Origin of the sequence: Arthrobacter sp. GMC3 (assembly GCF_002929305.1) — a bacterium.
GTDB lineage: Bacteria > Actinomycetota > Actinomycetes > Actinomycetales > Micrococcaceae > Specibacter.
In genome coordinates this window covers 283,267-340,937 of record NZ_PJIO01000001.1, presented here as the reverse complement: position 1 = coordinate 340,937, position 57,671 = coordinate 283,267, and the positions used below count along the sequence as shown (strand labels likewise).

Here is a 57,671-nt window from a genome sequence, read left to right as displayed (position 1 = left end):
GCTACCTTGAAACCCTTGACCGTCGATACTGCTGCCCAGGGCATTGCGGAGAGACTGGGCCGTGAGCTCCTGCTGCCCAGCGTAGTAATCCTGCCAAGCAACATCGGTATGCGTGGTGAAGATTGATTGGGAGTAGACAATCCGGCCTTGTTCAGCCAATCCCTCCACACATGTGTCCGCCACGGTACCCGCCGTGTCGACCCAGCCCCTCAGTACGTCCGTTCCAGCATTCACCCATGCGGTGAAGGAATTCAAGACGTTGGCGATTGATTCTGCCGGGGTACCCAGCGGAATCCTTACGGCCTTGACAGCGTCTGGAGGAAGTACCGGACAACTGGCGTCAAGGACAGATTCCGGGGCTTGACTTGCCAGTGGCTGCTGCGGCTGCGGCGCGCACCCGCCTAGCCCGCCCACCAGTGCAAGTCCAAGCACCGCCGTCGTGATTATCCTGCAATATCTGCCCACGACATGCCCCCCATACTGTGGCGACCCGTTTGGTCAACGCGAACCAGTCTAGTCAGCTCTGGTCGAACTTCGATCCCACCCCCATCATCGTGGTTCCCTGCAGACCTCAGAACGAAACGCGCCCGGGGATAAATGCAGGTTGCTTGTCGAACCGTTGTCCAGCGGGATCGGCCGGCTGGAGCATGAAAACAAGCAGTATGATGGCGCCAACACCAAACGGAATCAAGGCAAAGAGTACATACACGCCCGGCTTGTTGGCGTCGTGGAGCCGCCGCCAAAAGAGCGCCAAACTCGGTACAAGAATCCCAAGGCTAAAGACGGGGTAGACCAGATACACGGCAGCCAACATAATCGAGGCAACCGCGGTTGTCGTTTCCTCGCCGGAGTTGGCGAGGTTGATCGAAAGACCGATGAGCGCACCGAATACGATGTTCACGATCGCCGCGACCAGCGCCCACCACCAGAATTCACTTCGGCTCGCCCTCCCGGCGAAGGTGGCGTAGTTGCGGAAGAATCGCGTGACCGCTTGAGTCAGGGTGGCACCGTACAACGGCTGGTCAAGTGATGGAGTTGCGAGGAGTGACATAACGGCTAAATCTCTCTATTCTCTAGGCACGGAAAAGGCACATTGAAATTGCCCTCTTTCGAGGTTTCGAAAGGCACCGGAAGCAATCGTCCTACTTCTTGTGCCACATCAGTAGAGAGTGCCGCAATCGGAATTTATGACGCAGCCCAGGCGCATTGGTCAAAAGGCAAAGGACACAACGCCGGCCGTCCTAGCGCACCCTTTTCTCGTTCCGGCGTACGATCAGCCAGCGCCCAGTGAGTAGCACGGCGGAGGCCGCGAGGGCGCACATGGCGATAGCTCCGTCGGAGGGGCTGAGAAATGCGGTCAAGACAGGGTGTTCGGCGGTCGTGCCCGGTCCAAAGGTCCACGAGATATTGTTCGAGCGTACGCCAGCGCCGACGGAACGCCGTTCGCCACCGAGCGCTCGGGCAAGCCCCGGACGCACCAATGCATTGAGTAAGACACACACCGCAATCGGTCCGGTCAGGCACAGGAAAAAAATCGCCTCCGCTGCGTGAAAAATACGCCGTCGTTCACTCATCCACCCGTCACCGCCTCCTCGTCATAAGTGAACCCCCGGCCCGTAAAAACCTCGCTAAATGAATAGGGGCTGCAGACCAGGAATGTACCGGCTGACAATAGATTCACTCCAGAAAAATACCACAGCATATCGCGCAGTGCTTGGCCGCGGACGGACTAAAAAATGCTGCGCAGAAAGCCCCCCGGTGGCCAAAACCACGGGGGTGATCTTGCGCTTGTGGCAGCACCTGCCACAAGCTAGGGCGCCGCTACTTTGAGATACGGGCTGGCTGTCCGGCGTCGAAGTATTCCACCAAAGCGGCCGGGAGTTCGGGGATCTCCAGGGCCCCGCCGTTGCTGCGTAGTGAGGTAGTAGCTAAAACCCCGGCGGCGATGGAGGCGCGCGCGGCAATCGGGGAGGTCGCCGTGGCGCCGCCGTTGCGGGCAAAGCGCAGGAACTCGGCAATCAGCAACGGATCGGCACCCCCGTGGCCGCCGTCGCCGTCCCGGATCTCGATCTTCTGATCCGGTTCCACAAATCCATCCTGGGAGCGTGTGGTCCACACGTGGATGTAGTCCCCCGGGCCGTCACCGAAGTTCTCAATGCGGCCCTTGGTTCCGATGACCGTGTAGTTGCGCCAGTAGTCAGGGGTGAAGTGGCACTGCTGGTAGGACGCCAGGGCACCGTTGTCCAGGACCATCTGCATCATGGAGATGTCCTCAACATCGATGACAGGGTTCAGCTCGGTCTGCTCGGTGGGCGGCCAGTTGTCCAGTGAGAACCAGTCCCACATGCGCCGGTCACTGTTGTCCCGACGGTTGGTGACATCCCCGTACACGGCCAAATCCCCGATCGCGGAGACCCTCTTGGTATATCCGCCGGCGAGCCAGTGGATCACATCAATGTCGTGGGCACCCTTTTGCAACAAGAGGGACGTGGTGTTGGCCCGCTCGGCATGCCAATCCTTGAAGTAGTAGTCGCCTCCATTGCCCACAAAGTGGCGGCACCAGACTGCTTTGACCTCGCCGATGGTGCCGGACTGGATCAGTTCACGCATCTGCACGACGACGGGCATGTGGCGCATATTATGGCCCACATACAACCGGGTACCGGTTTCGTAAGCGGTGGTCAGGATCGCGTCGGCGGCCTCCAGAGTGACGTCCAGGGGCTTCTCGCAGAAGGTGGGGATCCCTGCCTTGAGCGTCTGCACGGCAACTTCGGCGTGACGGTTGTCGGGGGTCAGTACCAGTACGGCGTCCAAGCCGGCGGCCAGCAGCTGGTTGAGATCGGAGGTGATCACCGCGCTGGGAATTTTCTCCGCAGCATCGGCACGCCCCCGCTCGGAAATATCGCAGACCATGACAACTTCCGAGCCCTGACCCGGCTTATGCACGTGCTTCCACAACGACGCCCGCAACCCAAAACCAATAAGGCCAACGCGCATGTCTGCCTTCGGGGCGGTCTGATCTATATCGCTCACAACTGTGCTTCTCTCTCGAAATGAAAACTCTGTACCAAAAATGTGCCCACCCGGCGAAAACGCCTAGGCTTCCTTGCTTGCTAGGTCAGCACGTCCGGGTTAGGTTCGCGTAGTGCGGCCGGCCCGGTAATTTCTGCTGTGGTGAGCGCGAAGCCCAGCGGGCCTTTTGCCTCCGGTGGGAGAACAAATTCCACCAGGGACTCCGCCAGCTCTATGACCCGGTATCCGGATACTGCTTCAGACAATGCCCTGTGCTCGGCCAACTGCAACCCCGCTGGCAGGGCGATCTTTACCCGGCCCGACGCTGGAATGCGCGTCACCACGGCATAAACGACGCCAGTCAAAGTGTTGCGCGTGTAGTAGCCCCACCCCGGATACGTCCACCCGGGAGCATGACCGCAGCCATGGATGGCCTCGGCAATCCCTTCCAGCCCGGACCCGAGCGCCGCCGCAATGTCTGTTTCCACCGTTTGAAGCGAGCCGTCCCCGCGGGGCCCAAAGTTCAGCAGGAAATTGCCGTTCAGGGAGGTGCAGTGCACCACCATCTCCACGATGTCCAGCGGATCCTTCAGGGTCTGCAGCGCCCATTCACTTTGGTGATAGCCCCAACTGGCCTGGGAGATGGTCATGCAGGCCTCCCAGTCACGCTGCGCGACGGAGACGTCCCAGGGATCTGGCAGGCGGCGTTCGTAACCGCTTTCGTAGTCGCCCATGAGGGCGCCGTTGCTGTCAAAGTGCCTGGCCCCGAGGTCGTCGGCGCGCAGTCTGCTATTGACCAGCACCCCCGGAATGAGCTCCTTCAGGCGGTGTTCCACGGCCCAGGTCCAGGAGCCGTTAGCCTTGACTGACTCATCCCAGGTGCCATCGAACCAGAAGGCCTTCACCGACGGGTACCGGATGGCCAGTTCCTCCAGCTGCCCCATCGCAAAGGCGAGGTAGCGCTCAAATGCCAGCCGATCGGCGTCGTTCTCCAGGGAAAACCGCCAGTCGGGGTGGTGCCAGTCAAGCACCGAATAGTAGAAGTTCACGTCGATGCCGCGGGCTTCATAGGCGGTGATCAGTTCCGCGAGCACATCCCGGCCGGTGGGCGTGTTGGCAATGTTGAACGGGGTGAGCGCGGTGGGCCACAGGCAAAAACCGTCGTGGTGCTTGGTGGTGATGGTCATGTACTTGGCACCCATGCGCGCCGCCGTGTCGGCCCACTGCTCGGCGTCAAAGCCCTCGAGGGTGAACTCCTGGGCCAGCGCCTCCCACTGATCCTGCGGGACCTTGGCCACGCGGGGCAGGAACTCTGCAGCAAACTCGACGTCTACCCCGTCCCAACGGCCAGCCGGGATGGAATACAAGCCCCAATGGATGAACTGGCCAAAACGGTGCTCGCGGAACCGCACCATGGCGGCATCCTGACGCGCGCCCCCTGGATTGGCCCCGTAACTTAGTTCAATACTCACGCTATTTCCCTACTTTTCCGTCCCAGGGGATGAAGGTGGCCAAGTCGAATTCACCTTCGGTGCCATCCGCCCACCGCGCGCTGACTGTGGTGCCGTTGACTTTTACCGCAACCACGTCCGCGGCAACCGGAGGTGCCGCGTCGGGGTCACGGGTCAGGGTGTGCAGGGCTACGTAGACGGATGGGGTTTCGCCACCGGGAGCCTGCAGGTACGGTACGGCTGAGAAGGTTCCCAGCGAGTTGCATCCCTCATAGGCTGCGGTGTGCGCGCTTTCCCAGCCGTGGATACCGACGACGGCGTTGCTGACGTTGAACTCGTTGCGTACCCAGGCGCCGTTCTGGGGTGCGGTGCCCGTCTCGGGCGCGGTGGCCCCGGCGACGGCATGCCCACCCTCGCGGATGGTGTAGCCGGATCCGCCGTGGACCAGTTGGGCACGGAGTTCGTGGATTCCATGAGTCATAGAAACGGTGATGACAGCGGTCCCGGGAAGGGTCTTCTCCGCCTTTTGCGGGATATGGATGGACCCGGAAATATTGCCTAGTGTGCGAGTGGCACGCAGGCTGCAACGCCTGCTGGCCACGCCGTCGGCATTGACCAGTGCCAGGTGGCCGTCAATGTTCTCCTCCCACGCCTGGTTGGTGCCGGGCCCTGTATGAGTGGAGTATGAGAACTTCGCATAGTGCGGATCATCGGGGTCGGTGCCCCAACCTACCGGCAGGCCGCAGTGGTCACTGCCGTGGTTCGTCAGGCGCACCATGTTCCCGGCCGAGTCTAGGATCCAGCCAACATCGGGCAGCGACCGTGTGAGCTCTGGGCCGTCCGTTGGCAGAAGCTCTTCTTCGGCCGTCCAGACCGGGTGGTCGGCCGGCAGCGCCAATCCCAGGAACCCGATCCCGGCCAGGTAGGGGGACCCAAAACCGCTGTAGTCCTGGCATCCGCCCAGGTGTTCGTCGTACCAGCCAAGGCTTGGCGGGCCATCCACACCAACACCCTTGGCAGTGAAATTTGCCAGCACACCCGAGGCGAGCCTGCGGGTTTGCCCAGGGGTCAGCGGGTTGACGCCTGCCAGTTCCGCACACCAAACGGCTGCAAGGACCGCCGTCCGGTAGGCCAGGGAGCGACCCACATGCAGCGCTGCGCCGTCGTTGGCAAACATGAGCGAGTAGGAGTCGATGAAGGCGCTCAGGCGCTCCTTGTAACGTTTGCCTTCGTAGCTGTCTTGCTGGCCGGTCATTTCATACCAGGCCCACAGATACGGGTGGATCGCCCACGCGTTGTAATAGTCAATGGCGTGCTCGGGGCCGTCGGTGTACCAGCCATCACCCAAGTACCAGGACTCCACACGCGCCACATTGCGTGCACCGGTGCAGCCTGTGGTGTCTTCGCCGACCGAGCGCAGGAAGCCCTCGGCCATTGCCGGGAACAGCTGCCAGTTGTTGCCCCAGACTTCAAGGCGGGCGTGGTGGCGCAGCCAATCGGCCACCTGCTTCTTCTCCGCCACAGAAAATGTTTCCCACAGCCAGTCGCGGCTGATGTAAAGGGAGAAGGCAATATTGGCACCTTCCACAATGGAGTTGGTGATGCCCAGCAGTGGAGACTTGCACATCACCCCACGGGGCCAGCTTTCCGGCCCGTCTACGCTGGTACCGGCAAGCAGAGCTTCCCGGTACCAGCGTGCCAACTCCAGACGGTCTTTGCCTTGCGCACCGGCGATGCGTGGGGCTGCCATCAACAGGCTGCGACCAATCGTTTCCATGCTCTCGCGGCGTTCGCCGTCGCGGGTAACCCTGCCCGGCAGCCGGGGGGCCGCCTTGTGCTCGCTGCTGAAGTCACGAATGTGAGCCAGCCAGCGGTCGGCAACGTATTCCCAGTGCTCACGCGTCCACCCCGTGATGGGGGAAAGCTCGAGGTCACTGGCGGGCAAAGCAAACGCAGAAGGTGTCACAATTTCCTTTATTGATGGAGCAGGCCGGTGGGCTTGCAGAGACTGCTAGGCGGCGAAAGCTGCCTCGTACTCGGAGCGAATCACGTCGCCACCGTTCTTCTTCCAGTCCGCGATCGCGGTCTTGAGCTGGTCGATTGTTCCACGGCCGGCAATGGCTGCCGTGGCTGCATCGGAAACCGGCTGGCCCAGCTTATTGCCTTCGGTGGCGTCCTTCGGGCTGAAAAGGGTTTCACACGGGTTGGTAACGCCCAGCGGGATCAGCTTGCTGTACGCATCATGGAGAAGATCCACAGTTGTCTTGCTGGTGGGGTCGAAGACAACCTGCTGCGGGGCCGCCAGGTACTTCCACGGCACTGTGGTGTTCAGCAGTGCATTTTCGCTGGCGATCGGGTTGCCATCAGCGTTCATGGTGTAGTCCTGACCCTCAACACCGTAGTTGAGCAGCAAGTACTCTTCGCTGCCAAACGGTGATGCCAGGAAGTTGGCGAGGCCGAGGACTTCCTTGAGCTTGGCGTCGTCGTTCTTCTTGAGCATGACTGTGGCGACGTTGATGTTATCGAGCCAGGTCTGCGCCTTGCCGCCGTCGTGGCCAAACGGGATGAACGGGGCTGCCTTGTAGTCCTTGTTGGCACCCGGCAGGCTGCGCGCGTAGCCGGTGGGGCCGGTGAAGGCGGGGAGCCCGTCGTAGATCATGGCGACCTTGCCGCCAATGAAGGCGTTGACCATCTGGGACTTGGTCCAGCCTTCGGAACCGGGAACGTACAGTCCGTCCTTGTACAGCTTGGCCGCGTACTCGATGACGGCAAGGTATTCCTCGGTCTCAAAGCTGCGGGTCATCTTGCCACCGGATTCGCGCCACACGTTCGGGGTGCGGAAGATGTGGTGCAGCATGGTCAAACCGAACTTGGTGCTGCCCAGTGCCCACTGGTTGGCGGACGGGTTGGTCAGTTCCTTCAAGACGTTGTAGAAATCGTCCTTGTCCTTGATTTCTGCGGTGTTCTTGACACCAACCTTTTCCAGGAAAGTGGCGTTGTAGAAGCCGGAGCCACCAGTGAGGTTGCGCGGGATCGGCAAGGAGTAGAGCTTTCCGGCCTGGACCGTGTCCTTCCAGAAGATTTCCGGGATGGCGGCGAGGTTGGGGTAGTCGGAAATCTTGTCACCGCCCAGGTGCGGGGTGAGGTCGGCACACTTGGCTTCAAGGAACTCCACGATGTTCGGGATGGCGGCACCATCGTTGAGCATCATGTCAGGCAGGTCCCCGCCAGCCACCATGGTGTTGAACTTGGTGGCGTAGTCGTCGGAGGAAACGGCGGAGATGTCCACCTTGCCACCTAGACGCTTTTCCACTGCCTGCCAGGCAGTGTTCTTGTCGCGGGCGTTCGGCGGCGGGCCGAAGATGTTGGTGATGGCCGTGATGATGGTGCCGTTCAGCGGCGCCTTCTCAACACTCTTGAACGGCTTGGGGTACTTGTAGAAACCAGCAGGAATACCCTCAGCAGTGCCCGGAAGATCCGAAGGAAGGCCCTTGAACGGGGTGTACTTGGGAAGCAAAGCACTGTCAGCGTTAGATGCCGCGTACTCGGTCTTGGTGCCACAGCCAGTTAGTGCGCCTGCACCGAATAGTGTCAGCGCCCCAAGACTGGCAACGGACAAGAAGCTTCGGCGGCTCACACCGGTAGGACGGGTTACTGCAGTCATTGAAATTACCCTTCAGTTGTTGATGTTTGTAAGTGTTTGAATCGAAGTGGGGAACGCGTCAGCCCTTGATGGCGCCTGTCAGGACACCCTTGGTGAAGAACTTTTGCAGGAACGGGAAGACGATCACCACGGGGATGAGGCTGACCACCACCACCGCCATTTGGATGGCCTGGGAGGGAACCGCGATCTCTGCAACGGCGTCGCCCATCGGCTGGCCCAGCAGCACGTACTGGCGCAGGATCATGGACAGGGGCCACTTGTCGCTGTCCATGTAGAGCATGGCGTTGAAGAAGGCGTTCCAGTAGCCCACTCCGTAGAAGAGTCCGACGACGGCGATGACGCCCTTGGACAGTGGCAGCACCATCTGGATCAGGATGCGGAAGTCTCCCGCGCCGTCGATCTTGGCGGCCTCAAAGAGTTCTTGGGGCATGTTCATGAAGAATGACCGCACCACTACCAGGTTGAAGGCGCTCATGAGCGTGGGCAGGACCAAGGCGGCGTAGGAGTTCATCAGACCCATTTCCTTGACCATCAGGAAGCTGGGGATGATGCCGGGGCTGAACAACATGGTGAACAGCGCCAACATCAAGAAGAACTTCCCGCCCACCAGGTCGCGGCGGGTTAGCCCATAGGCCATGGCTACGGTGACGGCGATGGACAGGGTGGTGCCGATGACGGTGATCAGCAGGCTTCGGACCAATGCGTCGGTGACAACGCCGCCGGAGAAGATGGTCCGGTAAGCGTCAAGGGTTGGCGCTTTGGGGAAAACCACCAGGCCGTTGTTCGCGGCGATTTCCGCCTGGCTGGAAAGGCTGGTGGCCAGCACGGCGAAGAGCGGGTAGATGGCCAGAAAGCAGATCACAATCAAGGCGACGGCTTTGACGACCTGAGTGGTGGGCTTTGGCTTTTCCATCCAGACGGGGCGTTCGTTGCCCCTGCGGATCCGGTCCCTGATGCTCAGGCGTGGTGCCACTGCGGTGCTACTTAGTCTTGTCACTGGAGTAGATTCCTTCCTGTCCAAACATGTGTGCCAACTTGTTGGACCCGAGTACCAGGAACAAGCCGATGATTCCCTTGACCAGGCCGACGGCGGCTGCTGTGCCCCATTGGCCGTCCTGTATTCCGTGGAAGTAGACATAGGTGTCCAGGACCTCGCCGGCACCGGGGCCAACGTTGTCACGCTGCAAGACGATCTGCTCGAATCCGACGGAGAGAATGCTGCCCAGGTTCAGGATCAGCAGCAAGATGATGATGGGCATGATGCCCGGGATGGTGATGTTCTTCATCCGCTGCCACGGGCCGGCGCCGTCCACGGCGGCGGCTTCGTAGAGTTCCTGGTCAACGTTCATCAAGGCCGCAAGGAAGATGATGGTTCCCCAGCCTGCGTCCTTCCAGATGGACTGGATGGTGACAAGGAACGGGAAGAACTCGGGGGTGGTCATTGCGTCAAAGCGCGGCAGGCCGGCACTGTCCAGCAGGTGCGGGACGATTCCCGTGGCGCCAAGGATTTCGGAGAAGACGGCAACGATGATGACCCAGCCAATGAAGTGCGGCAGGTAGACAACGCTTTGCACAAATTTCCGGATGCGCTTGGACATGATGCTGTTCAGCAGCAAGGACAAGGCGATCGGGACGGGGAAGAACAGCACCAGCTGCAGTCCGGTGATGACAAGGGTGTTGCGCAGGGCCCCCCAGAACGCGGCATCGGAGAACATGGCGGAGAAGTTATCAAACCCAACCCAGACGCTGTCGACGAATCCAAGGTAGGGCTTGTAGTCGAGGAAGGCGATGATGTTTCCGGCAAGGGGAACATAGTGAAAAAGCACAAAGTAGGCGACACCGGGGAGGACCAGGGCCAGCATGACCTTGTCGCGGCGAAGCCGAGCCATGAAGGAGACCTGGCGGTATTCGGGAGCGGGTTTGCCTTTACGCTTGCTCGCTCGCACACGCTTGTTGCCTGCGGGGGTTCTCTCCTCCTTGGGCGGGGCAAGAGTTTGACTACTGATGCTCATACAAGTCCTTACATGTTCTTTACGCTGCCGGCAGCCCGGGTCATGGGCACAAGGCACGTCCGTCAACCGGCGTTGAATAGTAAACGCTTACTATGGAAGTAACGTACATAGTTCGAGCTTGTGATGTCAACAACATTTGCTGTTTTCTCAAAAAATCATCGCTTTTCGACGATAACAACCTCGTAATTTAGGCATTTTTTACAAAGCCAGGCAAAAGAAGTCCCTGAGCGAACGTGGCCCGAGTTCCTTCAAAAGTGACTTGACACTTTCATTACCGCAGCAATAATCTGATTTTGTAGTAACCGCTTACTACGATTTTTCTATGGCGCCATAAGACTTACGGAGAGAGCGTTGACACAGGAGATTGGAGCATCGCAGCCTATGAAGGCCGCGTTTGCTATGGGGCCGGCGAATCTTCCTACGCTCTTTAGTGCTGGCGATGTTGCGGCGCTGCGGACCATGATGGACTTTGCCACCGATGTTCCGCTGACGGATTTCACTGCCGCCGCCGACGCCGAGCTGGCCGACCTTCAAGTGCTGATCACCGGGTGGGAGGCTCCCGTCATCGACCATGCTGCGCTGGAGCGGATGCCCGCCTTGCACACCATTGTTCATGCCGCAGGCACCATCAAGACCTTCGTCACCGACAGCGTCTTTGACCGTGGCATCAGCGTCTCCTCCGCAGCCGAGGCCAACGCCGTACCCGTCGCCGAATTCACTCTCGCGGCCATCATCATGGGTTTGAAGCGCACCAGCCGGTTTGTCCACCAGTACCGGAACGAAAACGTCAAACGAAACCTTGAGAACATGCCGCCGTTGGGCGCCAACAATGTCACGATCGGGATCGTAGGCGCCTCCCGGGTGGGCAGGCGCGTCATTGCCCTGCTGCGCAACCTTGACGTTCAGGTGCTTGTCTACGATCCCTACCTATCCCCCGAAGCCGCCGCCTTGCTCGGGGTGCGTCTTACCGATCTGGACACCCTGTGCAGCGAATCGGCAGTTGTCAGCCTGCACGCCCCCGACATGCCCAGCACCACGAACATGATCGGCGCCCAACAACTGGCCGCCATGGCGGATGGAACGCTCATCATCAACACCGCCAGAGGCCGCCTCATTGAGCCCCACGCCCTGACCCAGGAACTTGTCAGCGGCCGTTTGGACGCGTATTTGGACGTCACAAACCCGGAACCCCTGCCAGCGGATTCGGTGCTGTTTACGCTCCCCAATGTTGTCATTACCCCCCACATTGCAGGGGCGTTGGGCAATGAGGTGCACCGTTTGGGCAGCAACGCGGTGGGCGAGGTCCGCAGACTTGTTCAAGGCTTGCCGCTGACGTACCCCGTTTTGGCCCAAGACCTTGCGAGAATCGCCTAATGAGCACACCCAGCATCACGGCAGCGGCGCACGTCCGCCCCACGAGTGCCACCATTGCCGATGTGGCCGCGGTGGCTGGCGTGTCTGTAGCCACGGTGTCCCGCGCACTCGCCGGAAATTACCCCGTGGCGGCAGCAACCCGTGAACGGGTTCAGCACGCCGTGGCATCGCTGAATTACGTTCCCAATGCAAACGCCAGGGCTCTGGCCGGTGCCACCACACGCACGGTGGGCATCATCATCAACGACGTGGCCGACCCCTTCTTTGCCTATATTGCCCGCGGGGTGGAACGGCAGGCTAGCGCCGACGGCCGGTTGTGCCTGATCATGGCCACCAACGGCGACAAGGAACGCGAACTCGCCCTAGTTGACCTGTTGAGGGAGCGCCGCACCGACGCCGTTATCCTTGTGGGCGGCGCCTCCGACGACCCCGCCTATCGCAAACAAATGGCTGCCCGCGCCCGCGCCTTGGACGCCGACGGTTCGGTGCTTGTTCTGTGCGGGCGCCCGTCCCTCGGCCCGGGCGTTCCCACCAAGATGGTGGCGTACGACAATGAGGGCGGCGCGTTTGCCATGACCGATTACCTCATTTCCCAGGGCCACCGGCGCATCCTGTACATTGGCGGGCCCAGCAATTTCTCCACCACGGCCTCCCGGCTGGCCGGATTCAACCGGGCGTTGGCAGCCCGCGGCATCGCTGAGGACCCGGCTCTTGTTCAGCAGGGCGCCTTTGGCCGCCCTTTCGGCTACACCCGCATGAAGGAAATCCTCGCCACGGACCTTGACTTCTCAGCCGTTTTTGCCGCCAATGACGTGGTGGCCGCAGGCGTACTTCAAGCCCTGGAGGAGCAAGGCCTGCGGGTCCCCGATGATGTCTCCTTGGTTGGTTACGACGACGTCCCGATGGCCAATGAATTGCGTCCCCGCCTGACCACCGTTCACGTGCCGTTGGAGGACATGGGCCGTGAGGCGGTGCGCCTGGGCCTTGCCGATTTCTCGCACGACGCCGGCGCATCCTCCGATGACACACTGACCGTGGGAACTCACATCATCATCAGGGACTCGGTCAAGCCCCGCAGCTAGAGCATCTCAGCCCAGGCGCACGGTCAGCGTTTGCGTGTGGCCGCGGGTCCCAGCCATGGGCACCGTCATGGCAAAGCACCCCTCGCCTGGCGTAAATTCGGTCCCTTCCGGTGCCTCATGGAGTCCTTGTGCCGGGCGCTGCACGGTGATGGTTAGCGGCAGGTTTCGCTGCGCGGGATCGCTGAGACTGATCCGCAACTCATTGGGCGTTTGTCCAGGCCCAAGCACGACGGCGGCGCTCCCGTCCGCTGCAATCTCACCTGCCGTCCCTGCCGCGAAGAAATTGGCCATGACGATGCCGCGCTGTGGCAGACGAACGGCCTGGACGTCAGCGGTGTTGGCAAGGACTTCAAAGCCCGGTTCCACAGCGATAGCCGGCATGTCTGCCAGCTTCACAGCGGGGTAAACGCTGTAGCCGTAGGTGGCGCCAACCGGGTCCATGCCGTGGTCCAGGTGTAGGAGCTGGTAGCTATCGCTGACCGCGTCGGGACTGCCGTCAACGTTGACCTCGCGCCAGCTAGCAGTGCGCCGGTGTCTGCCCGCCTGGAGCCCTTCGACGTCGAACAAGAGATAGCCGCCAACGTTCTCCAGGTGCGCCCAGCCGGGGGTTTCGCCTTCCGCCGGCTCCAGCACGAAGCGGGCCCGGGCCAGCTGCAATCTGCGGGCTTCAACAGTGGTGTGGACGGGGTGGCCCTTGCCGCCGGTGATGCCGGCGCCGAGGCACACGATGGAATCCTCGAGACAAAACCACGATTTCACGGCGGTGACGCCGTCGTCGATGTTCTCAGCGAGCATCCCCACCGTGCCAATGGCGTCTGCCCAGCTTGCCCCGCCCGCCCAGTCGGCGGTGGCGGCAGGAATGCCTGTGCCCGGCGCGTCGCGGTGCCCGCGGAGGCCCTCTTCCGGCACCGCATTTGTCACTCCGGGCAGGTGCAGTGGATCGCTGGTGGCCCAGTAGTTCCCCGAGTAGGATCCCCGGTCCGTGTTGGTGAACAGCTGCACCTGGCCGTCGCCCTGGTACCAGCCGTGCAAGTTTTCGCCGTTGCCCCATTCAAAGCGCCCGCGCCGGCTCGAGGAAAGCGAGAACGATGCCTGCCAGCTCAGCCGGCGGTGCACCACGCGTTCCTGGTCTGGGGTTTGCAGATGGCCGGTCAGGGCTGCCGCGGGGGTTACATCTGGGTCATTGGCAACGGCGTGCAACAGCCCCATCCGGTTCAGGGGCAGGTGGTCCATGGGCATGCCCGGATGCCTGTTCAGCCATCCCTTGACGAGGCTTTTGTACGGCTGCGCGTCGGGGCCGCCCAAGGTTGCAAGCCGCGCCACGGCGCCCGCGGCGGCGGCGCCCATGTGTTCGTCGGTGGCGAAGCTCCGCGAGACTCCCCTGCCGCGGGTGCAGTCCATCATGTAGCCATCGGTGATGAACGGCGAATAACACCGCTCCACGGAATCCAGGAAGGGTCGGGCCTGCCCCATGTCTATGGCCCAGTCGGATTCCCCCAGCAGAAACATCAGATCAGCCAGCTCGTTCAAGGTGACAAGGCCGTAGGCGCCCGCATAGGCGAGTTTGTCATGTTGGATGTAGGAACCGTCGCGATACAGCCCGTCGCCTTCATCAACGTAGCCAAAAAGCGAGTGCTCACCGCCGCCATCTGCATCCACCACCGCATCACGGCCCGCCGCGATCCTTTCAGGCCACCCCATCAACGCACCATGCTTGATGACGATGGCTGCCTTGTCAGCCCGGTTGGCCCCGGTCTCCTTCAGCTCCGGCATTTTGGTGCGGACGTTCGGGTCTCCGACAAAGTGCCCCACAAAACCATCGATTGCTGCCAGGCAGTCAACGGGCAGCGCATCGCCCAGGAGGAGGCCGATGTCCGTCACGAGGTGCGGAATGCCGATCTCCCAAAACCACCAGTTGCCCACTTCCGGGGACTGGGATCCGTATTCTTGGGCCCAGCCTCGCAGCCGGTCAAGGATCAAGGAGGAGACGGCGTCGTGCTGAAAATAGTGGGAGGAGGGAGTGGCCCAGGCAACAGCCAGATCCTTGACCTGTTCCAGCAGGGCGGCCGCCTGCGCCACCTCGGCAGCCTTATTGGGTGCACCGTGAGCCAATAGCGCGGCCACGCGGGAGTCCAAGGCCTCAATGGCCGCCCGCTCCTGGGGACGGTTCATGTCCAGGGCGGCCCCTCCGGTGAGCAGCTCAACCCTGCGCCGGCGGATTCGCTGGATCGCAGCAATCATGCGGCGGCGTCTTCGTAGGCGGCCCGCGGCAGTGCGTTTCGGGAGGAAATCAAAATTAGGGCTCCCCCCATCAGCGTGAGAAACCCTACGAGCAATACAGGAGGCGCCACGTCAACCAGCACCGTTGGCCATGCTTGCAGCGATAAGTAGCTTCCGTCCATTTCAATCTTTGTCGGTGCCATCGAGGATGCGAAAATCCGTGGCGCGAAGAGGGCCAGGACCCCGGCGCCGGCCAGGAGAATACCAGCAGAAAAGGCAACAGTCGCAGACGACCTCCCCCGGAGGGCTGCGCCTACCTGCCCGGATTCTGTTTCGGCGTTGACCCACTCATGCAAGGGACCAATAACCAACACAACGACGAGAATAGCCAAGCCCAAAACGAGAAGCGGGTGTGTTGCAGCAATGACCAGCTGAGTCCAGGGAATGGTGAAAATCTCCGGACTGTAGTTCAGGTTTCGCTCCATATTTTGCCGCTGGGACATGAATGGAAACGCGACGCTCACAAACGCGCCACCCATGACAACCAGCCCCGCGACGACTGTCGCCTTGCGGAAGAACCTCTCCTTCACGGGATGCTGCCGTGAAGCCAGAAACAGTAGAGCAGCAAGAAGCGCCAAGCCGGCAACCAGCAGTGGCACGGCTGCGCCGATGACAACAAATCCCCAAGGAGTCGCGATCATCTCGACGAGATTACTCGTGTCAAACAGTCGGGAGGAAGGAACCCAATGTTGGATCATGAGGCAAACAAAACTTGCCACTAGAGTGGCTAGCACTACGCCAAACCCGGCAATCCATGCGGATAATGGCCACGGTCGCGCTACGTGACCAGACTCCGTGGCGAGACGGGGTGCAGTGCTGACAGGCGATACCGCACCGGGCCTCACGGTTCCGGGTTCGGCTGTAAGGAAGTCAGAAACGTTTGGTTCCGCATCGCTGACCACACGTTGGGGCCCGGCTTGAACAACTTCCAGCCCGTCCCCGCCAGGTTGGAACATGGCCGGGTACCGCGCATCAAATTCCTTGTGTTCCAAGCCATCCCCCATATTGTGTGAGCCTTCGCTAAGACAATGATGGTTCCAGCTTATCTACGTCCAAGCATCAGCCTCAGCATTAGTGGTGTGCTCCTGCGGGGAAACCCGCCGGGGCGTAACCGCCAGGGTGATACAGGCCCAGCTCAACACGATCATCCCGGCAAGCATGAGTGGTACGAGGAGTCCTTGGGCCAAGGCCGCCCAGGCCTGCTGGCTGTACGTTCCGCCGTCCGCCGTCTGGACGGTCTGCACGCCGGTGGACATTGGGAACATGTAGGGAGCAAAGAGTGCGAAGACTGACGCGATCGTTGCGGCGACACCAAACACCAGCCCGCGGCCTGCCGACGGTCCCCGGTCCGTGGGAACGTTCTGGTTGGTGCCGTCGCCGGCGTCGGGCCATACGTGCCGCCAGCGGCGAGGCACCACGAACAAGACGGCTAGCATCAGCAGTGCCAAGCACAGCAGCCAGATTCCACATGACATGAGCACATAGGCCAGGGGTGCAGGCTGCGGTGCCGCGTTGTAGTCCGCGGTCCGCATATAGCTCGCCTCTGGGAAGAACACCAGAGCAAAGTTCGTCACCCAGCCAGCCACGCCGACAGCGAGCGCGAACAAACCGAAGGCGGTGCGCAGGACGGTTTCACGCGCCGCCCAGCGCCGCGACGCCAAAAAGAGCATCCCGCCGAGGATGCCAGCGCCGCCACCGAGCAGGAACGGCGCAGCTTGGTAGACAAACAAGCCCCACGGCTGCACGTTGAGCCCATGGAACTTCGACGGATCAATCTCCAGCGACGCAGGAACCCAATACTGTGCACCCAGACAGAACACGCCAGCCACGAGCAGCAATAGTGCGAATCCCCCGGGGATGAGCCAGCGCCAGGCCGGACATGGGGCGGAATCCGCGGCGACGGAGGCGACCATAGTGGCTTCATCTGCGGACGTGTCCGAGTCCGGCGCCGTTGGCTGGTTTTCCGAAAAGCTTTTCGGGTCGAGGCTGGCGGGTTCCAGCACAGGATTTCGCCGAGTTGGGACGGCCACTGCGGACTCCCGCGGCTTCATCGAAGCAGGTGCTGGCGGCACGGCAGTCCGCACATGTTCGTCGCCACCTGGCTGAAAAATGGCAGGATACCGCTCGTCAAATTCGCTGTTCTTCATCCAAGCCCCCAAATCCTGTGGCATCTGCGCCACCGTATTCATCTCAGCCTACCCAATGCCCCGACGCAAGCGGCCAGGACGCAGAAACGGTCTTTCGAGGCTGATAAATCAACCTCAAAAGACCGTTTCGACCTCCCAAGGCGGTGGGAGGTTGCGGTGATTCAATTAGACTGCGGCGCGGATGGCTTCGCAGAGAACGTCCAAGCCGTCATTGAGCAGTTCGTCGCTGATGACAAGCGGGGGCAGCAAGCGGATGACGTTGCCGTAGGTGCCGCAGGTCAGGATGACGACGCCAGCCTGCAGGCAGGCACCGGCGATGGCCTTGGCGGCCTCCGCGTTCACTTCCTTGGTGGTGGCGGCCGTGCCCGGCTTGACCAGTTCAATGGCCATCATGGCCCCGCGTCCGCGGATTTCGCCGATGATGCCGTTTGTACCTAGTTCGTCAACAAGCGCAGTGAAACGGTCGGTGACGATCTTTTCAATGTTCTGGGCACGGCCGTTGAGGTCGTGCTCCTTCATGGTCTTGATGGCAGCCAGTGCCGCGGCGCAGGCAACCGGGTTGCCACCGTAGGTGCCACCGAGGCCACCGGGGTGCACGGCGTCCATGAGGTCGGCGCGGCCGGTGATGGCGCTCAGCGGCAAGCCACCGCCAATGCCCTTGGCCATGGTGATGATGTCCGGGACAACGCCTTCGTGCTGGGAGGCGAACCACTCGCCGGTGCGGCAGAAGCCGGACTGGACCTCGTCGGCGATGAAAACCACGCCGTTTTCCTTGGCCCAGGCGGCCAAGGTGGGCAGGAATCCGTCGGCCGGGACAATGAAGCCGCCCTCGCCCTGGATAGGTTCGATCAGGATGGCGGCCACCGAGGAGGCGCCAATCTGCTTCTCGATCATGGTGATGGCGCGGCGTGCTGCCTCCTCACCCTTGATGTCGGCCTCTTCGCGGTACGGGTAGCTCATCGGCACGCGGTAGATCTCCGGCGCGAACGGACCAAAGTTGGTCTTGTACGGCATGGCCTTGGCGGTCAGCGCCATGGTCAGATTGGTGCGGCCGTGGTAGGCGTGATCGAAGGCCACAATGGCGTCCCGGCCTGTGGCCAGGCGGGCCACCTTGACGGCATTCTCAACGGCTTCTGCGCCGGAGTTGAACAGCACCGTGCGCTTCTCGTGAGTACCGGGAGTAAGTGCGTTCAGCTCCTCGGCGACTGCCACATAGCTTTCGTAAGGGGTGACCATGAAACAGGTGTGGGTGAAGTGGCCAACCTGCTCGCGCACGGCGTCCACCACGTTGGCGTCCGAGGCGCCAACGCTGGTAACGGCGATGCCGGAACCCAGGTCGATGAAGGAGTTGCCGTCAACGTCGGTGATGATGCCGCCGTCGGCGTCGGCTACGTAGACCGGCACGCTGGAGGCGACTCCGGCGGCGACCACTGCCTTGCGGCGGGCGTCCAACGCTGCGGACTTCGGGCCCGGGAAGGCGCCAGTGAGGTGCCGTTTTTGCTCAAGACGGTAGGTAATTTCAGACATGAAAAGTCCTTTCAAAATGGGATTGCGAAATACTGTGGGACGGCGCTCCCATCCGGGTGCCGCCGTGGTGATGGCTATGCGTCGAGGTTGCTCATGACGTGCTTGATACGGGTGTAATCTTCGACGCCGTACATGGAAAGATCCTTGCCGTAGCCGGACTGCTTGAATCCGCCGTGGGGCATTTCTGCGGTCAACATGATGTGGGTGTTGATCCAGACGGCGCCAAAGTCCAGGTCGCGGGAGACGCGCATGGCCACGCCGTGGTTGGAGGTCCACACGCTGGAGGCCAGGGCGTACTCCACGTCGTTGGCCATTTCCACGGCTTCTTCCTCGGTCTTGAAGGTCTGGACCGTGATGACCGGACCGAACGTTTCCTGCTGCACGATGTCATCAGTCTGCTTCACGCCGTCCACCACGGTGGCCTCGTAGAAGAAGCCCTTCTCGCCGGCGCGCTTTCCACCGGTGACCACTGTGGCGTAGGCGGGAATGTTCTCCACGACTGCGCTGACCGCGTTGAAGTGGTTGATGTTGTTCAAGGGGCCAAAGTAGTTCAGGGAGTCGTCTTCATGACCGGTTTCCAGGCCCTTTGTGGCTGTGGCCAGAGCGGCTAGGAACTCATCATGGGCCGACTCCTCCACGAGCACGCGGGTGATGGCGGTGCAGTCCTGGCCTGCATTGAAGAAGGAGAACTCGGCGATCGACTGCGCGGTGGTGCCAAGGTCAGCATCGGCGAAGACGATGGCGGGGGCCTTGCCACCGAGTTCAAGGTGGGCACGCTTGAGGCCCTTTGCAGCACCGGTGGCGACGGCGATGCCGGCGCGGACGGAGCCGGTGATCGACACCATGGCGGGGGTCTTGTGATCCACCAACGCGGCGCCCGTGGCACCGTTACCCAACACGAAGTTCAGGACACCGGCCGGGACGATGTCCTTGGCGATGTCAGCAAACACAAGTGTGCTTTCCGGGGTGGTGTCGCTGGGCTTCAGGACCACCACGTTGCCGGCCGCCAAGGCCGGACCGATCTTCCAGATCATCATCAAGAACGGGTAGTTCCACGGGGTCACCTGGGCAATAACACCCACGGGCTCGCGGCGTACATAGGAGGTGAAATTCTCCATGTACTCGCCAGCTGAGCGGCCCTCGAGTAGCCGTGCGGCACCGGCGAAGAAGCGCAGCTGGTCGGCGCCGGCAGCAACTTCCTCCGAGGCGATCATGCCCTTGACCTGGCCGGTGTTGCGGTGCTGGGCATCAACGATCTCATCGGAGCGGGCTTCGATGGCGTCGGCCAGCTTAAGCAGAACGCTTTGGCGCTGTCCCGGGGTGGCCCGCTTCCAGGTCTTGAATGCTGTAGCGGCGGCGCTCATGGCCGCATCCACATCGGCTTGGCTTGAGACCGGCGCCTTGGCCACAACTTCCCCATTCGTGGGGTTGATGATATCCAAGGAATCTGTGCCGGTTACCGGAACGAATTCACCGTTGATGAAGTTCTGCAAGGTTTGGACCACAGTGTTCTTGCCTCTTTAGCTCGATGCGGATGGTGCGGCGGACTACCGCCTATGCAGATCCTAAGCCCCACACTTGCCCGCAGAGAATAGCCTTTTGCACCACCGCGCCCCCGACTTGTAGTGCGTTTGTATAGTTAACGCATGGCACTTTCCCTGGCTGACTTGATGGGCGTCCCCACGCTGAACCTGAAGAACATGGGTTCCACCCGGACACCGCTAACCACCCCCATCGATTGGGTGGCCGTGACGGAGCTGGAAAACCCGCAGGCGTTCCTGAGCGGCGGCGAGCTGGTCCTGACCACCGGGGCCCGGCAGGGCACCGCCGACGCCCAGCGCTCCTTCGTTCGCCAGATCAGGCGGGCGGGCGCCGTCGGCATCGGCTTTGGCATTGGCTTTGAGCACCAGGCCGTGCCGCCGGCACTCATTGCCGAGGCTAACCGCTGGGCCGTGCCCATTGTCGAGGTGCCGTACAGCACCCCCTTCATCGCCATCGGAAAACTCGTAGCGGACGCCCGATCCTCAGACCACTATGCCAAGCTCGAACGGCTACTACGCGAACACCAGGTCCTTGCCCGCGCACTACTAGCAGGCGGCGGATTGCCCACACTGCTGCGCAAACTGGCGTCCATGGTGGGCGCGGATCTGGCCATCACCCAGTACGGCGGCGAAGTGTTCTCCACCTCCCCGAGCGGCCCCCACACTCTCCACACTCCCCACGACGACGACTGGCACGCCGTCGCACTCTCCACAGGAAAACGCGACGCCAGCACTCTCTGGCTGCGCAAACCATTCCACGACGACGGCATCATTGACTACGCACGCGGTCTGATCAGCATTGAACTCAACAACCTCATCCAACGCCGCCAGAGCGCGCGCCAGATGGCGGGAGCAGTTATTTCCGACATCGTGCGCGGAACCCTGTCGGCGGTGGATGCCAGTTCCAGGCTGGAGAATTTGACCATCAACCCCGGCACCAAAAACATGGTCCTGCTGGTCAGCGCCGACGAGGACAAATTCGCAACCCTGGCGACCATGACACTTCCCACCGAACTGGAAAACGCCGTCGCGGCCGTCATGACAACCGAAGGGCGCAACGAACTACTGCTGGTGGTCCCGGCACAGTTGGGTGATCCCGCGGTCCTTGGCCGGGCGTTGAGCCGCCAGATGCACGACGTCGGCATCACCGCTGCGGTGGGCATCGGTGGAGCCTATTCTCAAGCCAATGGGCTGCGCTGGAGCTACTTTGAGGCCCGGGAAGCAGCCACCCGCGGCCTGGACGTGAACGTTCCCGAGCGATTGAGCCTGACCTCCTTGCTGCTGGCCAGTGAAGATGTGCCCATGGCTGACATGGCCGCCGAGGCGTTGGGGCCGTTGCTTGCCTTTGACTCCGCCCACGGCGCCGAGCTGGTGGAGACACTGGAGACCTACCTGAGGCTAAATGGCTCGGTGGCCTCCGTTGCCGACGCACTGACCTTGCACAGGAACACTGTCCGCTACCGACTCACGCAAATCGCCGAGCTGACAGGCTACGACCCGGCGGTGACCCCCGACAGGGTCCAGTTATGGCTGGCCTTGGCCGTGCGCAGACTGTCCCCGCCGGCATAGGCACCGCCCACCCCGCAGCCCGTGCCGAGCCGTGAGCTATGGCGGCTTAGGCTCAACTAAACCGCCATAGCTCACGGGTCACGGGCACTCTTATCCACAGATTTCACACTTCGGATCATTTTCGCCCCCATCGGCTGCACTTTTGGGCGCCAATGGGACTATGCGAAAACCACAGCCTCTCCCCTGGCAGCTCAGTCAGCCCTTCACCCTGACGCAGGCGCGCAACGCTGGACTGGGCCGTTCAAGAACCCGCGCAGCTGATTTATGGACACCCAGCCGGGAAATTCGCCTGCCCAGCGCTGTCCCCTTCAGCCTGCTCGAAAACTGCCGGGCGCACATTCGCGTGACGCCAGCAAGCGTGGTCAGCCACAGTACCGCCGCCACAATCCACGGACTGTACCTCCCGCGGCGGTTTGAGAATGAGCAAGACTTGCACCTGTCGAGTGGCATGGGGACGTGCCGCCCCCAGCGCAAACATGTCATTGGCCACGAACTGCTGCTGGGTCGGGGCGATGTAGTCATCACTGACGGTGTCCCCGTCACTTCTGTGCAGCGAACATTGCTCGATATGGCCCCACTACTCAGCGTCGAGGAACTTGTGGTGGTTGCCGACCAGATAGTTTGCGCCCATCATTACAGCTTCACTCCCGCCAAAATTGCCATGGTAGAACTCAATACGCTCAATGACTTCATCGCCCAGCACGCCGGAATGCGCGGCATGCGCAAATTGCGTGCCGCCATGGAGCTGGTTCGGGTTTGTTCAGATTCACCTCCGGAGACTAGGCTTCGGTTGTTGCTTGGCCGGTCCTCGCTGCCCAATTTTGACTGCAATATTGAGCTCGTGAACAGCGACGGCAAAGGTATGGTCGCCCCTGATCTGGTCTGCCGGAAGTACCGCACCTGCGCCGAATATGACGGCCTTCATCATTTCAGCGCGGCCCAACAGTCCAAGGATCACGACAGAGACTTCATCACCGGATCACTGGGATGGCACCAGGTACTTCTGAACAACAACGACATGGCGAACGGAGCGCTAGTGGTGGTCACCAAAGTTGCGCGAATGCTGGTGCGCGGAGGGTGGCACGATCCGCAAAACTTGGCTGGTCGGTCGCTCCGCGGTGAGCTGCATACCCGCAAAGACTTCGCATGAGCGCCGCGACCTGTGAGTTATGGCGACTTTGAAGCCCCTAAGCCGCCATAACTCACGGCTCACGGGCCGCGCCGCTCGATTAGACGTCTAACGTCTGACGTCTTAGAGTTTTACTAATGACCCAAACACTCGTAGACAGCCAACCCCCCGTACTTGACTCCCGGCCAAAGACGCGCCTCGTTGCCGCGGCCGGAATTCTCGCCGTCGTGCTCATTGGCCTGAATCTACGAGCGGGTATCTCCAGCGCCTCGGCCCTGTACCACGACCTCCAACAGGTGCTGGGCTACGGTGCCTTCACTGCGGCGCTGCTACCGTCGATCCCCACCCTGTGCTTCGCCATCGCAGGCGCCGGCACATCCCTGCTGGTACGACGGACAGGCGTTGAAAAGGCGATCGCCATTGCCCTGGCCACCCTTGCCCTAGGCTTGGCGCTACGGGCAGTGCCGAGCGTCGGCATGTTGCTATTGGGCACCGTGGTGAGCATGTCCGGGCTTGCCGTGTGCAACGTGGCCATGCCGTCGTTCATCCGCGAGCACTACGCGGACAGGACGGCCGCGTTGACTGGCGTTTACACCATCACCATGTCGCTCGGGGCAACAATGTCAGCCGCCGTCAGCGTCCCGCTCGCCATGCAACTAAACTCACCCTCCCTGGGCCTGGCCGCCTGGGCAATCCTTTCAGTGGTGACGTTGCTGGCGTTCCTGCCGATCGCCCTTGCTGCCCACCGCCGCCCTGCCGCGGATCCGGCGGGTTACCGTTCGCCCTGGCCTCTGCTCAAAACACGCCAGGGGTTGCTGATCACAGCGTTCTTCACCATCCAAGCCATCGCCGCCTACTCAATCATCAGCTGGCTGCCCACCATTTTGATTGCCGACGGCCTGGACCCCGCAACCGCTGGCCTGCTGCTGGGACTGGCGCAGGTTGTCACGGTTGCCGGAAATGTGGGGTTGCTGTGGCTAGCCGCCAGGCCGGGCGGTTTGCGCTGGGCGTTCATGGCCGCCAGCGGCGCCTACCTGCTCGGCGCCATAGCGCTGCTGGTGCTGCCAGCGTCCGCGGCAGTGCTCCCGGCCCTGCTGCTGGGCTTTGGCTTTGGCGTGTTTGCACTGGTGCTGGTTGTCATCAGCCGTAGTGGAAGTACGACGGCGGACGCCACCGCCATGTCCACCCTGGCCCAGTCGGTGGGCTACCTTTTGGGCACCCTGGGCCCCTTCGGCATGGGTCTGGCGCACAGTCTCAGCGGCGGATGGACCGTGCCCTTGATACTCCTTGTTGCAGTGGCGGCCGTTCAGCTATTGCTGGCGTGGCTGCTCACAGCGACTCATAGAACCCAAGCACCCACCCTCCTCGACGCCCAATTCACGGCAGGGAGCCACTCATGACACTGACACCCTCACACCGTGAACCGCTGGCCCAGGAAGTTACCGGCAAGTTGCGCACGGCGATCAGCTCCGGGTTGTGGGCGCTGAATGAGCGCATTCCATCCGAACAAGTCCTCATGAAAGAGCTTGGTGTCTCCCGCGGCACGCTTCGCGAAGCATTGAGGGCGCTAGCCCACGCGGGCATGCTGGAAGTCCGCCGGGGGGACGGAACCTTCGTTCGGGCCACCAGCGAGATTGCTGGCGCGACGGCAAAATTGCTGAGCCAGCACGGGGACAAACACGTCATTGAGGTCAGGCTCGCCCTTGATAGCCAGGCGGCACGTCTGGCCGCTCTGAATGCCAAGGAGACGGAGATCCGAGAGATGCGTGCCTTGCTGGCCGGCCGGCGTCGTGCGGCTGAGCAACAGGACACCCAGGCGTGGCTGGCCCTGGACTGGGACTTTCACCTTGCTGTAGCCCGTGCATCGGGTAACCCACTACTCGGTGAGCTTTACGAATCATTTGGCAGCGTTTTTATCAGCAGTTTGATCTCACAGCTTGGCGACCATGGGCTTGGGTACCATCCGGAAGGTCATGAGGACCTATTGGCTGCGATCGAGGCCGGAGACCAAGAGTCCGCGGCGGCCAGTGTCAGCCAGCATCTCGACTCTCGCCTGCAGTCACTACAGGATTAAGATCCATACTCCCTACTGCTCGCGCACACAGCTCGTGTCTTCCGGCCCAACCATTTGACGGCAGGAAGACACAAGCTGTGTGCGCGGCTGAAGCACCTGGCCTAGACTCCGCCTACTTCAGCGCGAACTTCCGCAGCAGGATGAGTGCGGCGCCGAGCAAGAGCAACAGAGCTGCTTGGCCATAAACCGGCCAGACACCAGCGCCCGTGTAGGCGAGCTGTGCAGGTGCACCGGCTGGCAGGGCAGCCGCCCCTGAGCGTGTCACTTGCGCGGCTCCCATAGCGTGAACCGACGTCGTTGAGACAAGCTGCACCACCGGCGTGGCCGGAACTACTGGCGCAACGGGTGCACCGGGAATCGCGGGCGTTAGTGGAGTCCACGGTTCAACCGGTGTCACGGGAACGATGGGGGTAACGGGCGTGACCACATTGACAGCAACGGAGCCCGTGGAAACAGCGTCACCCAGAACACCCACGGCATTCCCGGAAACATTCACCGGAACCGTGATCGGCACGGCCACCTGAACATTGCCCAGCACGTCACCAACAAGGCCACCCAACAAACCACCATTGGAACCGCCCTGGCCGCCCTGGCCGGAATTCTGCTGCACGGGAGGAACCACAGTGGTATTCGTGGCGTCCGAACCGGAAGAAACAGCGTCACCCAGAACACCCACGGCATTCCCGGAAACATTCACCGGAACAGTGATCGGCACAGCCACCTGAACATTGCCCAAAACATCACCAACCAGGCCACCCAACAAACCACCATTGGCACCGCCCTGGCCGGAATTCTGCTGCACGGGAGGAACCACGGTGGAGTTCGTGGCGTCCGAACCAGTGGAAACAGCGTCACCCAGAACACCCACGGCATTCCCGGAAACATTCACCGGAACAGTGATCGGCACAGCCACCTGAACATTGCCCAAAACATCACCAACCAGGCCACCCAACAAACCACCATTGGCACCGCCCTGGCCGCCCTGGCCGCCCTGGCCGGAATTCTGCTGCACGGGAGGAACCACAGTGGTATTCGTGGCCTCCGAACCGGAAGAAACAGCGTCACCCAGAACACCCACGGCATTCCCGGAAACATTCACCGGAACCGTGATCGGCACAGCCACCTGAACATTGCCCAAAACATCACCAACTAGGCCACCAAGAAGGCCACCGCCTCGGGCGGAACCGCCGTTGGATGTACCGTTCGGGGCAAGCTGTGAAACTGCATTGTGGACTCCGGAAGTGAGCCCCTGCGTTGAAGAATCTGACTGGTCTGCGGCGCTTGCTGCGCCGGCGCCGAGGGCGAGGAGGCCTCCAGCAAATACCGCTGCGCACAGCGATCGACGAATAATGACATGCATGATGTCCAACTCCTGACTAAGATTTTTGACCTGGTTGCAAAGGCAATCCAAGGAAATACCGTGGGCTTCCCTGCGTAAGGAGGGAGGCAGACGATCATTTAGCCAGGGCTGGATCCGGGATCTGTTGTAAGAGAGGCAGGCAGCGCCCAGTTGGCGGCCCGCATTGCTGCGCTACTCATGGCGGAATGGTAGGAGAGCGGGAAACACTGATCCGCTGCAGCAGCTCCGCCAGCCCCACCAGATCCACCAGAGCTGGAACCGGCGCCAGCCGATGCGGAGGCGCTTGTTGTAACGGCAGGAGCACAGGGCCCTGTCGCGGCATTGAAGTCATCGTCACAAGACGGCTGCACCACGACGTCGGTACCAGATCCGGCACTAGCAAGTACTGGATTTCCGGATGCCGGTGACACGGCCTGGAAAGCATGGCCTGCGACAACTACAGATGACGACACACCTGGTGTCTGGCCTGGTGTCTGGGTACCAGCGAAGGAACTATTCAACGCACCGGGAGAAATCCCTGAAGCATCGTCGACACCCGGCATCGCTGCGCCTGGGAGCAATGTCCCCGGCAACACCGATCCCGGCGCACCCGGCGTCGTAGGCGTTCCTGGAGTCCCTGGCGTTCCCGGCGTCGATGGCGTGCCTGGTGGCAGGACAACGTCAACGACGCCACCCACAATGCCAGTTGCGCCTCCGGTAACACCGTCAACAACGGGCTTTAGCGCCCCCGTTACAGGATCCAGAACCGGCGACAAAATTTGCGTGACAGGCGAAGTGATCTGGTCAACGGCCCCCAGCACAGGTGTGGTGACGGAGCCCAGGACATCCGTCACGGGCGCAACAACCTGGTTGCCAAGGTTTCCTACTGGAGTAAGCACCGAATCAACCACACCACCCACAACGGGCACTTTGGTAACAGCCGATTCAACCCGGTCAACGGCACCGGTAATCGGTGCCGTGATCTTGCCAACGGTGCCGTTCCCAACAATTTCGTTGACAACGGGAACCTGGGAAATGGTTTTATCTACCAAATTTGTCACTGGATTGAGCAAATCCGAGATCAGCCCATGAGATTTGTCTGCGGATGCCGGGGCCGTGGTGGAGTTCGAGGACGCGAAGGCGCCGGATGAACTCAACACCATGAAAAGTGCCGCCAAAAAGGCCGCCCCCAAAGCGATCCGGAGGGCACGGGTGAAAGCGCTGCTGCGCGAATATGATTGCTCGCAACTATCCATCGTGTTCACCCCCGAAAACAACTTTGACCGCAAGACCAAAAACTACAGAGACCGCTGGCGAGCGTCTGAGAATCGACTCACCTGTAAGTGAGCCTACGTCTACTTCGGGGAAAGCACCAGCAAAAATCATTCACCCGTGAGATATGGCGCCTCAGAAGGGCCTAAGCCGCCATATCTCGCGGGTCACGGGGTTAGTGAACCTCGGCGGTGCCGCGGGAAACGTTGACCATCTCTTCACGGGAAACAACCTTGACCCGCTCGCGAGCGACCGGACCAGCTTCGGTGGCGGCCGCACCGAGGGCCAGCTCATGCGCATCCAGCTCGTTCCAGCCCTCCCAGGAGGTGAATTCCACGCCCCGGCCGTTCAGGAGCTCGGAAATGGCGTCAAGGCCGGGCGCGACGGCGGAGGGCAGTTCCGCGCGGTCGGCCAGCAGGTGCGTGATGGTCTCCAGGGCGTCACCCTTGGTGTGCCCGATCAGGCCGACGGGGCCGCGCTTGATCCAACCCGTGGCGTAGATGCCCGGCACGTGGACACCATCGGCGCCCACAACCCGTCCGGCGTCGTTGGTGACGACTCCTCTGCGGTGGTCAAACTCGACGTCGGGCAAGGCCGAACCGAAGTAGCCCACGGAGCGGTAAACGGCCTGGACCGGGTACTCGATGAACTCGCCGGTACCGCGGGCGTTTCCGGTGCCATCGAGCTCGTTGCGCTCAAATTTGATGCCGGAAACTTTGCCATCCGCGCCGGTGATCTCCACCGGGTTGTGCAGGAAGTGCAGGTGGAGGCGGCGGGAGGCGCCGGTGGTGGGGTCGGCGGCGTCGTCATCCTGCTCCACCAGCCAGTTGGTCAGCGTGCTAACCATGGTCTTGATCTGGTTGTTGGTCTTGACGGCTTCATCGGAGGCTTCGTCAAAATCGAAGTCTTCCTCGTAGAGAACAATGTCAACGTCGCGGGAGTGGCTGAGCTCGCGCAGCTCAAGGGGCGTGAACTTCACCTGGGCGGGCCCGCGGCGGCCGAAGATATGCACGTCGGTGACCGGGGATTCCTTCAACCCGGCGTAGACGTTGTCCGGAATCTCGGTGACCAGCAGGTCCTCGGCATGCTTCGAGAGCACGCGGGCCACGTCCAGGGCCACGTTGCCGTTGCCGATGACGGCGATTTCCTTGGCGTTCAGGGGCCACTCACGGGATACATCGGGGTGGCCGTCGTACCAGGATACGAAATCGGCGCCACCATAGGAGCCATCGAGTTCGACGCCGGGAATGTTCAGGTCCGCGTCCTTGATGGCCCCGGTGGCGAAGATGACGGCGTCGTAGTGCGCCTGCAGGTCCTCAAGGGAGAGGTCCGTACCGTACTCGACGTTGCCGAAGAAGCGGATGTCCCCGCGGTCCAGAACCTTGCGCAGGGCGTTGACAATGCCCTTGATGCGGGGGTGATCCGGGGCCACGCCGTAGCGGATCAGCCCGTACGGTGCCGGGTAGCGGTCGAAGAGGTCAATGGCCAGGACCAGCCCGTCGCGCACGGCATCACTCTTGGTGAGCAGGTCCGCGGCGTACACACCGGCAGGGCCCGAGCCAATGACAGCCACGCGCAGGGGGCGTTCTTCGGTGCCTCGGACGGTGGGGTTGGCGACGGACTCAGGAGTGTTTGCGGACACGGCTGTGCTCATTTCTTCTGTGAATAAGGAAAAAGTCTATGTGCTAATTCTACGAGTAACTGCTGAGAGTTTCCCGCGTGCCGTAGTAGGCGGTGGCGAGGTCAAGGGGCGCCAGCGGACTCACGCGCACCACATCCCCGACAACGACGACGGCCGGGTTGCGCACCTTGGCCGCCTGGGCGAGGCTCACGATAGTCCCCAGGGTGCCGATGGTGACGCGCTGGTCCTGGGCAAAGCCGTTCTCGATGATGGCGACCGGGCATTCTTTGCCCCGCCCGGCTGCTTCAAGGACGGGCATGGAGCGGTTGAGCGTGCCGACCCCCATGAGCAGCACCACGGTGTGGTCACTTCCGTGCGGCACATGCTCGAGCTCCTCATGGCCGCTGATCATGGTGAACGCTTTCGCCAAGCCGCGATGGGTGACCGGGATGCCGGCGGCCGCCGGGACGCTGACCGCGCTGGTCACGCCGGGAACCACTTCCACGTCCACACCGTTTTCGCGGCAGGCAATGGCTTCCTCCCCGCCACGCCCCAACACGTAGGGATCGCCGCCCTTGAGCCGCACCACCCTCTTACCTGCGTGGGCCTCCCGGACCAGGATCGCGTTAATCTCCACCTGGGGCACGGGATGGTGGCCGGGCGTCTTGCCGACCTCGATGATCTTCACATTCTCGCCCAGCGTTTCCAACAGCCCCCGGGGGCCTAGTCTGTCGGCTACGACGACGTCGGCCTCGGCCAGCAGTCGCCGTCCACGCACGGTGATGAGGTCTTCGGCGCCTGGCCCGCCGCCAACAAGGGCAACCGATCCAGTGGTGCTTTTGCGGTAGCGCTCCAGGGGCAGTTCTCCCGTTTCCAGTGCTGCAACTATGGCGTCGCGGATGGCGGCGGCCCGCAGCGGGTCTCCCCCGGCGTTGACGGCGACCTTGACGTCGTCAACTGTCCCGACGGCGGGCGTCCACGCCGATGACTCGACGCTTGCCGAATGGTTGACGCACCAGACGCGGTTGGCATCCGCGTCGCGGGCTACCAGCGCGTCGACGTCGGGGTTGTTGGTGGCCGTCACGGCAAACCAGGCGTTGGCCATGTCCGCGCTCTCGTAGGCTCGGGATTCCCAGCTGATGAGGCCGGCGGCCACCATATTCTGTGCCGCGATGTGCAGGACAGGTGCAACCAGGGTGACCTGGGCACCGGCGTCGAGCAGGGCCTTGGCACGACGGGCCGAGACGGTGCCGCCGCCCACCACCAGGACCGGGCGGCCCAGGAGCCGCAACGAGGTTGGGTATAGATCCACAATTGCCATGAAATGACCTTAAGTAGTGCCAATGTTTGCGGCCAAGACGTTCGTTACACCAGTTCATCTGGCGTCACGTGGGGACACAATCGACAGACCGGCCTGGGCCGTCAGCGCGTGCTGCCAGCCAGCAAGCCGCGACCCCGCAGGAGCCGCTTTTCCACCGGCGCAAACACGATCAGTTCCACGGCGATACCAACAAAAAGGATGATCAGGATCGCGGACATGACGATTCCCATGTCGGCGAGTTGTCGGCCCTGTTCCAGCAGCGATCCCAGTCCAAAGCCAAGTGATCCACCCATGGCGATAATTTCTGCTGCCATCAGCGAGCGCCATGAGAACGCCCAGCCTTGTTTGAGCCCGCCCACATATCCGGGCAAGGCTGCCGGGAGCACCACGTGCACCGCCATCTCCCAGCGGGAGGCTCCCAGCACCTGGCCGACGCGGCGGTACTGCGGTGGGATCTGGTCCACCCCGGCGATCAGGCCGTTGATGATGGAGGGGATGGCGCCCATGAACATGACGAAGTACACGGTGGCGTCCGTGAGCCCGAACCAGATAATGGCGGCCGGCACCCAGGCAACGGACGGCAATACCTGAAGGCCCGAGATCAGGGGCCCGAAGGCGCGGCGCAAGATCCGCACTTGGGACAACAGCAAGCCAATGGGGGTGGCCACCACGATGCTGATAACAAAGCCGATCAGCCCGCGTTGCAGCGATGTCCCCACGGCTTCTTGCGCCGTCCCGGCCTGCCACAAGGCACCGAGGGAACCCAGGACATCCAACGGGCCGGGGACCAGGTCACGGCGTCGCAACCCCAGGGAGACGTAGAACTGCCAGGCCAGCAGCAACACGATGAACGCGGCCAGCGGCAGCAGGACCCGGGACAGGTCGAAGCTTTTGCGAGACGTGTCATCCGACTGTAATGAGTCCAGGCCGGCTTCCAGGGACCGCATTTCCTCGGCACTGCCGCTCTTGATCATCGGTGATGTCAATGTCTCAGGCATGTCGGCGGATCTCCTCGCGCAATCGAGCGGTGATTTCCGCTGTTAGCTCGCCGGCGGCGCCAGCGTTAGTGCGGTGTTCTTCGGATACCTGCCATTGAGCAACGACGCGGCCGGGTTTGGAGGAGAGCAGCAGCACCCGCTGTCCTAAGCGCACGGCTTCACGCACGTTGTGAGTGACGAAAATAATGGTCCGTCCCGTTTCCTTCCAGATCCGTTCCAACTCGTTGTGCAGCAGATCCCGCGTGATGGCGTCAAGGGCGGCAAATGGCTCATCCATCAGCAGCAGCGGCCGGTCCTGAGCCAGCGACCTGGCCAGCGCCACCCGCTGGCGCATGCCGCCTGACAACTCATGCGGCCGCTTGTCGGATGAATGGCCAAGGTGCACCAAATCCAACAGTTCGGTGGCCCTGGCTTTACGTTCTGCCTTGCCCACACCGCGCAGCTTCAACGCCAGTTCCACGTTGCCGCGGGCTGTGCGCCACGGGAACAGTGCCGAATCCTGGAACATGAACGCTGCTCCCCCGACGGGGACTTCCATGGCGCCCGACGTCGGCATGTCCAGGCCGGAAATCAGATTCAGTAGCGTCGATTTACCGCACCCCGACGCTCCCAGAAGGGCCACAAACTCGCCTTGGTAGACCGTGGCATTGACGTCTTCCAGGACCGGGGGCCCGGAGCCAAAACGTTTGCCAAGGTTTTCCAGTACGACGACGGGTGCCCGGCCTTCGCCGTCGACCGCCGTTGCGCTGGCAGCGCCACGGTCCGCGTCTACCTTTTCGGCGAGTGCTTCTGTCATGGAGTTTCCGATCCGTGGTGCGCGGGGCTGGTCGCCGTTGTGCCGGCGGCCACCGGCAAGGAGGTGGTGATTTGAGATGTGGAAGCTCCACTGGGATGGCTGGCGGCTGAGGCGGACGCCACCACTGCGCCTGTCCCGATCAAGGCGATCAGGGCGGCGACGGCAATGATCTCCACGCCATACCGGCGACGCGACACTTCAGGGGCCTCATTGGAGAAGACCGCCGGACAGGGCTGTCCTGTGCTTGCAGTTGTCGCCTGCCGTCCCGATGTAGTCATAACTAGACGGTAGGCAATGGCCTCTCACAGGATCAACGATCGGGACACCCGGGGTCACGCAAGTTCACGCGGCGTCACATTGGCGATGACGGTCGCACCCCTACTCGATACCCAGTCCCCCTGCTGAGACGGGTGCCTTTCCGTCCTTAGTCAGAATCTTGTTCAGCTCCCGCAGGTCGAAGATGCCCGATAGATTTGCTTTGGTGCTCACGCCGGCCTGAATCCCGTGTTCAAGGAGTTCCGGGTAGGTCCCCGCCAGTGGATCAGAGGTGAAGGTGAGCTCGGATAGCGAGCGTTTGATGACGTCCGCGGACAGCGCCTTTCCGGCTGCTGCGACCAGCGCGGCGTTGACTGCACCGGCGTCGCCGTCGGTCCCGGAACCATCCTTGTGGGTGTTGAGCCAGTCAACCGATTCAACGTGACCGGCCAGAAGTGCGGCAACAGTTTGCGGGTGCTGCGCCAGGAAGGACTTGTTGACCACCAAGATGGTGGTGCTGAACTCGCCCTTATCCCACAAGTCGGCCTCGTTGACCAGGACCTTGGCACCGGCCTCAAGGACGAGACGGGAGGCCCAGGGCTCGGGCAACCAGGCGCCGTCAAGCTTTCCATCCTGGAAGAGTTTGAGAGTGCTGGCGTTTTCGGTGGGGTTGATGGTGACGTCCCCGCCACCGCTGGGCGTGGTGGTGAAGCCCTGACCGGCCAGCCACGAACGCAACGCCACATCCTGCGTGCCGCCCAGCTGCGGGGTGGCGAGGACCTTTCCTTTTAGCTGTGCCGGGGTGGTGATGTCCGGCTTGACCACCAGCTGTGCGCCGCCGCTGGTGGCACCGGCGATGATGCGGATGGACTCTCCACCGCTTTTTGCGAACGAGTTGATGGCCGGATTAGGCCCCAGGTAGGCTGCGTCGATTGCACCGGCGTTGAGCGCCTCAATGGCCGACGGTCCGGCGTTGAATACCTGCGTCGTCAACTTGGTGGCGCCGAGGTTCTTGGCAAAAATCCCTTTGTCCACGCCAATGAGGGCCGGCGCGTGGGTAACGTTGGCGAAGTAGCCCAGCTTAAGGGTGTCTGCCGGGCTGGTTGAGACTACGGGAGTGCTTTCGTTTTTGGATCCGGCGGTCACCGACGCCACCGCGGCACCGGCACCAATGAGGGCGACAAGTGCGGCAACGGCCACAATCTCGATGCGACGAATTTTGCGGCGGGTTTTCTGCCCGGCGACGATTCTTGTGGTCTTCGGCGCGGAATTTTCGGGTTTTTCGGGGGTGCGTTCAGGCATGGGAAGTCCTTGGATTTTTCAGGAAGTGGCCCGAGGATCCGGCCGTGGCGATTTTCGCCATGGCTCAACGCTAGGGAAAACAACACGTGCACTCAACGATGCTGACGCACGGGGTCACGCTGATTCACGCCGCGTCACAAACGCCTGCCGAGCCGTGCCGATGGCGGCCGTTAGTCGCGGTCGGTGCGGAGTTTGCGCAGACGGGAACGGAGTTTACCTTCGCGGTTGGCGTCAGATCCGACCGCCTTGGTGGTGTCAACATACCTCTCACCAAAGGACTGCAACAGGAGGTCATCGGCCACGCGGACCTGCCCGGGTGAGAAGCGGTAGCCCATGATGCGTGCCACCTGGTCCGGGTCAACTGACTTGAACCAGTTCTCGGCATCGCTGACCGTGGCAACGCCGTTGGCAGCCAGGACTTCCACCATCCAGCCGTACTGGTTTGCCTTGCTGTTGCGGTAGTTGGGAAACGCCCGGGCCAGGACGCCCTGAAGAGATCCGGCGTCGAGCGTCTGGGATTCGTGCGCGGGCTCCACGGCGCCGTCGGCCTGCAAGCGTTTGAGGATGTCGCTGATGTTCACGAACTGCTGGTCGGCGAGTTCGATCAGGGTCGAGGCCATGGTGAAGGCCCGGCTGATCTCGGCGTTGTCGCCACTGCTGCCCTTGAAGCGGATGTCGTGTTCAAATTCCGCCCATGCATGCTGGAGCACTGTGCGGATCTGCACCTCAAAGCGCTGGCCAACACAGTCCACGCACCCATTGGGTGGATTGCCTGCGGGGACTTCCAAGGTGAGGTGCCGGCCGGCGTAGCCAATGCCCCCGTTCTTGCGCATCATGGCTGTTTTGTCTTCGTCGTCGTGGCAGGTGAACTGGCTGGTTAGGGCGATGGCGACGGCGTCAATGTCGGATTCAACGAACAGGATCACGCGGATGCCAATCAAGTCATCCAGGCGGGTCATGCCACCTGGGTACTTCAGCTTGCCGTTTTCGTCGCGTCGTTCGCTTTTCTCTTGCGCCGACTTTTCGCTCTTGACGCGGAAACGGACATCGTGGTGGTTTAGGCCATCGTCGTGCAGCCTGCCCACAATGGTGCTCCTGATGGCCTGCGCCGCACCGTTCAGGGTACGTGCGGGGAAAGTGGACTCCGCAATGGCAAAGTCGGTGCCGTATTCAGCGTGAAGTTCGATGGTGCGCCCCCTTGTGACAGCGTGGCCGATATGCGCCGGCCCTGCCTGCCTCAAATTCTCCCACCTTCGCCAGCCTTGTCCAACGCCGCCTTCTTAGGGGATGTTGTTGGTGATGGTAAGCGGGCCAAAGGTTATAAAAACGTGGGCTGTTCCGGCATTCCCGCTATATGTGCCGCTGGCATTGATTTGTCTTGCTGCCACCGCCGTGAATTCCCAGGCGGCCGCCATGTCCGCAATAACCTTCCGTTCGGTGAAATTCGGAAGGTCGTTCTGCGCGCCCCACTCTCTGGCAGCCAGCGCGGCGTGCCGTAAGGGGATAGGTACAGACGGGTGATCCCAGCCCCACAAGAATGTTCCTTCGTTGAGGGTGCCAACAACTTGAATGTCGGCGGTGACCACCTTGTCGGGAAACGTGAACGTAACTTTGCCTTCGTCCATGTTCACGTTCCAGCGACTTTCGGAGCTGTTCAGCCCCCACGTGTTGGCGTGGATTTGCTGGACTCTGGTCATCCCTTCAACACTGGCGGCGACGTAGTCCTGCGGCGTTTTCTTTTTTCGCTCAAAGATTCCCATGAGCTAAATGCTAGCCTTGCGGCCTTGCAAAAAGATCGGCGGGGCGGCCCGCCGTCAGGCGCCTTCGTTCTGCCCCGCCATGAAGGCCTCGGGACCCTGCTCGACGGCCTTCGGATCCATCCACATCGCACTGAAGTGGTTGCCGTCCGGATCCTCGAAGTCCCTGGAGTACATGAAGCCAAGGTCCTGGGCCGGGCGCGGCTCTTTGCCGCCTGACGCCAACGCCCTCTCGGTCAGCTCGTCCACGGCTGCCCGGCTTTCGCGGCTCACCGCCGTTTGAACCTGGATGGCCGTGGCGGGGTCAACAATGGGTTTGTCAGTAAACGTGGCCAAAAATGTCGGGGTCAGCACCATCACGTAAATGTTCTCGTCGACCAGGATGCAGGCGGCATTCTCATCGGTGAAATTCGGCTGAATCTGCCATCCAAGCCCCTCAAAGAATGCCTTAGAACGGTTCAGATCGTTGGTGGGAAGACTGATAAAAACTTGCGTGGACATGGTTGCTCCCAAGGTGTGGACAAAGACAAAAATGGAACAGATGCGTTCATTTTCGCGAACCCCGTAGACCGTGTCAATGAACTCTTGTCCGCCCCGAAAATGAAGCACACACTGGTATGTATCGAGAAGGAGCAGGCCATGACATACGCCTCAAATAGTAACGCCGTCCTGATTGATAGTTGCCGCCGTTTGCAGAATCTCAACGTCTTGCTTGAGGTCACCGAGGATGTGGCAACCACCAACGGAAACGGATGGAGCTTCCAGCTCAACTGCTACCCGCCCGCCGGCGAGTACTGCCAAACCAGCCCGCTCACGTGGATGCAGTACATTGTCTACGTTCAGGGCGGCAATCTCTCATACGAGATCCAGTACTGGGCCACCGGCCAGTCAACCTGGCCGTCCGGTTACACCCCGCAACCGGGAACCACACCCTGGCTGCCCTGCTGGGCCAACGACTACTACCTCTCCAGCCCGTTCGCGAGCATCAGTGGAGACACCCTGCCCCGCCAGACCACCCTCCAGATTGCGCTCGGCACGAATGAGGCCGGAGGTGTCAACAAGGTCACCTTCACCTACACAGATCGCGACGGCAACGCCCATTCCGCGGAGTTTGACCCACCGGCGGTGCACCCGATTGTCGCCTTCGAACTGAACCTCGTGGGGCCGGGAGGTTCCGCGAACGCCAACTTCACCCAGGGGATCACGAACTCGCGCGGCATCATCTACTACAGCATCTCCTCCGGTGAGCTCTCCGTACAGAACGGCGGAGCAGGTTCGGCCTGCGGCGAGGCTGGGGTATTCACCGCCGAGACATCCAACATGAGCTATTCGGACATCAGCGGGGCACCAGGCACTACCGTCACGCAGATCCTGCAGCAACCTGTGTCGTGCGCCGTCAACAACTTGTTCGAGACCCACCAGACCCAAATCGGGAAGATGCAAAAGATTCGCGACGCTCAAGTGCTCGGGCACCCTGCGGGCAAATGGCTCGTGGAGGTCCTGGAGCGTCACGCCGCCGATCTGGCAATGCTGGTCACCGATAAGGAAAGCCCCGTGGCAAGGGACGCCCGGGACCTGCTGACACGGGCCACCGCCGTGGTCAGCGACAAGCGCACCTTTGACAGCGACCTCGTGGACGACGCGCTCCGCTTCCTCAAGCGCGCCGCCTGCGAACTCCCCCCAACCATGAACACCGTGGCACCGGCTGCCAGCACCCTGCTCGAATCGTTGCGGGGCAGGACGCTCGAGGACGGGCTGGCCGTTGCGAGCAAGACCATCATGCCGCGCTTCACAGCCCCCAAAAAACCGTGCGGCTGCTGCGGCGACGGCCTCGCCGCACGGGTGGCCAACCTCGAGGAACGGGTCAGCCGACTCGAGGCGCCTTAGATCACGTAGCGCTCGTCCTCGTGGTCGCCCGGGTGATCCTTGACCAGCCCGGCCGCCAGCGTGTTGCCGTCCTGCGGGTCGATCACGAGGAATGCACCTGTTCGGCGATGCCGGGCGTAGGACTCCACGGGAAGCGGTGAGGCCAGGCGGATCTGAGCCGAACCAATGTCGTTCAATTCCAAGCCCGACGCCGGCGCCTCGGCAAACGTCGCCAGGTCCAGTTTGCCGGTCACGGCGCGGATGAGCCCTTGAACGGTTTTGCTGCCGTGCTTGATGAGCACCTTGGAGCCCTCGCGCAACGGCTTGGTGGAGAGCCAGCACAGCTCGGCATAGACGTCCTGGCTGACCTCTCCGAACGTGCCCGTCGCAGCAATAACGTCGCCCCGGGCAATGTCGATCTCCTCGCTCAGACGCAGCGACACCGACTGCGGGGCAACTGCGCGCTCCAGCGAGGTACCCGCAAAGTCGATTCCCACCACAGTTGCGGTTCGACCGGCCGGCAGCACCGTGATCTCCTCGCCCACGGACACAGCCCCTGAAGCCACTTGCCCCGCGTAGGCGCGGTAATCACGGAAGGCGGCACCGCCGTCGTCCGTCAAGGACAGCTCGGGAGCCAACGCACCCTGCGGCCGGACCACCAACTGCACCGGGAAGCGGAAGGGCTCCAGGCCACGCTCCAACTCATCGGTGGTGGGCAGGGCTTCGAGAATGTCCAGCAAACTGGGGCCCGTGTACCAGGGGGTGTGGGCGGAGCGATCCACCACATTGTCACCCTCTAGTGCGGAAACGGGCACCACCAGCACATCGGAGACACCAATTTCGGCGGCAACCTTTTGCACATCCGCCTCAATGGTGCGGAACACGTCCTCGCTGAAACCGACCAGGTCGATCTTGTTCACAGCCACCAACACATTAGGCACCCGCAGCAGCCGCAACACGGACAAATGCCTGCGCGTCTGCTCCAGGACGCCCTTGCGGGCATCGATGAGCACGACGACGGCATCCGCAGTGGAGGCGCCCGTCACCGTGTTCTTGGTGTACTGCACATGCCCGGGGCAATCCGCCAGGATGAAGCTGCGGCGGTCCGTGGCAAAGTAGCGATAGGCGACGTCGATCGTGATGCCCTGCTCGCGTTCGGCCCGAAGACCGTCCGTGAGCAGCGCCAGGTCAATCTTTTGCGTGCTGCCGTTCTCCCCGCCAAAGCCTCGGTCAGCCGAGGTGCGGGTGACCGCGTCCAGCGTGTCTGCCAGGATGGCCTTGGAATCGTGGAGCAGACGCCCCACCAAGGTGGATTTTCCGTCGTCGACAGAACCGGCCGTGGCGAAACGGAACAGCGTTCCGGTGCCCAAAGTAACAGTGCTCATTAGAAGTAGCCGTCTTTCTTGCGGTCTTCCATGGCTGCCTCGGAAATGCGGTCATCGGCCCGAGTGGCGCCACGTTCGGTCAGGGTGGAGGCGGCGACTTCGCGGACGACGTCGTGGACGGTAGTTGCATCTGAGGCAACGGCGCCGGTGCAGGACATGTCCCCAACGGTCCTGTAGCGGACCTGCTTGGTAACGACTTCCTCGCCCGGGCGCGGTTCGGAAACCGGGCCCACGGCGCGCCACATGCCGTCGCGCTCATAAACCTCGCGGTCATGGGCGTAGTAGAGGCCCGGCAGCTCGATGTTTTCGCGGGCGATGTAGCGCCAGATGTCCAGCTCGGTCCAGTTGCTGATGGGGAACGCACGCACATGCTGGCCCACGGTGTGGCGGCCGTTGTAGAGGTTCCACAATTCGGGACGCTGATTCCGCGGATCCCACTGGCCAAACTCGTCGCGAAGCGACAAGATGCGCTCCTTGGCGCGGGCCTTGTCCTCATCCCGTCGCCCGCCGCCAAAGACGGCGTCAAACTTGTTCTTCGCAATGGCATCCAGCAGCGGCACGGTCTGCAACGGATTGCGGGTGCCGTCGGCGCGTTCGGCCAGCTCTCCACTGTCGATAAACTCCTGCACGGAACCCACCTCCAGGCGTAGGCCCAGTCGCTCCACCGTGCGGTCGCGGAACTCAATGACCTCGGGGAAGTTATGCCCGGTGTCCACGTGCAGTACCGGGAACGGGACCTTGCCCGGCCAGAACGCCTTGGTGGCCAGGTGCAGCATGACCACGGAGTCCTTGCCGCCGGAGAACAACAGCGCCGGACGCTCAAACTCGGCCACCACCTCGCGGATGATGTGGATAGCCTCGGATTCGAGCAGGTCCAGCGAGTTCAGCTCAGCGTCCTGCGCAATCGTCGTTTCAGTAATTTGGGTGCTCATACGTGTAGCCCGCATTCTGTCTTGGAGGTTCCGGCCCAGCGCCCGGACCTGGGGTCGGCGCCGGGTGCCACTTTCTTGGTGCACGGCGCGCAGCCGATGGACGGATAGCCCTGGCTGAGCAGGGGGTTCACGGGCAAAAGGTTGTCATCCGAGTAACTGATGACCTCGTCATACGTCCAGGTGGCCAGGGGGTTGACCTTGACCAGGCCATTTTTCTCGTCCCAGCTGACCAGCGGGGTGTTAGTGCGTGTGGGTGCCTCGTCGCGGCGGACGCCGGTGAACCAGAGTTCGTACCCTTTCAAGGAACGGCTCAGCGGCTCAACTTTGCGCAGCGCACAGCACTGGCCGGGGTCTCGGGCAAAGAGGTCCTTACCCAGCAGCGAATCTTGTTCCGGAACGGTGTTCACGGGCAGGACGTCAACGACGTTGACCCGCAGATTCTCGGCCACCTCGTCGCGTGTGGCGTAGGTTTCCGGGAAGTGGTAACCGGTGTCCAGAAAGAGCACATCGACGCCGGGCAGCTGGTCCGCCACCAGCGCCGGCAGCACGGCGTCGGCCATGGAACAGGCGACGGCGGTGGCTTGCGTCGGGAAGTTCCGCGACACCCAGGCGATCACGTCCTGTGCGGAGGCGTCCCAGGCCAGTTCTGCAGCACCTGATTCGGCGATGGCCTTCAGCTCCCGGTGGGTTCGGAGCGTTGTGGTTGTCATTTCAGCAACTCCTCATCGACGCGGTGGGCGAATTCGGCAAATGTTTCACCGTCGGTGCGGGCACCAACGTATGTCCTGACCACGCGTTCCACGTAGTCGGGCAGCTCGGCGGCGGTCACCTTCAGGCCGCGGATGGTGCGGCCCAGGCCTGCCTCGACGCGGTTGTCGGTAGCCAGACCACCACCCAGGTGGACCTGGAAGCCGGGGGCGGTGCCGCCGTCGTCCGTGGGTAGCATCATGCCCTTCAGGCCAATGTCCGCGGTTTGGATCCGGGCACAGGAGTTGGGGCAGCCGTTGATGTTCAGCGCGATCGGCTGGGTGAGAACCTTCGTGTCCACCAGGTCGGCGAGACGTGTTTCCAGTTCGCTGATGGCTGTGGCTGCTGTGTCCTTGGTGTTCACGATGGCCAATTTGCAGTATTCGATGCCGGTGCAGGCAATGGTGGAACGGCGGAAAAGCGACGGGCGGGCGGACAACCCGAGCCCGTCCAGCACGGCGATGAGAGGCTCCACCTGGTCCTTTGGCACGTCAAGGATGACGAGTTTCTGGTGCGGTGTGGTGCGCAGGCGGAAGGAGCCGTGTGCTTCCAAGGCGTCCGCAACGGCGGTCAGCGTGCTGCCAGATACGCGGCCCACGGTGGGTGCCACACCGATAAAGAACTTGCCGTCCTTCTGCTCGTGCACGCCAATGTGGTCCCCGGGAGACGTGGGCTTGGGCGCGGGTTCGCCGTCGGGCAGCTTGTGGCCCAGGTACTCGTCCTGAAGGATTTGGCGGAACTTGGCGGTGCCCCAGTCGGCGAGCAGGAACTTCAGGCGGGCCTTGGTGCGCATGCGGCGGTAGCCGTAGTCGCGGAAGATGCTAGTGACACCCAGCCATACCTCGGCGGCAACTTCTGGCGAAACAAAGACGCCCAGGCGTTCGGCCAGGCGCGGGTTGGTGGACAGGCCACCTCCCACCCAGAGGTCATAGCCGGCGCCCAGTTCGGGGTGAACCACGCCCACTAGGGCGAAATCGTTGATCTCGTGGACCACGTCCTGGGAGGGGTGGCCCGTGATGGCCGTCTTGAACTTACGTGGCAGGTTGGCCAGCTCGGGGTCGCCGATGAACCGGGCGCTGACCTCCTTGATCAGCGGGGTGGGGTCGATGATCTCGTCCTTGGCGATGCCGGCAACTGGGGATCCCAGGATCACTCGGGGCACGTCGCCGCAGGCCTCGGTGGTTGACAGGCCGGCAGCCTCGAGGCGGTTCCAGATCTCGGGAACGTCCTCAACGCGCACCCAGTGGAGCTGGACGTTTTGCCTGTCGGTCAGATCGGCGGTGTCGCGGCCAAACTCGGTTGAAATCTGCCCGATGACACGCAACTGCTTGGTGGTGAGGGCGCCGCCGTCGATGCGGACCCGGAGCATGAAGTACTTGTCCTCGAGTTCGTGCGGCTCAAGCGTCGCAGTCTTGCCGCCGTCGATTCCCTGCTTGCGCTGGGTGTAAAGCCCCCACCAGCGGAAACGGCCGTGCAAATCGGTCTTCTCGATGCTGTCGAAGCCGCCGTGCGCATAGATCTTCTCGATGCGGTCCCGGACGCTCAGTCCGCCGTCTTCCTGCTTCCAGGCCTCGTTGGCATTCAACGGAGCCGTGCCGTCCACCTTCCACTGGCCGTGCGGCTTCGCCGCGGGCCTGGCACGCGCTGGCCGTGGTGCCGGAGATTCAGCAACGGGTGTGGCGGGGACCTCGGCGGTCGCTCCGGCTAGAGCTGTCTGTGTCATATGACGAGCGTAGGGTTCCGCCTCCGCGCAACAAATCAAAAATGCAACGCACGTTCACCTAAGGCAATATTTCGTCACACGCCCTTTTCTGGCCTTTTTTGTGCCTCCCGGCAGCGTCCCCGCGGCGCGAGCCGTGAGCTATGGCGACTTAGATCCGCCGAAGTCGCCATAGCTCACGGGTCACGGCGGGACAATGCCGCGTCGAAGTGCTCCAACGCCAGCTGGGCCAGCAGCACCGACGGCAACAAGGGTGCTGAGACGAAGTCGGCCCCAGCCGCCCCGAGCTGATCGTGGAAGTACCCGGGCGCCAGCAGATAGGACGCAATGGCCACGCCGGCTGCCCCATCCGCCCGTAACTGCGCCACCGCCGCCGGAACGGACGGCTCGGCGCTGGCACCGTAGGCGGCCACAATGCGTTGCGGGCGGCGGACGGCCAGATCGGCGGCCAGCACTTCAATCTGCTCGGCAGCCTCCGGTCGCGAGGATCCGGCCGCTGCCAGCACGATCCCCCAGTCCTTGGGAAGCTCCCCCAACCGCTCGTGCAGCAGCCCGGCCAGCCGCGGATCCGGCCCCAAAGGCGCCGCCGCGAATGTATTGGTGCGGGTCGCCACGGCCTCGGCAATGTCCACCTGCACGTGGTATCCCACGGTAAGCAGCAGGGGAACGACGACGGCGAGCACCCCCGAAGGCACCCCGCCCACCACGTCGGGAAGGGCCGGTTGCTGGACATCCACATAAGCTTCCAACACGCTCAGCCCGGGGCGAAGCTCTGCGATCTGAGCCCGGATTTCATTGACACGCGCCTGGCCCTGGATGTTGCTTGTGCCGTGGGCGCACGCGATCATGACGGGTTCTTTGCCCATACCCAATACCTTTCCCAGGTTCCGAACTTGTTTGTTGCCAATGTACGGCACCTAAGGGACCGGTGGCGCCTTGGTTCGGATCGAGGGCTTGTTGGTGATGCCCATCGCGGAGATCACCCCGCCGGCAACGAACAGCAGTGCCGTGATGACCATGACTCGGCGAAAGGAGTCAAAGTCCAGGACTCCGCCGAGCATGACGCCGACCAAGGCCACGGCAATCAGGCCGGCCACACGGGACACGGCGTTGTTGATGGCCGATCCGATGCCGCTTTGTTCCTGCGGGACCGATCCCAGAATAGCTGCCGTCAAGGGGGCCACCGTGATGGAGAGCCCCACCGCAAAGACGATTTGGCCGGGTAGGATCTGCAGCCAAAAGTTGAAGGGCTCCGCCGTCGTAGTCATCAGCAGGTACCCCACCCCAGCCAGCATTGGCCCCGCCGCCATGAAGAGCCGGGGGCCGTATTTTCCGGCCAGGGTGCCAAACACTCCCGCCAGCAGGAGCGAGATGATGGAGACGGGCAGGGACGCCAACCCGGCCTGGGCTGCGGTAAACCCGGCAACCTCCTGTAAGAACAGCACCACCAGCAGCTGCCCCAGGGATACGCCTGCGTAGACGAAGGTGGTGGCCAGGTTACCGATGCCAAAATTCCTGATCCGGAACAGGCCCAATGGCATCATGGGCGCCGGGGTCCGTTGCTCCCACCACAGGAACGCTGCCAGGGCGGCCACACCAACCGCGAAGGGAATGAAAACGGCGGGACTCCCCCACCCCAGCCGGTCCTGCTCGATCAGCGCAAACACTGTTCCGGCCAGGCCGACGGCGGCCAACACGGCACCGGGAACATCCACCCGGCTGGGCCGGGCAGCAACCAAGTCGCTGCTCTTGCGGGGTAAATCCAATCCCTTCAGCAGGATCATGGTGGCGGCGATGGGAAGGACGTTGATGGCAAAAACCAGCCGCCACGAGGCGAATTCAACCAGCAGTCCGCCCACCAGCGGCCCGGCCAAGAAAGCGGTTCCGGTCCAGGCTGTCCAGGTTCCGATGGCCTTGCCCTGGGCGGGCCCGCTGAAGGTGGAGGTGATCAGCGCCAGCGAACTCGGTACCAACAGGGCCGCCCCGGCACCCTGAACGGCTCGGGCAGCAATCAAAAAAGTTGCGTCTGGTGCCACCGTGCAGGCCAGCGACGCCACCCCAAACACGAGCAACCCGGCAAGCAGGATCCGGACGCGGCCAAAAGTGTCAGAAAGGGATCCGGCAATCAGAATCAGGGACCCCAAGGCCAAAAGGTACGCATCCACCACCCATTGCGCCGTGGTGATCCCGCCGCCCAAGTCGCGTGAAATTGCGGGAAGCGCCACGTTCACGATGGCCCCGTCCAGGAACGCGACAAAGGAGGCCAGGATTGCCACCCATAGGACCCTGCGTTGCATGGTTCTCAGCTCCTCTTGGCAAAGGCCGTACGCAATGAGAGCTTGCGGGAGTATTCGATGGAGCCGTAGCGGAAGAGGTGGACGGCCAGTCGCAGCGCCAGCACACCAAAAATGAACAACTCGGCAATCACAATGGCAGCAGAGACACCGTTGAGCGAACCAAACGCGTTGCGCAGCATTGCCGTGACGGGCGCCGTGAACGGGAAGAACGTGAAGATTTGAACGATGACCGACCCCGGGTCGCTGACCACCATGGTCACAATGTAAAACGGGATGAACATCATGAGCATGACCGGGCCAAACACCATGCTGGCTTCTTTGGCCGTGGGCATCACAGCCCCGATGCTCACCAGCACGCCGGTAAACAAGATGAAGCCCCCTATCAGAAGCAGAGCGCCGATCAGCATCGGCCAGAACTGGAAACTCAGCTTGGAGAGGTCAAAATTGGGTATGGCCAGCTGGTCCCGGAAGAACACATAGCCCAGGAGCATGGGTGAGGCGAAGACAATCGACTGCAACGCACCCACCATGAACAGCGAGATGATTTTACCCACCACCAGCGTTGTCGGGTTCAGGGTGGTCAGGATCATCTCGGTGACCCGGTTCTCCTTTTCCTCCAGTGTGGACGCCAACATTTGGTTGGCCAGCAGGATGATCACCACGTAGAACAGAACCAGAAATAGCAGCGGCGGAATCACCGTTTGCAGGCCGCCAGAAAGTACCCCGCCCTTGAAAGTTTCTGTCTGGGTGTTGAAGTTGCCTTGCACGGCGGCCACCAGCTGGGGGGATCCCACCTTTTCCTGGGCCGAGAGGACCACTATCTGTTTGGCAACGGCGTCGTATGTTCCATTCTTGAAAATTCCCTGATCGGCCCCGTAGACCAGCACGGGGTCCTTCGCCAGGCTCGCTGGGAAACTGAAGTAGGCATTGAGTTTGCCGGCCTTCACCCGTTCGACAGCGGTGCCTGGGTCCTTCTCAACCGCGCCTCCCAGGGCCTTGGCGATGGCCGGATCGATCAAGGAGGACGCATCCGTGTAAGTGAAATCCAGGGTCTGCGATTTTTGCGCCTCGGACAGCGACTGTGTGGAGGAGCTGCTGGTAAAGACCAGCACAAACACGAGGGCCAGCAGGATCGGGATGGCCAGGGTGGCAATCCAAAAGCGCCGCTTCTTGACGGTGCGGGTGAATTCAAAGGCCACCACAGTGCCCAGATTGTGCCGGTCCATGCTACTTCACCCCCAAAGCGAGGGGCGCGGCGGCATTTTCACCATAGACCTGAATGAAGATGTCATCCAGGCTCCGTTTCGACGCCACGAAGCCGCGCACCACCACACCGCTGGTGACCAGGTCGTGGAGCACCTGGGCCTCATCGACGCTTTCATCCAGGGCCAGCTCGGCATAGTTGGTTTCCCGCAATGTCACCTGGTAGTGCGGGGAATCGGGAACCCTCCCACTGTACTTGAGCTTGATAGTCCGGCCGCCAAACTGGTTTTGCACCTCGTCAATGGTCCCGTAGGCCTCGGATTTCCCGTCCTTGAGCAGGATGATCCGATCGCACAGCCGCTCTACCTCCTCCATCTGGTGGGTGACCATCATGACCGTGGCACCGGCCCTCTTGCTGTCCTCGATGATGTCCATCAACAACCGCCGGTTTACCGGGTCAAAGCCCTTGGTGGGTTCGTCCAGGATCAGCAGTTCGGGCTCGTTCATGATGGTCACACCCAGCTGGATCTTTTGCTGTTCACCACCGGAAAGCTTGTCCACCCGCTGACCTGCCTTGTCAGCAAGGTCCACCCGGTCCAGGTATTCGCGGGAGAATTTTTGCGCCTCATTCCTGCTCAGGCCCTTGAGCCGGCCAAAGTAGCTCATGACATCGAGCACCGATTCCTTCTTGTAGAGTCCGCGTTCCTCCGGAAGGTAGCCCAGCCGCGCACCAAAGCCGTCGCCGAAAACTTGCCCGTTGATGTTCAGGGTTCCCGAGGTGGGGCGGTAGATGCCCAGCAATGCCCTGATCGTTGTCGTCTTTCCGCTGCCGTTGCTGCCCAGAAATCCAAAGGTCTCACCACGTGCCACATCGAAGGACAACCCATCGATGACTTTCTTCTCGCCGAACTGCATGTGGAAATCCTGGATGTGAATCAGCGCAGCTGTTGGGTCGACGGCAGGTCTCATGGAGTTAGCGTAGTCACAACCTCAGACAATGACACCTAGTGCCGCGCGCCGTAGGCTTGGTGCCGTCGCAATGCCCTCCCCCGCCGCCTACCGATGAATGCGCTGATGACCTTCCACCTTGCACTGATTCTTGACCTTATTGGCGTGTTCTTTTTTGCCGTCTCTGGCTCGCTTCTGGCTGCCCGCCGGGGTTTTGATCTGGTGGGGTCGTTGCTGCTGGGGTCCATGGTGGGGCTGGGTGGCGGTGTCGCCCGCGACATCATCTTGAACACCGGCCCACCGTCGGCCTTCACCAACCCGATCTATCTGGCACCGCCGCTCCTTGCCGCGGTGCTGGTGTATTTCATACCGGGGAACATTGAGCGCAGCGCCCGCCTTCTGTTGACCTTCGACGCCGGAGGTTTGGCCCTGTTTTGCATCACCGGAACCCTCAAAGCCCTGGAAGCTGGCATGAATCCCGTGGCGGCGTTGCTGCTGGGTGTCACCACGGCCGTTGGTGGCGGAATCCTCCGCGATGTCACAGCTAACGAGGTCCCGCGCGTGTTTGATCCCAAGGACCTGTACGCGATCCCGGCGTTTGTGGGTGCGGGCCTGGCCGCGGCGCTGTGGCATCTGGGCTGGCTCAACCTCCTCACGGGGACCCTTGCCGCCGTCGTGGTCTTCGGCCTGCGCATGCTTAGCCTGCGATTTGGCTGGCATGCCCCTCTGGCGGCCCGAAGTTGGGCGCGCCCTCGATTCCGCCGCCGCTAGGATTGATAGCAAGTCCGTTGCCGATCTTGGAGATTTAGATGTCCGACATGTTCGTAGAGAAATTCCGTGCCTTGGTGCCCCAGTATTTGCAGGAGCCCTGGGAGGAGGCCGACGGGATTGCCCAGGCCGATCTTGAGGCGGTTTTTGCCGAGCTGAACATCACCGTTCCGCAGGCCCTGCGCGAATTCCTGCACGCCGTGGGCAATTGCGAAGAACTCATGGAGGCCTACTACTACTTCTGGGATCCGGAAGAACTTGAGATCCAGGACGGCTACCTATTGTTCCTGGAGGACGAGGACGAGGCCTACACATGGGGTATTTTGGCCGATCAGGCGGACGTCCCGGATCCTATTGTTTGGCGCCGCAACAACGCCACCGGTGCCTGGATCAATGAGGAAGGCACCTTCAGCGAGTTCGTCTTTGACATGCTGGACTGGGTGTTCACAGACGACGACGACTGACTTTGCTATGTACCGACCCGTGGCCGCAGCAATGCGCCCGCGGGTCGGTTTTTTCTGCTTGCCAAACTCATCGCTGGCACTATGGGAATAATCAGAAAGGCGTTGTATCTTTGCGATATGGACGCTCAGGAGCAACTCTCAGCATTGATCCCCGATCCCACCACCATTGTGGAGCTGGTCGAAAGAGTGGTCGAGGGTATGTGGCCCCGATCGGACTCCGACCGTAGGGCCCTTTTCCACAAGTTGGGTTTCACCAGCGGTGCCAGATGGGACGATCCTGGTGATGACTCCTCCACGGCACACTTCGCCCTCCTCACCGAACTCCCCGGTGTCCTGTCGAGTTCCTGGACCAGTTACAACGGGCATTTCATGGGCGTCAGCATGCAGCCATACACGGACATGGCACCGAACAATCCGGGCACGCGCACCGGTTATGAGGCCATCAGTGCCCAATTGACCGAGCTCTATGGGCCGGCCATCAATCCCTGGCACGACCCCGCGGTTCAAACGTGCATCTGGAACGTCAACGGGCGCCGGATCATCATCAGGTTCTTCAATCTGCAACACAGCGGAATCATGCTCAGCGTGTACGACGCCGGGCTGGCCGCCGCCGCCGACGCAGAATCGCGGCACCATACGGCCCCCGCCCACTGGAACGGCAGCGAGGAGAGAGTCAGTCCGTTCGTGCTTCCCCGGCTTGGTTCGGGGATCTAAGACTTGCGTTGACCATGGACATCGCAGAGACAGGCATCTAACGTGGGCATAGTGGTCTTAGCCAGCGAATCCTAGGATGTGATGGTCGTGTTTGAACTGTTTACCGATGCTGCAGAGGCCGTGGTGCTTCATGGGATTGATGAAGCACAGGGCGTGGCGGCAAAGGAAATTGAGCCAGTCCATCTACTGCTTGGCATCATGGACTTCACCGATGGTGTTGGTGCCGCGGTGCTGACTGGCGAAGGTGTGAACCGGCAATCCGTGATCAACAAACTTGGCCTGCCGGACACCACGACAAAGAAACCTGGGCGCATCCACAACCGGCTTAAAGGCGGTGCCATGCAGTTCTCCAGCGGCTCCCAGCAAGCACTGCAGGCCGCCGAACAACAGGCACTGCAACTACAAAGCCCCACCATCACCGCCGAACACCTGCTGCTGGGTCTCCTTCAGGGGACCGAGATGCAAGAGCTGGTCAGCACCCTGGGAAGCAGCGCCGACGCCATCAGCCACTCCGTTAAAGAGAAGCTAGACGGCGCCGGCTAACGCGGACTAAACGTCCCGGGAAACCACGGCTTCGGCGAAACTGGCAAGGGCCGTTTTGACCATGCCCTCGGGCAGTGGCGCCAGCGCGGCGATGGCCTCGGCCGACCATTCACGGGCAACCACCCACGACTGGGCTGTCACCGGGTGCTCACGCAACGCGGCCACTGCGGCCGCCAGCGCCTCATCACTGGTGAGGTCACCATCAACCAGCGCCAAAACAGCGTCGGCTGAGGCGTCGCCGCCGGCGGCAGCCTTGCGCAGGAGCAGCACAGGCAAGGTGGGGACCCCTTCGCGCAGATCGGTGCCCGGGGATTTTCCCGAAACCTGCTTCAAACCGGTCACATCAATGACGTCGTCGGCCAGCTGGAAAGCAACGCCCACCTTTTCACCGTACTCAAGCATGACGTCCTGCATCTCTTCCGGGACCCCGGCAAAGATTGCACCGAGCTGGCCGGAGGCCGCAACCAGTGATCCGGTCTTGTCCGCGATGACTGAGAGGTAGTGCTCGATCGGATCCTGGTCCTCGCGGGGCCCCACCGTCTCGTGGAGCTGGCCCAGGCACAGCCGCTCAAAGGTGCGTGCCTGAATGCCCAGGGCCCGGGAACCGAGCTCGGAAACCAGGATGGAGGCACGGGCAAAGATCAAGTCGCCGGTCAAGATCGCGACGGTGTTGCCCCAGACCTCATGGGCGGTGGGAGCGCCGCGTCGGAAGGGTGCGGAGTCCATCACGTCGTCGTGATAGAGCGTGGCCAGGTGCGTCAGCTCAACCACGACGGCGGCCTGCACCACTTCCTTGCGGCTCGCGTCGCCCAGGTGGGCGGCCAGCAGGACCAGCAGAGGGCGGATGCGCTTGCCGCCGGCTTCCACCAGGTGCCGGCTCGTGGCGTCTGCCAGGGGATCGGAATTGGCGATGGCCTCGCGCAGGACCTTTTCCACCTTGGCCATGCTCATGGCAATGGATGGCCCAAGTTCCGGGTCATCGGCGACGGCGGAGAAGCCTGCGGGCAGTTGCATCCCGGTAGCAATGGCCATGGTGCTGGGATTCGGGTCATGCGACTCGGGATGCCCGTGTCCGGCATGGGTCCAGCTGTGGTTCGCGGGAGTAGTCACTACTTAACACTCACTATTGGTAGGGATGTTGCTTGGATGTGCGTGGAAATGCCTTGGTTGCTGGTGGCAGGGACCAGCTTCTCCAGTAGATGAATCACTCTATCCTCAAAACCGCGTTCGCCAGCGTCGGTGAGATTGGCCATCATGCGGACAATGAACCGCATCAGCACCGGCACTGGCATGCCTGTGCGTAGGGCCAGTTTCATGATGGCCGGCTTGCCAATGAGGGAGGCGAACATCCTGCCCAGTGTGAAGTGGCTGCCCCACTGCTCCTTCACAAAGTCTGCGTAGCCGTTGAGTACATGGTCGGTGGCCAGTTTGGAGTTCGCCCCCGAGGCTCGAATGATGTGTTCGGCGGCAAACCGGGCCGACTCCATGGCATAGGAGATGCCCTCACCGTTGAAGGGGCTGACCATGCCCCCGGCGTCGCCGAGAAGCATCAAGCCATCCGAGTAGTGCGGGGTCCGGTTGAAGCCCATGGGCAGTGCCGCTCCGCGGATGGGGCCCACCTGATTTTCGGGGGTAAACCCCCATTCAGCGGGCATCGAGGCGGTCCAGTCGCGCAACACCTGGCGGTAGTCGAGCTTGCCGAATTCCTTGGAGGAGTTCAGTATGCCCAGGCCAACGTTGGAGGTGCCGTCGCCCACGCCGAACACCCAGCCGTAGCCGGGCAGCGTCTTGCCTGGCTGGCCGCCGCGGGATGGCGCGTTGAGTTCCAGCCAGCCTTCCATCCAGTCGTCGTCGTGGCGGGGGGAGGTGAAGTAGGTGCGGTACGCCACGCCCATGGGGCGGTCATCGCGCTTCTCGTGCCCCAGGGAAACGGCGGTGCGGGTGGAGTTGCCATCCGCTGCCAGTACCACGTCGGCATAAAAGTTGGCCGTTTCGCCAGTCTTTCGCCCTGCCTCGTCCAAAACTGAGGCCGTGGCACCGACCACCTTTCCGGCGTCGTCAGTCAAGGCCGAGGTCACCGAATGACCCTCAAGAATGGTTGCTCCGGCGGCTCGGGCATGGACGGCCAGGGCTTCGTCGAAGCCAAGCCGGGTACGGATCAGGCCATAGTTGGGGAAGTTGGAGAGTTCTGGCCAGGGAACCTCAACGGTTCGCCCACCGGCGATCAGGCGCAGGCCCTTGTTCCGGCGCCAGCCCTCGGCCGGGTCGTGCGGCAGGCCCATGAGCTGCATTTCGCGTACGGCCCGGGGAGTCAAGCCATCGCCACAGACTTTTTCGCGCGGGAACCGGGTCTTTTCCAACACGGTGACCTCCACCCCGGCCGTGGCCAAGTGGTAGGCCGCGGTGGAACCGGCGGGGCCGGCACCTACAATCAGTACCTTCACAATGAGTGGAGTTCCTTTAGTTGGTATCTGGTTTCACGCCGCGGTGCACGGCAACAATGCCGCCGCTCAAGTTCCTGTAGGCCACCTGGGTCCAACCGGACTCGGTCAGCCATGCGGAAAGCTCGTCCTGGTTGGGCCAGACGCGAATGGATTCGGCAAGGTAAACGTAGGCGTCCGGATTGGAGGCCACCTTTTTGGCAATGGGAGGCAGTGCCCGCATCAGGTACTCGGTGTACACGGTGCGGAATACTGCATTGGTGGGGTGCGAAAATTCGGCCACCACCAGCTTGCCGCCGGGCTTGGTCACGCGCAGCATTTCCTGCAGGGCCTTCTTCGGGTCAATCACGTTGCGCAGGCCGAAGGAAATGGTGGTCGCATCAAAAGTGTTGTCGGCAAACGGCAAGTTCGTGGCGTCTCCGGCAATGAAGTCAATGTCGGGGCGGCGGCGCTTGCCCACCTTCAGCATTCCCACGGAGAAGTCGCAGGCCACCACGGCTACGCCGGCGTCGGCGAAGGGTTCGCTGGAGGTTCCGGTTCCGGCTGCTAGGTCGAGGACCCGCTGGCCTGGGACAGCACCTACCGCGTCAACCACAATGCGGCGCCAACGGCGTGTCTGCCCCATGGACAGGATGTCGTTGACGACGTCGTATTTGGGGGCCACGTCGTCGAACATGGCTGCCACTTCTTCCGGACGCTTCTCCAAGGATGCACGGTTCACCCCCTTAGTCTCTCAAACTTTGCTGGTGTTCGCTCACCGCTTTGGCGCGGTTGTGGGGGATCACACCGCGACGCCGCCAATGCCCGGCCCGTCACGGAGTAATCTGGACTCATTATGACTGCTTCCCTGCGCACCCTGACCACGGCCTTGGATGTTGCCGTGCTGGGCGATCTGGCACCCGCGACGGCTTCGCAGCTCCTGCGCCCCGGCACTGATCCGCTGTGTTGGTTGCGTCACGGTGATGGTCTGCTTGGCTTTGGTGAGGCCACCTGCTTTAGCGGGACTGGCCCGAACCGCTTTGTCGACGCCGAACAGTGGTGGAAGTCGCTGCTGGAGCATGCGATCGTCCAGGATCTGGTTAAGGTTCCCGGCAGTGGTGCCATGGCCTTCGGATCTTTTGCGTTTTCCAAAACCAGTTCCCACGAATCCGTGCTGATCGTGCCCGAACTGGTGGTGGGTTCCCGTGACGGTCTATTCTGGCTGACCCAGATCACCACCGACGGAACGGCACCAACAGCTGGCTCGGCGCACGCACGCCTTCGGGCGTTTTTGAACCCGAACAGCAGCGGCACGACGATGGCCTCCTTCCCAGCTGGCACGGTGCGGACCGGGGCCCTGACCGAGGATGAATGGAAACGTTCAGTAGCCGCAGGCGTCCAGGCCATCGGCGAAGGCGGCCTGGAGAAGGTGGTGCTTGCCCGCGATGTTCTCGCCACCTTCGACACACCCGTTGAACGCACCACAATCTTGCAGCGGCTCGTGCAACTCTACGGCGAATGCTGGACGTATGGGGTACGCGGCTTGGTCGGGGCTACACCGGAAATGTTGATCAAGGTTGAGGGGACCACTGCCCGCGCCCGGGTCCTGGCCGGCACCCTGGACCGGGAGGATGAGCCAGCTGGTGCCGTGGGTTTCGCTGCTGCGGTCCTGGGCGGCTCGGCCAAACAGCGCCAGGAACACGATTTTGCTGTCCGCTCCCTCACCCGGCAGCTTGCGCCGTTCGCCAAGGATCTTTCCTTCCCGGCCGAACCATTCATCCTGGAGCTACCCAACGTCTGGCACCTGGCCTCGGATGTGAGCGCCGAACTGGCCGACACCGACGGCCACCTGCCCACTTCTCTGGCACTCGTGGAGGCGCTGCACCCAACGGCCGCCGTGTGCGGAACCCCCCGTGAAACCGCCGGAAAGCTCATTCTGGAGCTGGAAAAGATGGACCGCGGGCCCTACGCCGGACCCGTTGGCTGGCTCGACGGCGCCGGCAACGGCGAATGGGGTATCGCCTTGCGCGGGGCAGTGTTGGAGACAGCACAAACCGTGCGCCTCTACGCAGGGGCTGGCATCGTTGAGGCCTCCGACCCCGACGCGGAACTGGCAGAAACCTGGGCCAAGTTCCGTCCCATGCTGCAGGCCTTGGGCCTGCGCAAGGGCTAAAAAAACACCGTCGCCACTCGCCCAGCCTCTCTCTGACGCCGCATTCCGGCCAGCATCTGGGATTACAGACATGGCCGGATACGTTCGACTTGCCCTTCAGGAACGAAAGTTGTTCACTAGTGAAACGCCGTTTACCGTGATGCAAATCACGCCAGTTGTACACTGAAGTGCAGTTGCTCTGTTCTTTAGATTTGCTCCCGTCGAGAAACTAAGGGTAAAAATGAAAATTTCATCTAAGCTGACTATCCGTCTGGCAGCAGTGGCAGCCGTTGCAGCTCTGGCGCTGAGTGGTTGCACCGACGCTTCCCAGCAGCCGGCACCCGGCTCCACAACAAGTGCAGGCGGAGCAGCCGCATTTGATCCCACCACGGCAGCCAAGGACGACGCCCTGATCGCCTTGCTGCCGGACACGGTCAAGAACAAGACCACTCTGACCGTCGGCTCCGACACCTCCTATGAGCCCGCCGAGTTCCTCGATACCGACGGCCAAACTCCCATCGGTTATGACGTGGACTTTGCCAAAGCCATTGCAGCAACCCTGGGCAAGAAGGCCGAGGTGCAGACTGCTGACTTCTCCAGCATTTTGCCCAAACTTGGCACCGTCTACGACATGGGCATGTCCTCCTTCACCATCACGGCGGAACGTTCCAAGGCAGTGAACTTCATCAGCTACTTCAACGCAGGTGTGCTGTGGGCGGTGCAGAAGGGCAACCCCAAGGGCATCTCCCTGGACAACCTGTGCGGCAAGAAGGTAGGCGTCCAGACAGGCACCGTTGAAGAGGATCCCGACGTTTCGGACCGCTCCAAGGCCTGTGTAGCTGCCGGCAAGCCCGCCATTGACATCGTCTCGCTGAAGAATCAGACAGACGTCACCACCCGCTTGGTGGGTGGCACCATCGACGCCATGAGCGCGGACTCCCCCATCACCCGCAACGCCTTGGCCAAGACCAACGGCCAGCTGGAAACCCTGGGCGACACGTACGACTCGGCCGAGCAGGGCATCGCCATTGCCAAGGACGATCTCGCTTTTGCACAGGTAGTGGAGAAGGTCATGAACAAGCTCATCGCCGACGGAACCTACAAGAAGATCTTGGCGAAGTGGAACAACACTGAGGGCGCCGTCACCACGGCCGTCCTGAACCCCGCGGCAGCGAGTTGAGTAGACTGTCCCGGCGAAACACCGCCTCGATCAAGGCTGCCGACCTGGAATTGATCGACGCGACCCCGGTTCGGCACCCCTGGCGCTGGGTGGGAGCCGCCGTCATCTTGCTCGTTGCCGCCCTGGCAATCCAGTCGATGACAACCAATCCCAAGTTCTATTGGGGAACATTTAGGACTTACCTCTTTGATGTTCTGGTCATTCAAGGTGTCGGCTGGACGCTGATTCTGACAGTCAGCTCCATGGTCATCGCCATTGTTTTGGCGATCCTGCTGGCCTTTATGCGCCAGTCGGAGAACCCGCTGTTCCGCTATGTCTCCTGGGTTTGGGTGTGGTTCTTTAGAGGCACCCCTGTCTACACACAGCTGCTGTTCTGGGGGTCCATCGGAGCCTTGTACCCGAAAATCATTGTGGGCGTCCCGTTCGGACCGGAACTTTTTTCCTGGGACACGGCAACTGTCATCAACGCCACCGTCGCCGCCATTGTGGGCCTGGGCCTGAACGAGTCGGCGTATTTGGCGGAGATTTTCCGGGCAGGCCTGAAATCCGTGGACAACGGGCAAATGGAAGCGGCCGAGGCATTGGGCATGCGCCGCTCCAAGGTCATGTGGCGGATCATCCTGCCGCAGGCCATGCGGGTCATCATTCCCCCCACCGGCAATGAAACCATCGGCATGCTCAAAACCACCTCGCTGGTGCTCGCCGTCCCGTTCACCCTGGACTTGACGTTCGTGACCAACGCTTTGGCCAGTCGCACGTTCCTGCCCATCCCGCTGCTGATGGTGGCCGCGTTCTGGTACCTGCTCATCACCTCAGTGCTGATGGTGGGCCAGTACTACGTTGAGCGGCACTTTGGCAAGGGCGTGGACAACGTCATGAAGGCGCCCGTACAGGCAACCGCTGCCGCCGGGGCAGCCCACACCGCCCCTCCAGCTACAACTGACGGAACCACGGAAGGCGGCAAGCCATGACGGACACCGTTTCAATTAAGGGCCCCGACTCTACCGGCGTGAAGCCGCTGGTGGAGATTCAAGGCGTGCATAAACTCTTCGGCGACCACCATGTCCTCAAAGGCATTGACATGACCGTCAACAGGGGGGAGGTGTCGGTGATCATCGGACCTTCCGGCTCCGGAAAATCCACTCTGCTGCGGTGCATCAACTTGCTGGAAACCATTAGCGCCGGGCGGATCTACGTTCACGATGACCTCATCGGTTTCCGCGATGTCAATGGCAAGCTGCATGACCTGAACACCAAACAGATCGCGGCACAGCGCCGGGAAATCGGCATGGTGTTCCAGCGTTTCAACCTGTTTCCACACAAGACAGCGCTGCAAAACGTGATCGAGGCACCGACTCAGGTCAAGCGTCAGTCGAAGGCCGCGGCCAAGCTCAAGGCGCTTGAACTGCTGGAGATGGTGGGACTGAGCGACCGCGCCAACTTCTACCCGTCCCAGCTATCCGGCGGACAGCAACAGCGCGTGGCTATTGCCCGGGCATTGGCCATGGAGCCGGAGTTGATGCTCTTTGACGAGCCAACCTCGGCCCTTGACCCGGAACTGGTGGGCGATGTCCTGCAGGTCATGAAGGATCTGGCCAAGTCGGGCATGACCATGATCGTGGTGACCCATGAGATTGGCTTTGCCCGCGAAGTCGGTGACACCTTGACCTTCATGGACGCCGGAGTAGTGGTGGAAAGTGGCAACCCGCGCGAGATTATCGCCAACCCGCAACACCACCGGACCAAGGAGTTCCTCAGCCGCGTGCTCTAGCCTCGGGTGGCGGGACAGGCATTTCCTCGGCGACTTTCCGGCTCTCGGCCGCGGGCGGCCTTCGGCCTCCCTGACGTCGCCTCCGGAAACACCCGTCCCGCCACCCCGAAACGCTACCGCTGAAGCGCCTGGCGGATCGTCTCGTGGAGTTCGCGCAGACCTTCGCGGCTCGCTGCCACCTCGATGATGCTGCGCCCCTGAACGGGTGGGGCCAGGGCGGCAGCGAGCTCCGCCGTCGAACGCACCAACGTATGCCGCCAGCCGTAGGCAGTGGCCAACGCGCCAATGTCCACAGTGTGCGGGGTGCCAAAGAAGCGTTCGACGGCGGCCGCATAGTCTGGCGACACGGCAAGTTTTCCGTGTTCTAGAACGGAGAAGATGCCGCCGCCGGAATCGTTGAGCACAATGATTTGCAGCTCCGCCTCCTGTTCACGGCTTCCTTGGAGCAGGGCGCCGGAATCGTGCAAGAAGGTGACATCGCCCAACAGAACGCGGGTGGGTGCCCCGGTTGCCAACGCAATGCCCGCTGCCGTGGAAATGGTGCCATCAATGCCAGCCAGCCCGCGGTTGGCGAAAACGGTTGCACCGGGAAGGCCACCGGTTCCCGTTGAGTCCACGACCATGGGGCGGCCTGCCAGATCCACGTCACGGACGGGATTGGAGGAACCCAGCATGAGATTGCTGCCGGCGTCGGACTGGGCTGTCTCCCAAACCGCGCGGGCAACGGCGGGCCCGCTCACAAGTCCGGGGCTGGCCTGCCCCGCCAGCACGGTATCCAAGGCAATCTCGGCCCGCTGGCCCGCCTCCTGCCAGGATTGGAGCCACCCTTGCGGACCGAACCCGGCAAATCCGACCAGCTGGTCCCACTGGGCCAGCACCAGTTCGGTGCGCCGCCCGGGTTCAAACCAGGAAACGGGGCGCGGCAGGTACAGGGCGCGTTCCACGCCCGCATTGGCGAGCAGTTTTGCCACCTCGCGTGAAAGCGTGGGCCGGCCAAAGACCACAACCCGTTCAATTCCCGCTCCACCGCCGAATTGT

At 62.0% G+C, this 57,671-nt stretch carries 52 protein-coding genes (2 of these 52 only partly in view); 16 read left to right on the top strand and 36 right to left on the bottom strand.

What is annotated here, in order from left to right; genetic code table 11:
• The 8 genes from CXQ94_RS01550 to CXQ94_RS01510 form a co-directional block, all read right to left on the bottom strand.
• On the bottom strand, positions 1-432 hold the 5' portion of the coding sequence (locus tag CXQ94_RS01550) for a hypothetical protein (RefSeq protein ID WP_104086459.1). It extends 213 nt beyond the left edge of the window; only the first 432 of its 645 coding nucleotides appear in the window; its start codon is at positions 430-432; the stop codon falls past the left edge of the window.
• Between the two features lie 139 nt (positions 433-571).
• Positions 572-1,051, bottom strand: a complete 480-nt coding sequence (locus tag CXQ94_RS01545; RefSeq protein ID WP_104086458.1) for a DUF805 domain-containing protein — start codon at positions 1,049-1,051, stop codon at positions 572-574.
• Positions 1,052-1,821: 770 nt separating this feature from the next.
• Positions 1,822-2,997, bottom strand: a complete 1,176-nt coding sequence (locus tag CXQ94_RS01535) for a Gfo/Idh/MocA family protein (RefSeq protein ID WP_104086456.1) — start codon at positions 2,995-2,997, stop codon at positions 1,822-1,824.
• 116 nt (positions 2,998-3,113) lie between these two features.
• On the bottom strand, positions 3,114-4,484 hold the full coding sequence (locus CXQ94_RS01530) for an alpha-L-fucosidase (RefSeq protein WP_258066542.1): 1,371 nt from the start codon (positions 4,482-4,484) through the stop codon (positions 3,114-3,116).
• A 1-nt stretch (position 4,485) separates the two neighbouring features.
• Positions 4,486-6,429, bottom strand: a complete 1,944-nt coding sequence (locus tag CXQ94_RS01525; RefSeq protein WP_258066541.1) for a DUF2264 domain-containing protein — start codon at positions 6,427-6,429, stop codon at positions 4,486-4,488.
• 45 nt (positions 6,430-6,474) lie between these two features.
• Positions 6,475-8,127 carry an extracellular solute-binding protein gene (locus tag CXQ94_RS01520; protein ID WP_104086454.1) on the bottom strand — a complete coding sequence of 551 codons (1,653 nt, stop codon included), beginning with the start codon at positions 8,125-8,127 and terminating at the stop codon, positions 6,475-6,477.
• A gap of 58 nt (positions 8,128-8,185) precedes the next feature.
• Positions 8,186-9,124 carry a carbohydrate ABC transporter permease gene (locus CXQ94_RS01515; protein ID WP_258066540.1) on the bottom strand — a complete coding sequence of 313 codons (939 nt, stop codon included), beginning with the start codon at positions 9,122-9,124 and terminating at the stop codon, positions 8,186-8,188.
• Complete coding sequence (locus tag CXQ94_RS01510) at positions 9,108-10,139, bottom strand: sugar ABC transporter permease (RefSeq protein ID WP_104086453.1); 1,032 nt, start codon at positions 10,137-10,139, stop codon at positions 9,108-9,110. The genes CXQ94_RS01515 and CXQ94_RS01510 overlap by 17 nt, the downstream gene beginning before the upstream one ends.
• A 381-nt stretch (positions 10,140-10,520) precedes the next feature.
• Between CXQ94_RS01510 and CXQ94_RS01505 the strand changes: the two genes are divergently transcribed.
• Positions 10,521-11,513, top strand: a complete 993-nt coding sequence (locus CXQ94_RS01505) for a hydroxyacid dehydrogenase (protein WP_104086452.1) — start codon at positions 10,521-10,523, stop codon at positions 11,511-11,513.
• Positions 11,513-12,595, top strand: coding sequence for a LacI family DNA-binding transcriptional regulator (locus CXQ94_RS01500; protein WP_104086451.1), 1,083 nt, complete (start codon positions 11,513-11,515; stop codon positions 12,593-12,595). The genes CXQ94_RS01505 and CXQ94_RS01500 overlap by 1 nt, the downstream gene beginning before the upstream one ends.
• A 6-nt stretch (positions 12,596-12,601) precedes the next feature.
• Here CXQ94_RS01500 and CXQ94_RS01495 read toward each other — a convergent pair whose 3' ends face one another.
• From CXQ94_RS01495 to CXQ94_RS01475, 5 genes are all read right to left on the bottom strand, one after another.
• Positions 12,602-14,836, bottom strand: a complete 2,235-nt coding sequence (locus tag CXQ94_RS01495) for a polysaccharide lyase family 8 super-sandwich domain-containing protein (protein WP_104086450.1) — start codon at positions 14,834-14,836, stop codon at positions 12,602-12,604.
• A complete protein-coding gene (locus CXQ94_RS01490; RefSeq protein WP_181034028.1) occupies positions 14,833-15,516 on the bottom strand; it encodes a hypothetical protein in 684 nt (227 codons plus the stop codon). The genes CXQ94_RS01495 and CXQ94_RS01490 overlap by 4 nt, the downstream gene beginning before the upstream one ends.
• A 405-nt stretch (positions 15,517-15,921) precedes the next feature.
• On the bottom strand, positions 15,922-17,046 hold the full coding sequence (locus CXQ94_RS01485; RefSeq protein WP_219816966.1) for a hypothetical protein: 1,125 nt from the start codon (positions 17,044-17,046) through the stop codon (positions 15,922-15,924).
• Positions 17,047-17,187: 141 nt separating this feature from the next.
• Entirely contained in the window at positions 17,188-18,549 is a 1,362-nt protein-coding gene (gene gabT, locus CXQ94_RS01480; protein WP_104086447.1) for a 4-aminobutyrate--2-oxoglutarate transaminase, read from the bottom strand.
• A 74-nt stretch (positions 18,550-18,623) separates the two neighbouring features.
• Entirely contained in the window at positions 18,624-20,054 is a 1,431-nt protein-coding gene (locus CXQ94_RS01475; RefSeq protein WP_104086446.1) for a gamma-aminobutyraldehyde dehydrogenase, read from the bottom strand.
• Positions 20,055-20,195: 141 nt separating this feature from the next.
• Here CXQ94_RS01475 and CXQ94_RS01470 point away from each other — a divergent pair, with 141 nt between their 5' ends.
• The 4 genes from CXQ94_RS01470 (at position 20,196) to CXQ94_RS01455 (ending at position 24,862) form a co-directional block, all read left to right on the top strand.
• Positions 20,196-21,659, top strand: coding sequence for a PucR family transcriptional regulator (locus CXQ94_RS01470; protein WP_104086445.1), 1,464 nt, complete (start codon positions 20,196-20,198; stop codon positions 21,657-21,659).
• Positions 21,660-21,819: 160 nt separating this feature from the next.
• Positions 21,820-22,809 carry a hypothetical protein gene (locus tag CXQ94_RS01465; protein WP_146070204.1) on the top strand — a complete coding sequence of 330 codons (990 nt, stop codon included), beginning with the start codon at positions 21,820-21,822 and terminating at the stop codon, positions 22,807-22,809.
• A gap of 116 nt (positions 22,810-22,925) precedes the next feature.
• On the top strand, positions 22,926-24,188 hold the full coding sequence (locus CXQ94_RS01460) for an MFS transporter (RefSeq protein WP_104086443.1): 1,263 nt from the start codon (positions 22,926-22,928) through the stop codon (positions 24,186-24,188).
• On the top strand, positions 24,185-24,862 hold the full coding sequence (locus CXQ94_RS01455; protein ID WP_104086442.1) for a FadR/GntR family transcriptional regulator: 678 nt from the start codon (positions 24,185-24,187) through the stop codon (positions 24,860-24,862). Before CXQ94_RS01460 ends, CXQ94_RS01455 begins: the two co-directional genes overlap by 4 nt.
• A 112-nt stretch (positions 24,863-24,974) precedes the next feature.
• Here the strand turns inward: CXQ94_RS01455 and CXQ94_RS22850 are convergent, their stop codons facing one another.
• Together CXQ94_RS22850 and CXQ94_RS01445 are read right to left on the bottom strand one after the other, a co-directional pair.
• Positions 24,975-26,222 carry a hypothetical protein gene (locus CXQ94_RS22850; RefSeq protein WP_146070203.1) on the bottom strand — a complete coding sequence of 416 codons (1,248 nt, stop codon included), beginning with the start codon at positions 26,220-26,222 and terminating at the stop codon, positions 24,975-24,977.
• A 98-nt stretch (positions 26,223-26,320) separates the two neighbouring features.
• Entirely contained in the window at positions 26,321-27,262 is a 942-nt protein-coding gene (locus CXQ94_RS01445; RefSeq protein ID WP_146070202.1) for a hypothetical protein, read from the bottom strand.
• A gap of 34 nt (positions 27,263-27,296) precedes the next feature.
• Between CXQ94_RS01445 and CXQ94_RS01440 the strand changes: the two genes are divergently transcribed.
• Complete coding sequence (locus tag CXQ94_RS01440; RefSeq protein WP_181034026.1) at positions 27,297-27,548, top strand: hypothetical protein; 252 nt, start codon at positions 27,297-27,299, stop codon at positions 27,546-27,548.
• A 100-nt stretch (positions 27,549-27,648) separates the two neighbouring features.
• Here the strand turns inward: CXQ94_RS01440 and CXQ94_RS01435 are convergent, their stop codons facing one another.
• From CXQ94_RS01435 to CXQ94_RS01395, 9 genes are all read right to left on the bottom strand, one after another.
• Positions 27,649-29,127: an FAD-dependent oxidoreductase gene (locus CXQ94_RS01435; RefSeq protein ID WP_104086438.1), complete on the bottom strand. Its 1,479-nt coding sequence runs from the start codon at positions 29,125-29,127 to the stop codon at positions 27,649-27,651.
• Between the two features lie 37 nt (positions 29,128-29,164).
• Positions 29,165-30,415, bottom strand: coding sequence for a uroporphyrinogen-III C-methyltransferase (gene cobA, locus CXQ94_RS01430; protein ID WP_104086437.1), 1,251 nt, complete (start codon positions 30,413-30,415; stop codon positions 29,165-29,167).
• A 101-nt stretch (positions 30,416-30,516) separates the two neighbouring features.
• Entirely contained in the window at positions 30,517-31,413 is an 897-nt protein-coding gene (locus CXQ94_RS01425; RefSeq protein WP_104086436.1) for an ABC transporter permease, read from the bottom strand.
• Complete coding sequence (locus tag CXQ94_RS01420) at positions 31,406-32,209, bottom strand: ABC transporter ATP-binding protein (protein ID WP_104086435.1); 804 nt, start codon at positions 32,207-32,209, stop codon at positions 31,406-31,408. Before CXQ94_RS01420 ends, CXQ94_RS01425 begins: the two co-directional genes overlap by 8 nt.
• Complete coding sequence (locus CXQ94_RS22120) at positions 32,206-32,487, bottom strand: hypothetical protein (RefSeq protein ID WP_146070200.1); 282 nt, start codon at positions 32,485-32,487, stop codon at positions 32,206-32,208. The genes CXQ94_RS01420 and CXQ94_RS22120 overlap by 4 nt, the downstream gene beginning before the upstream one ends.
• 100 nt (positions 32,488-32,587) lie before the next feature.
• On the bottom strand, positions 32,588-33,766 hold the full coding sequence (locus CXQ94_RS01410; protein ID WP_104086433.1) for an ABC transporter substrate-binding protein: 1,179 nt from the start codon (positions 33,764-33,766) through the stop codon (positions 32,588-32,590).
• 170 nt (positions 33,767-33,936) lie between these two features.
• Positions 33,937-35,007, bottom strand: a complete 1,071-nt coding sequence (locus tag CXQ94_RS01405; RefSeq protein ID WP_104086432.1) for a GTP pyrophosphokinase family protein — start codon at positions 35,005-35,007, stop codon at positions 33,937-33,939.
• Between the two features lie 39 nt (positions 35,008-35,046).
• Complete coding sequence (locus tag CXQ94_RS01400; RefSeq protein ID WP_104086431.1) at positions 35,047-35,526, bottom strand: DUF6882 domain-containing protein; 480 nt, start codon at positions 35,524-35,526, stop codon at positions 35,047-35,049.
• 54 nt (positions 35,527-35,580) lie between these two features.
• Positions 35,581-36,132, bottom strand: coding sequence for a VOC family protein (locus CXQ94_RS01395; protein ID WP_306418888.1), 552 nt, complete (start codon positions 36,130-36,132; stop codon positions 35,581-35,583).
• A gap of 30 nt (positions 36,133-36,162) precedes the next feature.
• On the opposite strand from CXQ94_RS01395, the gene CXQ94_RS01390 reads away from it, so the two are divergent.
• On the top strand, positions 36,163-37,410 hold the full coding sequence (locus CXQ94_RS01390; protein ID WP_104086430.1) for a hypothetical protein: 1,248 nt from the start codon (positions 36,163-36,165) through the stop codon (positions 37,408-37,410).
• Here CXQ94_RS01390 and CXQ94_RS01385 read toward each other — a convergent pair.
• From CXQ94_RS01385 to CXQ94_RS01350, 8 genes are all read right to left on the bottom strand, one after another.
• Entirely contained in the window at positions 37,407-38,774 is a 1,368-nt protein-coding gene (locus tag CXQ94_RS01385; RefSeq protein WP_104086429.1) for a sulfate adenylyltransferase subunit 1, read from the bottom strand. The genes CXQ94_RS01390 and CXQ94_RS01385 overlap by 4 nt on opposite strands.
• Positions 38,774-39,706, bottom strand: coding sequence for a sulfate adenylyltransferase subunit CysD (cysD, locus tag CXQ94_RS01380; RefSeq protein ID WP_104086428.1), 933 nt, complete (start codon positions 39,704-39,706; stop codon positions 38,774-38,776). Before cysD ends, CXQ94_RS01385 begins: the two co-directional genes overlap by 1 nt.
• The gene (locus CXQ94_RS01375) at positions 39,703-40,416 is read right to left on the bottom strand and encodes a phosphoadenylyl-sulfate reductase (protein WP_104086427.1); all 714 of its coding nucleotides are present in this window, start codon (positions 40,414-40,416) and stop codon (positions 39,703-39,705) included. Before CXQ94_RS01375 ends, cysD begins: the two co-directional genes overlap by 4 nt.
• On the bottom strand, positions 40,413-42,176 hold the full coding sequence (locus CXQ94_RS01370) for a nitrite/sulfite reductase (protein WP_104086426.1): 1,764 nt from the start codon (positions 42,174-42,176) through the stop codon (positions 40,413-40,415). The genes CXQ94_RS01375 and CXQ94_RS01370 overlap by 4 nt, the downstream gene beginning before the upstream one ends.
• Before the next feature lie 173 nt (positions 42,177-42,349).
• Positions 42,350-43,039, bottom strand: a complete 690-nt coding sequence (locus CXQ94_RS01365; RefSeq protein WP_258066536.1) for a sirohydrochlorin chelatase — start codon at positions 43,037-43,039, stop codon at positions 42,350-42,352.
• Between the two features lie 51 nt (positions 43,040-43,090).
• The gene (locus CXQ94_RS01360; protein ID WP_104086425.1) at positions 43,091-44,470 is read right to left on the bottom strand and encodes a DHA2 family efflux MFS transporter permease subunit; all 1,380 of its coding nucleotides are present in this window, start codon (positions 44,468-44,470) and stop codon (positions 43,091-43,093) included.
• 5 nt (positions 44,471-44,475) lie between these two features.
• A complete protein-coding gene (locus CXQ94_RS01355; protein WP_104086424.1) occupies positions 44,476-45,696 on the bottom strand; it encodes an ABC transporter permease in 1,221 nt (406 codons plus the stop codon).
• Position 45,697: 1 nt separating this feature from the next.
• A complete protein-coding gene (locus tag CXQ94_RS01350) occupies positions 45,698-46,642 on the bottom strand; it encodes an ABC transporter ATP-binding protein (protein WP_258066535.1) in 945 nt (314 codons plus the stop codon).
• A gap of 105 nt (positions 46,643-46,747) precedes the next feature.
• Here CXQ94_RS01350 and CXQ94_RS01345 point away from each other — a divergent pair, with 105 nt between their 5' ends.
• The 4 genes from CXQ94_RS01345 (at position 46,748) to CXQ94_RS01330 (ending at position 49,110) form a co-directional block, all read left to right on the top strand.
• Positions 46,748-47,392 carry a trimeric intracellular cation channel family protein gene (locus CXQ94_RS01345; RefSeq protein WP_181034025.1) on the top strand — a complete coding sequence of 215 codons (645 nt, stop codon included), beginning with the start codon at positions 46,748-46,750 and terminating at the stop codon, positions 47,390-47,392.
• A gap of 38 nt (positions 47,393-47,430) precedes the next feature.
• On the top strand, positions 47,431-47,853 hold the full coding sequence (locus tag CXQ94_RS01340; protein ID WP_104086422.1) for a hypothetical protein: 423 nt from the start codon (positions 47,431-47,433) through the stop codon (positions 47,851-47,853).
• 117 nt (positions 47,854-47,970) lie between these two features.
• Positions 47,971-48,567, top strand: a complete 597-nt coding sequence (locus CXQ94_RS01335) for a hypothetical protein (protein ID WP_104086421.1) — start codon at positions 47,971-47,973, stop codon at positions 48,565-48,567.
• Positions 48,568-48,654: 87 nt separating this feature from the next.
• On the top strand, positions 48,655-49,110 hold the full coding sequence (locus CXQ94_RS01330) for a Clp protease N-terminal domain-containing protein (protein WP_181034024.1): 456 nt from the start codon (positions 48,655-48,657) through the stop codon (positions 49,108-49,110).
• Positions 49,111-49,116: 6 nt separating this feature from the next.
• Here CXQ94_RS01330 and CXQ94_RS01325 read toward each other — a convergent pair whose 3' ends face one another.
• From CXQ94_RS01325 to CXQ94_RS01315, 3 genes are read right to left on the bottom strand one after another with little or no spacing between them, the layout of a single operon-like run.
• Positions 49,117-50,220 carry a polyprenyl synthetase family protein gene (locus tag CXQ94_RS01325; RefSeq protein ID WP_104086419.1) on the bottom strand — a complete coding sequence of 368 codons (1,104 nt, stop codon included), beginning with the start codon at positions 50,218-50,220 and terminating at the stop codon, positions 49,117-49,119.
• Positions 50,220-51,554 (bottom strand): geranylgeranyl reductase family protein, encoded by a 1,335-nt coding sequence (locus tag CXQ94_RS01320; protein WP_104086418.1) that lies wholly within the window; start codon positions 51,552-51,554, stop codon positions 50,220-50,222. Before CXQ94_RS01320 ends, CXQ94_RS01325 begins: the two co-directional genes overlap by 1 nt.
• A 16-nt stretch (positions 51,555-51,570) precedes the next feature.
• Positions 51,571-52,272 carry a demethylmenaquinone methyltransferase gene (locus CXQ94_RS01315; protein ID WP_104086417.1) on the bottom strand — a complete coding sequence of 234 codons (702 nt, stop codon included), beginning with the start codon at positions 52,270-52,272 and terminating at the stop codon, positions 51,571-51,573.
• A 114-nt stretch (positions 52,273-52,386) separates the two neighbouring features.
• On the opposite strand from CXQ94_RS01315, the gene CXQ94_RS01310 reads away from it, so the two are divergent.
• From CXQ94_RS01310 to CXQ94_RS01295, 4 genes are all read left to right on the top strand, one after another.
• Complete coding sequence (locus CXQ94_RS01310; RefSeq protein WP_104086416.1) at positions 52,387-53,703, top strand: isochorismate synthase MenF; 1,317 nt, start codon at positions 52,387-52,389, stop codon at positions 53,701-53,703.
• A 220-nt stretch (positions 53,704-53,923) separates the two neighbouring features.
• The gene (locus CXQ94_RS01305) at positions 53,924-54,862 is read left to right on the top strand and encodes an ABC transporter substrate-binding protein (protein ID WP_104086415.1); all 939 of its coding nucleotides are present in this window, start codon (positions 53,924-53,926) and stop codon (positions 54,860-54,862) included.
• Positions 54,859-55,833, top strand: coding sequence for an amino acid ABC transporter permease (locus tag CXQ94_RS01300; RefSeq protein ID WP_258066534.1), 975 nt, complete (start codon positions 54,859-54,861; stop codon positions 55,831-55,833). Before CXQ94_RS01305 ends, CXQ94_RS01300 begins: the two co-directional genes overlap by 4 nt.
• Complete coding sequence (locus CXQ94_RS01295) at positions 55,830-56,633, top strand: amino acid ABC transporter ATP-binding protein (RefSeq protein ID WP_104086414.1); 804 nt, start codon at positions 55,830-55,832, stop codon at positions 56,631-56,633. Before CXQ94_RS01300 ends, CXQ94_RS01295 begins: the two co-directional genes overlap by 4 nt.
• Positions 56,634-56,746: 113 nt before the next feature.
• Here the strand turns inward: CXQ94_RS01295 and menD are convergent, their stop codons facing one another.
• On the bottom strand, positions 56,747-57,671 hold the 3' portion of the coding sequence (gene menD, locus CXQ94_RS01290) for a 2-succinyl-5-enolpyruvyl-6-hydroxy-3-cyclohexene-1-carboxylic-acid synthase (protein WP_104086413.1). Its footprint extends 803 nt past the window's final position; the window shows 925 of its 1,728 coding nt (coding positions 804-1,728); its start codon lies off the right edge, out of view — the gene reads right to left on this strand; its stop codon occupies positions 56,747-56,749.

What these genes read in the sequence shown, in the direction of transcription:
- CXQ94_RS01340 (WP_104086422.1), top strand. Translation starts at nt 47,431, where the DNA reads ATGTCCGACATGTTCGTAGAGAAATTCCGTGCCTTGGTGCCCCAGTAT.
- CXQ94_RS01370 (WP_104086426.1), bottom strand. Translation starts at nt 42,176, where the DNA reads ATGACACAGACAGCTCTAGCCGGAGCGACCGCCGAGGTCCCCGCCACA.
- CXQ94_RS01425 (WP_104086436.1), bottom strand. Translation starts at nt 31,413, where the DNA reads ATGCCTGAGACATTGACATCACCGATGATCAAGAGCGGCAGTGCCGAG.
- CXQ94_RS01310 (WP_104086416.1), top strand. Translation starts at nt 52,387, where the DNA reads ATGACTGCTTCCCTGCGCACCCTGACCACGGCCTTGGATGTTGCCGTG.
- CXQ94_RS01495 (WP_104086450.1), bottom strand. Translation starts at nt 14,836, where the DNA reads ATGATTGCTGCGATCCAGCGAATCCGCCGGCGCAGGGTTGAGCTGCTC.
- CXQ94_RS01375 (WP_104086427.1), bottom strand. Translation starts at nt 40,416, where the DNA reads ATGACAACCACAACGCTCCGAACCCACCGGGAGCTGAAGGCCATCGCC.
- CXQ94_RS01460 (WP_104086443.1), top strand. Translation starts at nt 22,926, where the DNA reads ATGACCCAAACACTCGTAGACAGCCAACCCCCCGTACTTGACTCCCGG.
- CXQ94_RS01360 (WP_104086425.1), bottom strand. Translation starts at nt 44,470, where the DNA reads ATGCAACGCAGGGTCCTATGGGTGGCAATCCTGGCCTCCTTTGTCGCG.
- CXQ94_RS01350 (WP_258066535.1), bottom strand. Translation starts at nt 46,642, where the DNA reads ATGAGACCTGCCGTCGACCCAACAGCTGCGCTGATTCACATCCAGGAT.
- CXQ94_RS01465 (WP_146070204.1), top strand. Translation starts at nt 21,820, where the DNA reads ATGCGAAAACCACAGCCTCTCCCCTGGCAGCTCAGTCAGCCCTTCACC.
- CXQ94_RS01420 (WP_104086435.1), bottom strand. Translation starts at nt 32,209, where the DNA reads ATGACAGAAGCACTCGCCGAAAAGGTAGACGCGGACCGTGGCGCTGCC.
- CXQ94_RS01535 (WP_104086456.1), bottom strand. Translation starts at nt 2,997, where the DNA reads ATGCGCGTTGGCCTTATTGGTTTTGGGTTGCGGGCGTCGTTGTGGAAG.
- cysD (WP_104086428.1), bottom strand. Translation starts at nt 39,706, where the DNA reads ATGAGCACCCAAATTACTGAAACGACGATTGCGCAGGACGCTGAGCTG.
- CXQ94_RS01545 (WP_104086458.1), bottom strand. Translation starts at nt 1,051, where the DNA reads ATGTCACTCCTCGCAACTCCATCACTTGACCAGCCGTTGTACGGTGCC.
- CXQ94_RS01490 (WP_181034028.1), bottom strand. Translation starts at nt 15,516, where the DNA reads ATGATCGCGACTCCTTGGGGATTTGTTGTCATCGGCGCAGCCGTGCCA.
- CXQ94_RS01385 (WP_104086429.1), bottom strand. Translation starts at nt 38,774, where the DNA reads ATGAGCACTGTTACTTTGGGCACCGGAACGCTGTTCCGTTTCGCCACG.
- CXQ94_RS01390 (WP_104086430.1), top strand. Translation starts at nt 36,163, where the DNA reads ATGACATACGCCTCAAATAGTAACGCCGTCCTGATTGATAGTTGCCGC.
- CXQ94_RS01410 (WP_104086433.1), bottom strand. Translation starts at nt 33,766, where the DNA reads ATGCCTGAACGCACCCCCGAAAAACCCGAAAATTCCGCGCCGAAGACC.
- CXQ94_RS01520 (WP_104086454.1), bottom strand. Translation starts at nt 8,127, where the DNA reads ATGACTGCAGTAACCCGTCCTACCGGTGTGAGCCGCCGAAGCTTCTTG.
- CXQ94_RS01305 (WP_104086415.1), top strand. Translation starts at nt 53,924, where the DNA reads ATGAAAATTTCATCTAAGCTGACTATCCGTCTGGCAGCAGTGGCAGCC.
- CXQ94_RS01295 (WP_104086414.1), top strand. Translation starts at nt 55,830, where the DNA reads ATGACGGACACCGTTTCAATTAAGGGCCCCGACTCTACCGGCGTGAAG.
- CXQ94_RS01500 (WP_104086451.1), top strand. Translation starts at nt 11,513, where the DNA reads ATGAGCACACCCAGCATCACGGCAGCGGCGCACGTCCGCCCCACGAGT.
- CXQ94_RS01510 (WP_104086453.1), bottom strand. Translation starts at nt 10,139, where the DNA reads ATGAGCATCAGTAGTCAAACTCTTGCCCCGCCCAAGGAGGAGAGAACC.
- CXQ94_RS01455 (WP_104086442.1), top strand. Translation starts at nt 24,185, where the DNA reads ATGACACTGACACCCTCACACCGTGAACCGCTGGCCCAGGAAGTTACC.
- gabT (WP_104086447.1), bottom strand. Translation starts at nt 18,549, where the DNA reads ATGTCTGAAATTACCTACCGTCTTGAGCAAAAACGGCACCTCACTGGC.
- CXQ94_RS01365 (WP_258066536.1), bottom strand. Translation starts at nt 43,039, where the DNA reads ATGGGCAAAGAACCCGTCATGATCGCGTGCGCCCACGGCACAAGCAAC.
- CXQ94_RS01435 (WP_104086438.1), bottom strand. Translation starts at nt 29,127, where the DNA reads ATGAGCACAGCCGTGTCCGCAAACACTCCTGAGTCCGTCGCCAACCCC.
- cobA (WP_104086437.1), bottom strand. Translation starts at nt 30,415, where the DNA reads ATGGCAATTGTGGATCTATACCCAACCTCGTTGCGGCTCCTGGGCCGC.
- CXQ94_RS22850 (WP_146070203.1), bottom strand. Translation starts at nt 26,222, where the DNA reads ATGCATGTCATTATTCGTCGATCGCTGTGCGCAGCGGTATTTGCTGGA.
- CXQ94_RS01355 (WP_104086424.1), bottom strand. Translation starts at nt 45,696, where the DNA reads ATGGACCGGCACAATCTGGGCACTGTGGTGGCCTTTGAATTCACCCGC.
- CXQ94_RS22120 (WP_146070200.1), bottom strand. Translation starts at nt 32,487, where the DNA reads ATGACTACATCGGGACGGCAGGCGACAACTGCAAGCACAGGACAGCCC.
- CXQ94_RS01335 (WP_104086421.1), top strand. Translation starts at nt 47,971, where the DNA reads ATGGACGCTCAGGAGCAACTCTCAGCATTGATCCCCGATCCCACCACC.
- CXQ94_RS01485 (WP_219816966.1), bottom strand. Translation starts at nt 17,046, where the DNA reads ATGCCACAGGATTTGGGGGCTTGGATGAAGAACAGCGAATTTGACGAG.
- CXQ94_RS01345 (WP_181034025.1), top strand. Translation starts at nt 46,748, where the DNA reads ATGACCTTCCACCTTGCACTGATTCTTGACCTTATTGGCGTGTTCTTT.
- CXQ94_RS01470 (WP_104086445.1), top strand. Translation starts at nt 20,196, where the DNA reads ATGGCACTTTCCCTGGCTGACTTGATGGGCGTCCCCACGCTGAACCTG.
- CXQ94_RS01400 (WP_104086431.1), bottom strand. Translation starts at nt 35,526, where the DNA reads ATGGGAATCTTTGAGCGAAAAAAGAAAACGCCGCAGGACTACGTCGCC.
- CXQ94_RS01505 (WP_104086452.1), top strand. Translation starts at nt 10,521, where the DNA reads ATGAAGGCCGCGTTTGCTATGGGGCCGGCGAATCTTCCTACGCTCTTT.